Source organism: Anaerocolumna sedimenticola, assembly GCF_009931695.1.
Lineage (GTDB): Bacteria > Bacillota > Clostridia > Lachnospirales > Lachnospiraceae > Anaerocolumna > Anaerocolumna sedimenticola.
Map to the genome: position 1 here is coordinate 4,069,017 of NZ_CP048000.1, position 57,671 is coordinate 4,126,687.

The 57,671-nt window shown below is 35.5% G+C and carries 50 protein-coding genes, 1 tRNA gene and 2 pseudogenes (2 of these 53 cut by a window edge); 5 read left to right on the top strand and 48 right to left on the bottom strand.

Features of this window, described 5'->3' with window-relative positions; all coding sequences use genetic code 11:
* From Ana3638_RS18075 to Ana3638_RS18100, 6 genes are all read right to left on the bottom strand, one after another.
* Window positions 1–753, bottom strand: the 5' portion of a protein-coding gene (locus tag Ana3638_RS18075) for a PhoH family protein (RefSeq protein WP_161839283.1). 318 nt of this gene lie to the left of the window's left edge; 753 of the gene's 1,071 nt are visible here — the first part of the coding sequence; it begins with the start codon at window positions 751–753; the stop codon falls past the left edge of the window.
* Window positions 728–1,969: a sporulation protein YqfD gene (yqfD, locus tag Ana3638_RS18080; RefSeq protein ID WP_161839284.1), complete on the bottom strand. Its 1,242-nt coding sequence runs from the start codon at window positions 1,967–1,969 to the stop codon at window positions 728–730. The genes Ana3638_RS18075 and yqfD overlap by 26 nt, the downstream gene beginning before the upstream one ends.
* Before the next feature lie 56 nt (window positions 1,970–2,025).
* Window positions 2,026–2,280: a sporulation protein YqfC gene (gene yqfC / locus Ana3638_RS26875; protein ID WP_281352953.1), complete on the bottom strand. Its 255-nt coding sequence runs from the start codon at window positions 2,278–2,280 to the stop codon at window positions 2,026–2,028.
* Window positions 2,281–2,744: 464 nt separating this feature from the next.
* The gene (gene rpsU / locus Ana3638_RS18090; RefSeq protein ID WP_033166800.1) at window positions 2,745–2,921 is read right to left on the bottom strand and encodes a 30S ribosomal protein S21; all 177 of its coding nucleotides are present in this window, start codon (window positions 2,919–2,921) and stop codon (window positions 2,745–2,747) included.
* Between the two features lie 141 nt (window positions 2,922–3,062).
* Window positions 3,063–5,702: an alanine--tRNA ligase gene (gene alaS, locus Ana3638_RS18095; protein WP_161839286.1), complete on the bottom strand. Its 2,640-nt coding sequence runs from the start codon at window positions 5,700–5,702 to the stop codon at window positions 3,063–3,065.
* 303 nt (window positions 5,703–6,005) lie between these two features.
* Window positions 6,006–6,635, bottom strand: coding sequence for a flagellar brake protein (locus tag Ana3638_RS18100; RefSeq protein ID WP_161839287.1), 630 nt, complete (start codon window positions 6,633–6,635; stop codon window positions 6,006–6,008).
* A 318-nt stretch (window positions 6,636–6,953) separates the two neighbouring features.
* On the opposite strand from Ana3638_RS18100, the gene Ana3638_RS18105 reads away from it, so the two are divergent.
* Window positions 6,954–7,211 carry a hypothetical protein gene (locus Ana3638_RS18105; RefSeq protein ID WP_161839288.1) on the top strand — a complete coding sequence of 86 codons (258 nt, stop codon included), beginning with the start codon at window positions 6,954–6,956 and terminating at the stop codon, window positions 7,209–7,211.
* A 228-nt stretch (window positions 7,212–7,439) separates the two neighbouring features.
* Here the strand turns inward: Ana3638_RS18105 and Ana3638_RS18110 are convergent.
* From Ana3638_RS18110 to pdxR, 17 genes are all read right to left on the bottom strand, one after another.
* Window positions 7,440–7,511 (bottom strand) — tRNA-Glu (locus tag Ana3638_RS18110).
* Between the two features lie 377 nt (window positions 7,512–7,888).
* Window positions 7,889–12,424, bottom strand: a complete 4,536-nt coding sequence (locus Ana3638_RS18115; RefSeq protein WP_161839289.1) for a PolC-type DNA polymerase III — start codon at window positions 12,422–12,424, stop codon at window positions 7,889–7,891.
* Between the two features lie 108 nt (window positions 12,425–12,532).
* Window positions 12,533–13,597: a flavodoxin-dependent (E)-4-hydroxy-3-methylbut-2-enyl-diphosphate synthase gene (gene ispG, locus Ana3638_RS18120; protein WP_246240349.1), complete on the bottom strand. Its 1,065-nt coding sequence runs from the start codon at window positions 13,595–13,597 to the stop codon at window positions 12,533–12,535.
* A 218-nt stretch (window positions 13,598–13,815) separates the two neighbouring features.
* The gene (rseP, locus tag Ana3638_RS18125; protein WP_161839290.1) at window positions 13,816–15,180 is read right to left on the bottom strand and encodes an RIP metalloprotease RseP; all 1,365 of its coding nucleotides are present in this window, start codon (window positions 15,178–15,180) and stop codon (window positions 13,816–13,818) included.
* A gap of 42 nt (window positions 15,181–15,222) precedes the next feature.
* Window positions 15,223–16,374 carry a 1-deoxy-D-xylulose-5-phosphate reductoisomerase gene (locus Ana3638_RS18130; RefSeq protein ID WP_161839291.1) on the bottom strand — a complete coding sequence of 384 codons (1,152 nt, stop codon included), beginning with the start codon at window positions 16,372–16,374 and terminating at the stop codon, window positions 15,223–15,225.
* Between the two features lie 287 nt (window positions 16,375–16,661).
* Window positions 16,662–17,459, bottom strand: coding sequence for a phosphatidate cytidylyltransferase (locus tag Ana3638_RS18135; protein ID WP_161839292.1), 798 nt, complete (start codon window positions 17,457–17,459; stop codon window positions 16,662–16,664).
* A gap of 15 nt (window positions 17,460–17,474) precedes the next feature.
* Window positions 17,475–18,173: an isoprenyl transferase gene (locus Ana3638_RS18140; RefSeq protein ID WP_161840620.1), complete on the bottom strand. Its 699-nt coding sequence runs from the start codon at window positions 18,171–18,173 to the stop codon at window positions 17,475–17,477.
* A gap of 114 nt (window positions 18,174–18,287) precedes the next feature.
* Window positions 18,288–18,842, bottom strand: coding sequence for a ribosome recycling factor (gene frr, locus Ana3638_RS18145; protein ID WP_161839293.1), 555 nt, complete (start codon window positions 18,840–18,842; stop codon window positions 18,288–18,290).
* Between the two features lie 90 nt (window positions 18,843–18,932).
* The gene (pyrH, locus tag Ana3638_RS18150) at window positions 18,933–19,637 is read right to left on the bottom strand and encodes a UMP kinase (RefSeq protein ID WP_161840621.1); all 705 of its coding nucleotides are present in this window, start codon (window positions 19,635–19,637) and stop codon (window positions 18,933–18,935) included.
* A 158-nt stretch (window positions 19,638–19,795) separates the two neighbouring features.
* Window positions 19,796–19,942, bottom strand: coding sequence for a polymer-forming cytoskeletal protein (locus tag Ana3638_RS27130; protein ID WP_408609529.1), 147 nt, complete (start codon window positions 19,940–19,942; stop codon window positions 19,796–19,798).
* Window positions 19,939–20,559: a bactofilin family protein gene (locus Ana3638_RS18155; RefSeq protein WP_161839294.1), complete on the bottom strand. Its 621-nt coding sequence runs from the start codon at window positions 20,557–20,559 to the stop codon at window positions 19,939–19,941. Before Ana3638_RS18155 ends, Ana3638_RS27130 begins: the two co-directional genes overlap by 4 nt.
* Before the next feature lie 26 nt (window positions 20,560–20,585).
* Entirely contained in the window at window positions 20,586–21,815 is a 1,230-nt protein-coding gene (locus tag Ana3638_RS18160) for a polysaccharide deacetylase family protein (protein WP_161839295.1), read from the bottom strand.
* Between the two features lie 204 nt (window positions 21,816–22,019).
* Window positions 22,020–22,940, bottom strand: coding sequence for a dihydrodipicolinate synthase family protein (locus Ana3638_RS18165; protein WP_161839296.1), 921 nt, complete (start codon window positions 22,938–22,940; stop codon window positions 22,020–22,022).
* 66 nt (window positions 22,941–23,006) lie between these two features.
* A complete protein-coding gene (locus Ana3638_RS18170) occupies window positions 23,007–23,630 on the bottom strand; it encodes a GntR family transcriptional regulator (RefSeq protein WP_161839297.1) in 624 nt (207 codons plus the stop codon).
* 20 nt (window positions 23,631–23,650) lie between these two features.
* A complete protein-coding gene (locus tag Ana3638_RS18175; protein WP_161839298.1) occupies window positions 23,651–23,866 on the bottom strand; it encodes a YhcH/YjgK/YiaL family protein in 216 nt (71 codons plus the stop codon).
* Window positions 23,867–24,086: 220 nt separating this feature from the next.
* Window positions 24,087–25,259: an aminotransferase-like domain-containing protein gene (locus Ana3638_RS18180; protein WP_161839299.1), complete on the bottom strand. Its 1,173-nt coding sequence runs from the start codon at window positions 25,257–25,259 to the stop codon at window positions 24,087–24,089.
* Between the two features lie 84 nt (window positions 25,260–25,343).
* Window positions 25,344–26,846 carry a MocR-like pyridoxine biosynthesis transcription factor PdxR gene (gene pdxR, locus Ana3638_RS18185; protein ID WP_161839300.1) on the bottom strand — a complete coding sequence of 501 codons (1,503 nt, stop codon included), beginning with the start codon at window positions 26,844–26,846 and terminating at the stop codon, window positions 25,344–25,346.
* Between the two features lie 426 nt (window positions 26,847–27,272).
* Here pdxR and Ana3638_RS18190 point away from each other — a divergent pair, with 426 nt between their 5' ends.
* Window positions 27,273–28,190: a glycosyltransferase family 2 protein gene (locus Ana3638_RS18190; RefSeq protein WP_330587645.1), complete on the top strand. Its 918-nt coding sequence runs from the start codon at window positions 27,273–27,275 to the stop codon at window positions 28,188–28,190.
* A gap of 215 nt (window positions 28,191–28,405) precedes the next feature.
* Here Ana3638_RS18190 and Ana3638_RS26880 read toward each other — a convergent pair.
* The 15 genes and pseudogenes from Ana3638_RS26880 to cls all read right to left on the bottom strand — a co-directional run.
* Window positions 28,406–28,534: pseudogene (locus Ana3638_RS26880) on the bottom strand (type II toxin-antitoxin system death-on-curing family toxin); the annotation flags it as partial.
* A gap of 83 nt (window positions 28,535–28,617) precedes the next feature.
* The gene (locus Ana3638_RS18195; RefSeq protein WP_161839302.1) at window positions 28,618–28,860 is read right to left on the bottom strand and encodes a type II toxin-antitoxin system Phd/YefM family antitoxin; all 243 of its coding nucleotides are present in this window, start codon (window positions 28,858–28,860) and stop codon (window positions 28,618–28,620) included.
* A gap of 545 nt (window positions 28,861–29,405) precedes the next feature.
* Complete coding sequence (gene tsf / locus Ana3638_RS18200; RefSeq protein WP_161839303.1) at window positions 29,406–30,335, bottom strand: translation elongation factor Ts; 930 nt, start codon at window positions 30,333–30,335, stop codon at window positions 29,406–29,408.
* Window positions 30,336–30,503: 168 nt separating this feature from the next.
* Entirely contained in the window at window positions 30,504–31,259 is a 756-nt protein-coding gene (gene rpsB / locus Ana3638_RS18205) for a 30S ribosomal protein S2 (RefSeq protein ID WP_161839304.1), read from the bottom strand.
* 274 nt (window positions 31,260–31,533) lie between these two features.
* Window positions 31,534–31,986 carry an NUDIX hydrolase gene (locus Ana3638_RS18210; protein WP_161839305.1) on the bottom strand — a complete coding sequence of 151 codons (453 nt, stop codon included), beginning with the start codon at window positions 31,984–31,986 and terminating at the stop codon, window positions 31,534–31,536.
* A gap of 163 nt (window positions 31,987–32,149) precedes the next feature.
* Window positions 32,150–33,712 (bottom strand): peptidoglycan D,D-transpeptidase FtsI family protein, encoded by a 1,563-nt coding sequence (locus Ana3638_RS18215; protein ID WP_246240352.1) that lies wholly within the window; start codon window positions 33,710–33,712, stop codon window positions 32,150–32,152.
* The gene (locus tag Ana3638_RS18220; protein WP_161839306.1) at window positions 33,672–35,021 is read right to left on the bottom strand and encodes an FtsW/RodA/SpoVE family cell cycle protein; all 1,350 of its coding nucleotides are present in this window, start codon (window positions 35,019–35,021) and stop codon (window positions 33,672–33,674) included. Before Ana3638_RS18220 ends, Ana3638_RS18215 begins: the two co-directional genes overlap by 41 nt.
* A gap of 70 nt (window positions 35,022–35,091) precedes the next feature.
* On the bottom strand, window positions 35,092–36,315 hold the full coding sequence (locus tag Ana3638_RS18225) for a DUF3656 domain-containing U32 family peptidase (protein ID WP_330588047.1): 1,224 nt from the start codon (window positions 36,313–36,315) through the stop codon (window positions 35,092–35,094).
* A 296-nt stretch (window positions 36,316–36,611) separates the two neighbouring features.
* Window positions 36,612–37,559 (bottom strand): annotated as a pseudogene (locus Ana3638_RS18230) (peptidase U32 family protein); the annotation flags it as partial.
* Window positions 37,560–37,709: 150 nt separating this feature from the next.
* Entirely contained in the window at window positions 37,710–38,117 is a 408-nt protein-coding gene (zapA, locus tag Ana3638_RS18235; RefSeq protein WP_161839309.1) for a cell division protein ZapA, read from the bottom strand.
* Between the two features lie 188 nt (window positions 38,118–38,305).
* The gene (gene ruvB, locus Ana3638_RS18240) at window positions 38,306–39,310 is read right to left on the bottom strand and encodes a Holliday junction branch migration DNA helicase RuvB (protein WP_161840623.1); all 1,005 of its coding nucleotides are present in this window, start codon (window positions 39,308–39,310) and stop codon (window positions 38,306–38,308) included.
* 17 nt (window positions 39,311–39,327) lie between these two features.
* A complete protein-coding gene (ruvA, locus tag Ana3638_RS18245) occupies window positions 39,328–39,951 on the bottom strand; it encodes a Holliday junction branch migration protein RuvA (RefSeq protein WP_161839310.1) in 624 nt (207 codons plus the stop codon).
* A 156-nt stretch (window positions 39,952–40,107) separates the two neighbouring features.
* Window positions 40,108–42,060 (bottom strand): beta-mannosidase, encoded by a 1,953-nt coding sequence (locus Ana3638_RS18250; RefSeq protein ID WP_330587647.1) that lies wholly within the window; start codon window positions 42,058–42,060, stop codon window positions 40,108–40,110.
* Window positions 41,994–42,557, bottom strand: a complete 564-nt coding sequence (locus tag Ana3638_RS26465; RefSeq protein ID WP_330587648.1) for a glycosyl hydrolase 2 galactose-binding domain-containing protein — start codon at window positions 42,555–42,557, stop codon at window positions 41,994–41,996. The genes Ana3638_RS18250 and Ana3638_RS26465 overlap by 67 nt, the downstream gene beginning before the upstream one ends.
* A 21-nt stretch (window positions 42,558–42,578) precedes the next feature.
* A complete protein-coding gene (cls, locus tag Ana3638_RS18255; RefSeq protein ID WP_161839311.1) occupies window positions 42,579–45,074 on the bottom strand; it encodes a cardiolipin synthase in 2,496 nt (831 codons plus the stop codon).
* Window positions 45,075–45,276: 202 nt separating this feature from the next.
* Between cls and Ana3638_RS18260 the strand changes: the two genes are divergently transcribed.
* Together Ana3638_RS18260 and Ana3638_RS18265 are read left to right on the top strand one after the other, a co-directional pair.
* Entirely contained in the window at window positions 45,277–46,632 is a 1,356-nt protein-coding gene (locus Ana3638_RS18260; RefSeq protein ID WP_161839312.1) for a ribonuclease H-like domain-containing protein, read from the top strand.
* A gap of 157 nt (window positions 46,633–46,789) precedes the next feature.
* Window positions 46,790–46,945, top strand: coding sequence for a hypothetical protein (locus Ana3638_RS18265; protein ID WP_161839313.1), 156 nt, complete (start codon window positions 46,790–46,792; stop codon window positions 46,943–46,945).
* Window positions 46,946–47,100: 155 nt separating this feature from the next.
* On the opposite strand, the gene rpmF is transcribed toward Ana3638_RS18265, so the two are convergent.
* The 9 genes from rpmF to Ana3638_RS18310 form a co-directional block, all read right to left on the bottom strand.
* Window positions 47,101–47,283 carry a 50S ribosomal protein L32 gene (gene rpmF / locus Ana3638_RS18270; RefSeq protein WP_161839314.1) on the bottom strand — a complete coding sequence of 61 codons (183 nt, stop codon included), beginning with the start codon at window positions 47,281–47,283 and terminating at the stop codon, window positions 47,101–47,103.
* 2 nt (window positions 47,284–47,285) lie between these two features.
* Window positions 47,286–47,813 (bottom strand): YceD family protein, encoded by a 528-nt coding sequence (locus tag Ana3638_RS18275; protein ID WP_161839315.1) that lies wholly within the window; start codon window positions 47,811–47,813, stop codon window positions 47,286–47,288.
* Between the two features lie 128 nt (window positions 47,814–47,941).
* Window positions 47,942–49,129: an acetate kinase gene (locus tag Ana3638_RS18280; RefSeq protein ID WP_161839316.1), complete on the bottom strand. Its 1,188-nt coding sequence runs from the start codon at window positions 49,127–49,129 to the stop codon at window positions 47,942–47,944.
* A 115-nt stretch (window positions 49,130–49,244) separates the two neighbouring features.
* The gene (pta, locus tag Ana3638_RS18285) at window positions 49,245–50,240 is read right to left on the bottom strand and encodes a phosphate acetyltransferase (protein WP_161839317.1); all 996 of its coding nucleotides are present in this window, start codon (window positions 50,238–50,240) and stop codon (window positions 49,245–49,247) included.
* Window positions 50,241–50,478: 238 nt separating this feature from the next.
* Window positions 50,479–51,735, bottom strand: coding sequence for an HD-GYP domain-containing protein (locus Ana3638_RS18290; RefSeq protein WP_161839318.1), 1,257 nt, complete (start codon window positions 51,733–51,735; stop codon window positions 50,479–50,481).
* Between the two features lie 269 nt (window positions 51,736–52,004).
* A complete protein-coding gene (locus tag Ana3638_RS18295) occupies window positions 52,005–52,151 on the bottom strand; it encodes a cyclic lactone autoinducer peptide (protein ID WP_246240354.1) in 147 nt (48 codons plus the stop codon).
* A gap of 137 nt (window positions 52,152–52,288) precedes the next feature.
* Window positions 52,289–52,879 carry an accessory gene regulator ArgB-like protein gene (locus Ana3638_RS18300; protein WP_161839319.1) on the bottom strand — a complete coding sequence of 197 codons (591 nt, stop codon included), beginning with the start codon at window positions 52,877–52,879 and terminating at the stop codon, window positions 52,289–52,291.
* Between the two features lie 140 nt (window positions 52,880–53,019).
* Window positions 53,020–54,336, bottom strand: coding sequence for a sensor histidine kinase (locus Ana3638_RS18305; RefSeq protein ID WP_161839320.1), 1,317 nt, complete (start codon window positions 54,334–54,336; stop codon window positions 53,020–53,022).
* 26 nt (window positions 54,337–54,362) lie between these two features.
* Window positions 54,363–55,097 (bottom strand): LytR/AlgR family response regulator transcription factor, encoded by a 735-nt coding sequence (locus Ana3638_RS18310; protein WP_161839321.1) that lies wholly within the window; start codon window positions 55,095–55,097, stop codon window positions 54,363–54,365.
* 320 nt (window positions 55,098–55,417) lie between these two features.
* On the opposite strand from Ana3638_RS18310, the gene Ana3638_RS18315 reads away from it, so the two are divergent.
* The gene (locus tag Ana3638_RS18315; protein ID WP_161839322.1) at window positions 55,418–56,728 is read left to right on the top strand and encodes a nucleotidyltransferase; all 1,311 of its coding nucleotides are present in this window, start codon (window positions 55,418–55,420) and stop codon (window positions 56,726–56,728) included.
* Between the two features lie 145 nt (window positions 56,729–56,873).
* Here the strand turns inward: Ana3638_RS18315 and pepF are convergent, their stop codons facing one another.
* Window positions 56,874–57,671: the 3' end of an oligoendopeptidase F gene (gene pepF, locus Ana3638_RS18320; protein ID WP_161839323.1), read on the bottom strand. It continues 1,008 nt past the right edge of the window; only the last 798 of its 1,806 coding nucleotides appear in the window; its start codon lies off the right edge, out of view; its stop codon occupies window positions 56,874–56,876.

The window sequence follows — 57,671 nt, forward strand, 5'->3', positions numbered from 1 at the left end:
GATACGTGTTAAAAACATCTTCATCTGTGCAGGAGTTGTATTCTGTGCTTCATCCAAGATAATAAACGCATTCTCTAACGTTCTGCCTCTCATATACGCTAAAGGTGCAACTTCAATCAGACCTTTTTCCGTATTCTTAAGATATCCTTCCGCACCCATAATCTGATATAAAGCATCATACAAAGGCCTTAAATACGGATCTACCTTGCTTTGTAAATCTCCCGGTAAAAAACCCAACTTTTCTCCTGCTTCGATTGCAGGTCTCGTTAATATGATTCTGCTCACATCATCATTTTTAAACGCTGTAATTGCCATTGCCATTGCTAAATAAGTTTTACCGGTACCAGCAGGGCCGATTCCAAAGGTAATCATCTTTTTACGGATTAAATCCACATAGGACTTCTGTCCCAAAGTTTTCGGCTTTATCGGTTTACCCGATATCGTATGGCATATTAAATCCTGGTCAATCTCAACGATGGCAGATTCTCTATTTTCAAAACATAAGGAAAGTGCATAATTAACATTTTGTTCTGTAATGGTATTCCCTCTTCTGGATAATTCAATTAACTGCACAAACACACTCTTTGCCTTAGTAACGTTATCATTTTCTCCAATCAGTTTTATCTCGCCGTTTCTTACTATAACAGTAACATTTAAAGTCTTTTCAATCATCTTCACATAAGCGTCGAACTGTCCAAATACATTTTTTTCATGTTCAGCCGGCACATCAATTATCGTTTCCATTAGACTCATCTGTATCTATAATCCTCCACTCGCTGTCGTCAATAGATTTAAAATCTTTTACAGACTCCTGTACCACTATTTTTCCAGACGTTATACAGGTATTATTCTCTATTGCTATTTTAACATTATTTTCAATTATTAAAACATCTTTTTCAACTAATTCATCTAAAAAACGTTTTAATCGCTCTCTTGCTAAAGCCGTTACTTCCTCTTTTGTATACTTCTTTTTCATTTCTTCATATTCCGGATACCTGATTTCGGAATAGCTGACTGGAAGGTAAAAATTGTCAGTCAGATGAAGTATAGATTCATTCACAATTATATCATACTTACTATAAGGAATTCTAGGTTTATATAAATTTATTTTTTTAAGAAAAAATGAAACATTATAACCGGTTTTACTTCTTCCGGTGTACTGTTTTTGGATATAATTTAAAGGTATCTTATCCTTATAGTTATATAAAGTTTTGCCTATTACGTCTGCATCGGCAATTACCGGTTTACGATTTAACAAAACATCATTATCGCCTATTATATCTACAACACCGGATACAAGTATTGTGCCTTTTTTGACTACTGATCCTACTTCTACCTTGGGAGTTCCGGTCCGGGTAATTATTTTTGTTATAATACAATCTTTTGACGCTATGATGTGGCAATTCTTTGTTGCCGTAACTGCAGGTGCCGGCATATTCGTTTCCGTAATTTTAATAATTAGCCTTGTACCTTTTATTTCGGCAGAAACCCACCCGATATCTTTATAAGTACCTCGTATTAATTCTTCAATTTCCTGGCAATCAATGTTTTTTTTCTGCAACCCTATATAAATTTCATTGGATTTTAAGAATTTTAACATAGCCTCCGGTGTATAAGAATGCCCACCTAATATACTAATATCCCATATATAGAGAGAAAGTATGTATAGTATAACACAAAAAAGCAGAATCCCGGCTGCATATCCTTTTCTCTTTCGATATTTATGAATAATAAACGGTAAACCATATCTTTTTTTAATATACGGTATTGTTCCTGTTTTTTTCGCGATGGGTTTTAGTTTTAAGTAATCCTTTAGCATAATGCGAAATTCATAATCACCCTCATAATTATTTAAGTCCCAAAGAAATATGTATCGATTACTACATAGGTTTATAAATCGCTCCGGAGACTGACCTTTCATTCTTATCAATAAGTAACCGCGTAACCAGCGAAATAGCTTTATCAGCATGTTTAGACCTCCAATACTAAAAATTTAAGATTTTGCTTTTGGTTAATTATGCAGGATTATTTATTATTTACATAATTAATGGAATGAATCATGCCGGTTATTTTCATTTCGTCGTTAGTAAAATAGGAAATATTGAGATTTTTACCCTCAACATGAATACTGCCGATTTTGGTAAGAATTTTAATCAGAGCGCTGTTATACTCAAGAATCCCTTTATAATTCTCAATGCATACCTCATTTCTGCCTAGTGCAGTAACGATAGGAGCTCCTGCCAGCATATCGGAAGGGAGTTTTAATTGACTGGAGAGAATTTCAAGATAAGTTGTACGTTCTGTTTCTTCCTTTTTTTCTTTTTATTAATATGATCATATAATTCTTTATTGGATTTTTGTTTGAATTTCTTATGATTGGATTTGAGTTTTTTATTCATCCATACCACTCCATACTATTTAAGTACTATTATAGAATATATGGGAATAAATCATGTCTTATGCAAAAACCGTAATAATTACAATATCAGGCTCAAATAGGAGCTCTTTACCTGCACAAGCCGGAAGAAATCCGAAGTGCGAATTTATTACGGTTCGCGGGTGTTCTTGTATCATACTCACTTTGCCTGCGCTAACCCTTAGAAATTCGTTTTACGAATTTCTAAGGGTCGCAGGTTCATTCACAATCATTCAAGCAAGCTTGATGATTGCTCATTTCACCATTACGCAAATAAAAACCCCTGAACCATATGGGCTCAAGGGCTTACCTTTGTAGATATTATCCACTATTTAAATTTACGCTTACGAGCTGCTTCAGACTTTTTCTTGCGTCTTACACTCGGCTTTTCATAATGCTCTCTTTTACGGATTTCTTGTTGAATACCTGCCTTCGCACAGTTTCTCTTGAATCGACGTAGAGCACTATCTAAAGTCTCATTATCTTTTACAATAACATTTGACATAGTCTCACACCTAACCTCCCTCCAGTTGTGTATTGTGCCTATACAACTGTTTGGGTATTTTTTGAATAGCACTATTATGATTATAGCATAAATTTTTGTTTCGTCAACCATTTTTTATACATGGTTTTAATTTTTTATGAATTATTTTATTTGATTTTCTAAAGCTTTTGGTGCCTTTTCAACAACAGTATCAATTCCTGCAGGATTCTTACCGCCGGCTTGTGCCATGTTAGGACGGCCGCCACCGCCGCCGCCTACTAAGACTGCCAGTTCTTTAATAAGGTTACCGGCATGAGCGCCTTTCGCCATTGCATCATCCGTTGCCATAGCTATTAAATTAACCTTATCCTCCATTGCAGAAGCTAAGATTACTACACCCTCACCTAATTTATCCTTTAACTGATCGCCAAGGTTACGCAATCCGTTCATATCTACATCAGGTACTTTCGCAGCTAATAATTTAACACCTTTCACTTCCGTAACCTGATTCATTACGTCACCTAATGTTTCTTTTGCTAGTTTATTTTTTAATTTTTCATTTTCAGAAGATAAAATTTTAATTTCTTCCTGTAAGGCTTCAATTCTCTTTGTTAAGTTAGCAGGTTCAGTTTTAGCTGTTTTAGCTGCAATATTTAATTCTTTTTCCAGTTCACTGTAATAAGAGAAAACACCGTGAGCAGTAAGTGCTTCAATTCTTCTGACACCGGCAGCTACACCTGTCTCAGATACAATTTTAAATACCAATATATTTCCCGTATTACTTACATGAGTACCGCCGCATAATTCCCTGCTGAAATCACCCATGGATACTACTCGTACCTTATCCCCGTATTTTTCACCAAACAGTGCCATTGCACCGGTCTTCTTGGCTTCTTCAATCGTCATAATATCAGTATGAACCGGTAAAGCTTCAGCTATTTCATTATTGACGATTTCTTCTACTCTCTGGATTTCTTCCTTAGTAAGGGCAGAAAAATGAGTAAAGTCGAAACGAAGTCTTTCATTGGTTACTAAAGAACCTGCCTGTTCCACATGGGAACCTAATACTAAACGAAGAGCTTTCTGTAAAAGGTGGGTAGCACTATGATTTTTGCCGGTTGCTAATCTTCTGTTAACATCTATTGTTAAATCAACTTTATCTGATAATTTAAACAGACCCTTAGTTACTTTACCAACGTGTCCGATTTTGCCGCCTTGTAATTTAATGGTATCCTCCACTTCAAATTCTGCATCAGCCGTAGAAATAATTCCGGTATCGGCTGCCTGACCACCGCTGGTTGCATAAAACGGAGTTTCTTCTGTAAATATAGTTCCGCTCTGACCTGCGATTAATTCCTCCGTTACTTCTGTCTCCGTAGTTAACGCAATAATTTTTGAGGAATGGGTAACATTATTATATCCGACAAAAACGGAAGTTAAGCTTGGATCTAATTGCTGGTATACGGTTTCATCTGCTCCCATATAATTTGTAACGGCACGTGCACTTCTTGCGGTCTCTCTCTGGACCTTCATTGCTTTCTGGAAGCCTTCTTCATCAACTTCGAACCCTTTTTCCTCTAATATTTCCTTGGTCAGATCAAGAGGGAATCCATAGGTATCATATAATTTAAAAGCATCCTCACCGGATAAGGTTTTCGTTCCTTCCTTTACCATGGTATCTTCTAATTCTGTTAAAATAGTTAGTCCTTGGTCTATGGTCTTGTTAAAATTATCTTCTTCAATAGTCAATAATTTTAAGATATAATCCTTTTTCTCTTCCAATTCCGGATATCCGTCTTTGGATTCTTTTATTACCGTTGTACTGAGTGTCGCAAGGAAACGGTCTTTGATGCCTAATAATCTTCCATGTCTCGCAGCACGTCTTAATAATCTTCTAAGAACATAACCCCTGCCTTCGTTAGATGGGATAATACCGTCTGAAATCATAAATGTCACGGAACGGATATGGTCCGTAATCAGTCGTATGGATACATCAACTTTTGCATCCATCTTGTAGGTAACACCTGCTACTTCACATACTTTGTCACGAAGAGCTTTTATTGTATCCACATCAAATATAGAGTCTACATCTTGTACTACTGTTGCCAGTCTCTCCAGACCCATACCGGTATCTATGTTTTTATTGCTCAATTCCGCATAATTACCGTTGCCGTCTCCTTCAAACTGGGTAAATACGTTATTCCATACTTCAATATAACGGTCACAATCACAGCCTACCGTACAATCCGGTTTACCGCAGCCATATTTTTCGCCTCGGTCATAATAGATTTCAGAACAAGGACCACAAGGACCTGCACCGTGTTCCCAGAAATTATCCGCTTTACCAAATCGGAAGATATTTTCTGCCGGGATACCGATTTCTTTATTCCATATATCAAAAGCTTCATCATCATCCAAATAAACGGAAGGATATAAGCAGTTAGCTTCAAGTCCTACTACATCCGTCAAAAACTCCCAGGACCAATGAATTGCTTCTGTTTTAAAATAATCACCAAATGAGAAATTACCAAGCATTTCAAAGAAAGTACCATGTCTTGCTGTTTTACCAACATTTTCAATATCGCCGGTACGGATACATTTCTGACAGGTAGTTATTCTTTTCCGGGGTGGAATCTCCTGTCCGGTAAAATATGGTTTTAATGGTGCCATACCTGAATTAATTAATAATAAACTCTTGTCATTTTGAGGAACAAGAGAAAAACTGTTCATTTTAAGATGACCTTTGCTTTCAAAGAAATCTAAGTACATTTTCCTTAGTTCATTTACTCCATATGCCTTCACTCTATTTGCCTCCTGCGCATAATTTATCATATATCGTTAATTCCCTAAATTAGGTGAATCGCTAGTAATTTATTATAAGTATTAATTAAATATTTGTCAATAAAATGTACAGAATGTGAATACAAATACTCATGTACTTTCGGTACAAGAAAGTATCCCCCATGCGGGATATTCCGCCTGCGGCGGGTTGCGCCAGCAACATAATTCCGGGCTGCCTCACCGCTCCAAAGGAAGCGGTTTATCTCATAGGACGCAATTTCCTTTGAAATAAAGAAAGGCAGGAACGAATCCTGCTTTTTATTGTTAATTATGAATCTTATTGCGTACTTGCCGGCTGAAAATATATCGGCTTAGTGCATCTTTTTGTGTCTGAAAACTACAGCCATATAGATATCCTTTATTATTAGCCAGCTCTTTTATCCTTACAACTCTACCGACTAAACTTATATCGGTATTTCTCCCCAATTCCAGTTGTATCTCTATTGTTTGTATATCATCTCCTTTATAAGGTAAAATGATACCCATACCGGTTAGGCTTAGATCTTTTAGTATCCCCGATAGTTCAATTTTATTTCTGTTAAATTTGGTTATCCTAAGAATTACAGGCTCATTCATATATACTCGGTATGCTGCACGCCGATTTACTTTATCTGCTTCATTTTGACAGGTTACGGCGTACATGTTAACTCCTTTAATATGTACTAGTTTAAATGCTGCCTCTTTAAATAAATATAATCCCTTTTCAGTTTTGTAAATTAAAACCGGATCGTTAACCCCCATATTATCTATAGGTGCTCCGTTACAGCTGATTGCTTGTATGAATATAGTATTTACTATTTTCATCTGTATTTCAACTTCCATACTATAATTCTTACTTTTAAATGTAAAACGAAGCTCCAATTTTGCGTTATCCGGTAAATCAATTAAATTCATACTGTTCCCCTCCTATAGGAATTTTATCATATAGGCAGCCGATTATCAAACTAAATAGGAATTATATGGAAATATCTACTCGTCATAATCTTACACAATTCTCTATATTTGAACAAATTTAGATAATTCATTCTGAATTAATATATGTATTTGTCGTAATTTGTCATACAAGAGAGATTATTCACTAAATTATTGCTAGAATTTTCATTTTAATCAAATTCTAACTTTACAGTTACACACTTATACACTATACTATATGTAATCTAAATGGCAGTTGCCCAAAGCAGGCATTTTACGCTGTGGAAACGGAGGTAGGATATGTTAGCTGATTTATTAACCAATGAGATGATTTGGAATACTTATATAAAATACTTTTTACTACCAATTGAACCCATTATACCCTGGGTAGTTATTTTTGCTGTAACAGTATTTATTTTTAATAAGGTGTTGGATTATTCTTATTACCGGTTAATACGTTCCGGTAATTCCAAAAATTCGATTCACAAAAAATGGAGGGTTCTATGCCCAATTTATATTTTTAAGTCTTCAAACAAATATCATGACACTTATAAGTAATATTTAATATTGCTTAAGAGGATAGGCAGATAAATGCCTATCCTTTTATTTCCGTAAAAGCAAAGTGAGAATTGGTAAGTTTTCCTGGAATAATTTGAACGCTCACGCGAACCGATGAAACTCACAAAGCTTGTTTCTTTCGGTTAATTTTCTTTTTAATTTTTGGTTAAAAAAACTGAAACATATAAAAATAGTTTCAGTAAATTAATAATACCTATGAAATTAGAACAGCTCATAGGGGAGTCGAACCCCTGTCTCAGCACTGAGAATGCCACATCTTGACCACTTGACCAATGAGCCTTACAACAGTTAGTATTATATAACATTTTCAATCAGATTGCAAGTACTATTTTTAAAGTTTTTCAAAAAGTTTTAATAATAGACTCAATATAACAAAATATCTTATGGTTCTATTTCTGTTTCAATGTATGATTAATATACTCAATTCATTCGTTTATTTGCAGATATGCTGATTAATTATTCTTATAAACTATTAGATCAACCTGTTTCTGATTAAAATAACCATATGATATTTCTTTAAGCCCTTTTCATATAATAATCATCATATCTGCAAATTTTTATATTACCAGCCGTAATATTATCCGTATTTTATCACTATATAAACATAATAACGATATTACACGCATTAGAACCCATATCTATAAGTAATAAATATCTTACTGTAAAAAATCCATTAAGGAAATCTGATTGGAAATCGGTAAATCACCCAATAAATCTAAGTCCACCATCAAGTCTACAACTGTAGAACTAACCTTGCAGCGGCTCCTGAAATCATCCCTGGACAGGAATTTACCATCACCTACTGCTTCTACAACCGCATCTGCCGCTTTATCACCCAGTCCGTCTATGGTACTTAAGGAGGGCATTAATTTATTATCAATTATTTGAAAATGATGAGCTTTTGCCCTGTAAATATCAATTGGTATAAATTCAAAACCTCTGGCATACATCTCCTGAACAATCTTCATATCTTTTAAACTATCCTGTTCTTTCTTGGATAATTCGTTGCTTCTTCTCTTATAATCCGCCATATAACGTTCCAGCCTTTCACGGCCAAGACACATTAATTCATAGTTAAATGCAGAGGCGCGGATACTAAAATAAGCAGCGTAATAAGCCAAAGGGTAATATACCTTAAAATAAGCGATACGGAATGCCATCATTACGTAAGCTGCCGCATGGGCTTTCGGGAACATATATTTAATACGCTTACAGGACCAGATGTACCAGTCCGGTACTCCCGCTGCAAGCATTTCTTCTTCCATTTCCGGGGTAAGGCCTTTACCTTTACGTACACTTTCCATTATTTTAAAGGAGTGGCCGCTGTCTACCCCGGTGTGAATGAGATATGTCATGATATCATCGCGGGTACAGATTGCTGTTCCAAGGGTACATTTTCCTTCTGTAATTAATGTCTGGGCATTATTCAGCCAAACGTCGGTACCATGGGATAGTCCGGATATTCTTACCAGATCGGAGAAATTCTTTGGTTTCGTATCACGAAGCATCTGCATAACGAAATCCGTACCAAACTCCGGAATACCAAGACATCCTAAATCACATCCTCCCAAATCCTCAGGTTTTAAATTCAGTGCACTTAAGTTGTCAAATAAGGATAAAACCTTTTCATCATCAAGCCTGATGGTTTTCGCATCTAATCCGGTTAAATCTTCCAACATACGAATCATGGTCGGATCATCGTGCCCCAGAATATCCAGTTTTAAAAGATTATGGTCAATGGAGTGATAATCAAAATGAGTGGTTATCGTTTTCGTTGTCATATCATTAGCCGGACGCTGTACCGGTGTAAAGGAATAGATTTCTTCTCCGTGAGGCAATACGATAATACCTCCCGGATGCTGGCCGGTAGTTCTCCTGACTCCGACACAGCCGGATACAATACGTTCGATTTCCGCCCTTCTTCTATGCTGACCTCTTTCCTCATAATACTTTAAAACATATCCATACGCGGTTTTATCAGCCAGCGTACCGATGGTTCCGGCACGGAAAGTATGTCCTTTACCAAATATAACTTCCGTATAATCATGAGCTTTACTCTGGTACTCACCGGAAAAGTTAAGATCAATATCCGGTTCCTTGTCTCCATTAAATCCTAAGAAAGTTTCAAAAGGTATATCATGGCCGTCTTTGCTTAAAGGTTTTCCGCATACCGGACATAGTTTATCAGGCATATCACATCCGGAACTGCCGGAATATGCTTTTACTTCTTCGGAATCAAAATCCGAATAAAAGCAGTTCGTACAGTAATAGTGGGCCGCTAACGGATTAACCTCGGTTATACCTGACATAGTAGCAACAAAGGAGGAACCTACGGAACCTCTGGAACCTACCAGATATCCGTCTTCATTGGATTTCCAAACAAGTTTTTGCGCTATAATATACATAACGGCAAAACCATTGGTAATAATAGAATGGAGCTCATGTTCCAAACGTTCTTCCACCTGTTTCGGCAGATTCGGACCATACATGGAATGCGCTTTATTATAACAGATTTCTCTCAGGGTTTTATCAGAATCTTCAATTACCGGAGGGCATTTATCCGGACGTACGGGAGAAATTTTTTCAATCATATCTGTAATTTTATTGGTATTGGTAATAACGACCTCATACGCTTTATCTCTGCCTAAATACATAAATTCTTCCAGCATTTCCTCGGTTGTACGGAAATATAATGGCGCCTGGTCATCCGCATCCTTAAATCCCTTACCGGCTAAAATGATTCTACGGTATATCTCGTCCTCCGGATCCATAAAATGTACGTCACAGGTAGCAACTACCGGCTTACTCGATTCTTCGCCTAATTTCACAATTCTGCGGTTAATATCCATTAATTCTTCTTTTGAATTAATATTTATTTTATCACTTCTTATCATGAATTCGTTATTACCTAATGGCTGTATCTCCAAATAATCATAAAAATTTACCAGTCTGTTAATTTCTTCCGGCGGCTGTTCCCTTAAAATAGCCTGATATAATTCTCCCGCTTCGCAGGCAGAACCGATAAGCAAACCCTCCCTGTTTTCCATAAATAAACTTTTTGGTATACGGGGCCGTTTACTATAATACTCAATATGAGAAAGTGATATTAGTTTATATAAGTTAACTCTTCCAATATCATTCCTTGCTAAAATTATAGCATGATAAGTGGGAAGTTTCTTTATGGCATCCGGTGATAACTTACCCAAAGTATTTATTTCATCGATCGTATGTATATCCTGGTCCTTTAACATGGCAATAAACTTAACAAAGATTTCTGCTGTCGCACCGGCATCATCTACCGCACGGTGATGATTTTCCAGAGAAATATTTAAAGCTTTTGCCACATGATTTAATTTATATTTACTTAAATCCGGCAAAAGAATGCGGGCTAAACCAACCGTATCTATAACGGTATAATCTGTTTCGATTCCCAGTTCTTCGGATTTTTTTATAATAAAACTGACATCAAAATTAGCATTGTGAGCTACTAAAGCGCTTCCTGAACAAAACTCTAAAAACTTAGGTAAAATTATATCAATGGTAGGATAATCTAACACCATTTCGTCTTTTATACCGGTGAGTTCTTCAATTTCATATGGAATCGGTATTTCTGGATTAATGAAAGTACTGAATTTATCAATAATCTCACCGTTTACTACTTTTACCGCTCCTATTTCTATAATCTTGTCCTTTACCGGGCCAAACCCTGTTGTTTCTATATCGAATACAACATAAGAATCATCCAGGGATTGTCCCTTTTGATTCACAACAATTTCCTTTAAATCATCAACTAAATATGCTTCTACACCATAGATTACTTTAAATTCTTTAAGTCTGTCCCATTCAGATTCCGGATAATCTTTTTTACTTAACGTATGATTCGCTTCCGGAAAAGATTGTACTACTCCATGATCCGTAACCGCAACCGCTTTATGGCCCCACGCAAATGCTCTCTTTACCAGGTCTTTGACATCTACTACAGCATCCATATCACTCATCATGGTATGAGCATGAAGCTCAACACGTTTGACAGGACTGGTATCCATCTTGGTTGTAGTAAAATCCGGAATTGTCTTAATACCTACAATAGAACCGATAGTAACCTCATGGTCATATTTATCCATTAAAGCCATACCTTTAAGCTTTATAAACTGGCCTTTTTTTAACACACTGATTACTTCTGCCGATTCTTCTGTCTTAAGAAAAATTTTACCCTGAATGGAATCAGTGAAATCTGTAACGGTAAAGATAATAATGGTTTTTTCATTTCTAAGTTCCCTGGCTTCTACATTTAATATCTTACCACGGATAACAACTTCTCCTATTTCATCCTGAACATCCGAAATAGGTACTGCTTCTCCATCAAACCCTTTACCATAGATGGTGTCCGGATCATTAATTGCCTTTTTATAACTGTATTTATTTTTGTCATAGGGAGTTTTCGATTTACTATTTTTATTATCACCGGTGGTTTCCTTAGAAACAGTTTTATTCTCGTTTGATGATTTAACTGTTTCTCCTCCCTGAGACATTTGAATTTCGTTTCGTTCCTGTATATAAGCGGCGGCTGCCAAATCATCCGCATTATTTTGCTCTGCTCTGGCATAAGAAGAGGTATTTTTATAACTAATCCCGCCTGTTCTGGTAACAAATTCATATTCCGGTTTATCGGCTTCCTCCTTTTTCTCTGGTTCATAATATTCAAAACGAACTGTAACATCGAAATGGAACCGGTTTTTATATATATCCGTTATATGTTTTATGATATCACCTGATATTTTTCTGATAAGAAAGTTTTCTTCACATTTAAAAATAAGGACATTTTCTTCAAAAGTAATTTCAGCTAATTCAAAAACATTGTATTCTAAAATGCTTCTTTCCCGAAATTCTTCTAATATACTGTTTTGGTAAATATCAAATAATTTCTCCGGTGTATATTGTGCAGATAATATGTAATTATCACATAATACAACAGAATTAGGAGCTGAAGCAAAAAGCTGTTTTTTAATTTGATATTCCATTTTTTTAATAATCTGTCTTTGTAACAGCCGATTACTCTGCATATATATTTTCACTTCCGCAGTAGATTTAGATACGGACACTTTTTCAACTATAACTTCTTGAAAAAGATTCACTAAATCTTTTGGAAGCTCTGACAACTGGTCAAAGACTTCAAAAAAAAGCATACCCATATTTAAGCCCCTTTTCTTATCTAATTTACACCAAAATTTACATACGATAATCTTATTATAACAGTTTTATTATTTGTTTGAAACATCTTATTTATGGTACTTATTGACTCATCCCTGCATATGCAACAGTTCTTCCCTGAGTGCTGTTAATAGTTCCTGTTCCGGAACTTTTCGGATAATTTCTCCTTTTTTAATAAGGATGCCTTCTCCTCTGCCTCCCGCAATGCCGATATCAGCTTCTTTCGCTTCCCCAGGTCCGTTTACGGCGCAGCCCATAACCGCTACCTTAATATCCAGGTTTATATCCTGTATCATATCTTCCACATCACTTGCCAGCTTTATTAAATCAATCTGCGTTCTGCCGCAGGTAGGACAGGATACTAATTCCACACCGCCTTTTCTTAGGCCTAAGGTTTTTAATATTATTTTAGCCGATTTCACTTCCTCTAAGGGATTACCTGTTAAAGATACACGAATAGTATCACCGATACCCTCATAAAGCATTATTCCTAATCCAACGGCAGACTTAATATTACCGGAGGTAACCGTACCGGCTTCCGTAATCCCTACATGTAAAGGATAAACGGTTTGTTTCGCTATAAGTTCATGTGCTTTTATACACATTAATACATCTGAAGATTTAATACTGATTACCAGATTGTCATAGCCCAAATCTTCAATAATGTGAACTTTATCCAAAGCGCTCTCAACCAGTCCTTCCGCTGTAACTCCTTGATATTTTAAAACCAGTTCTTTCTCCAGGGAACCGCTGTTTACTCCAACACGAATCGGTATATTTCTGTCTCTGGCTTCCTTAATAACTGCGTTCAATTTATCGGTGCTTCCAATATTACCCGGATTAATACGGATTTTATCAGCTCCATTTTCCATTGCCGCAATTGCCAGACGATAATCAAAATGAATATCAGCCACCAGTGGTATATGAATCTGTTTTTTAATCTCATGAAATGCTTTAGCGGCTTCTAGCGTGGGAACCGCACTCCTTATTATTTCACAGCCAGCTGCTTCCAGATCTAATATTTGCTTAACGGTAGCTTGTACATCTTCTGTTTTCGTATTCGTCATAGACTGAATCAGTATTGGATTACCTCCTCCGATTACTTTATTTCCAATATGAATTATTTTTGTATTCTCTCTCATTTTAATACCCATTACATAACACATCTGCTCACAGACCTGTTATTGCCACATAATAACCTGTGAAATATGTTTCACAGGGTGAAAGAATCTAGATATGGCATTCCTTTCTTTAATAAATTTTCTTTCACACAAATACCCTTTGCAATCCTCTATAAACTCATAGACTAACTGCACTAAGTAAAGATCAGAAACCTTACTTTAAACAATTAGTCTATGTTTTGTAATCAGCTTTATGAATGAAAAAGCCTGCTAATATCATTAAACATAACAAATACCATCAGTATCATTAATGCAACTAATCCAATCATATGAACTAAACCTTCCTTGGTCTGGTCCACAGGTTTGCCTCGGAATAATTCTAATATAAGGAACACCAGTCGTCCCCCGTCAAGTGCCGGAATCGGAAGAAGATTCATTACCCCTAAGTTAGCACTGAGTAAAATACTGATATAGGCCAGGCTTAAAAATACGGATAATACTCCTTCGCTTTTACTTGCCTGATAAGTATCTCCAATATAACTCACAATACCTACCGGGCCTGCGATATCATCTTTGCTTACTTTACCTCTTATAATCTGTCCTAAGCTTTCAATAGTGGTCTTAATCCAATATTTCACTTCCACAGCGCTGTATTTTACAACACCAAATGCATCTGTTTTTACTCTGCCGGAATTCACAGATAAACCGATACTATAATTTTCACTATATAAAACCGGTGTAATTTCAACCGTTTTTTCTGTTCCAGCTCTGGAATAAGTGATCGTAAGTGGCTGGTCTGATAACGGATTATCTTGAAAATATTGATTTAACTCAATTCCGTTTTTAATAGTAGTATTATTGATTTTTGCTATAATATCTCCATTTTGTAATCCGGCTTTGGCTAAAGGCATATCTTCATAAACGGAATTAATGCTTGCTGCAGCTTCATCCGGTTGGTAACCGAAGCCCAGCATATATGTTTTAACCATAAGAGGTGTTAAGGTCACATTATTTTTTTCACCATTTCTTTGATATGTTAAATTGACCGTTTCATCACTTAATGGGTTAAATTGCAAATAAGTTAATACATCTCTTCCAATATCTATGTTATTTCCGTTTATTTTCGTAATTACATCTCCGACCTGAATTCCAGCTTTCGCTGCAGGAGAATCTTTTGCTACACTGGTAATGGATGCAGGATCATACCCTACAACACCGATTATAAACATTGCTAAGACAAAAGCTAACAGAAAATTAAAAAACGGTCCGGCTATAACAACAGAAATTCTTGCCCATACCCCTTTTTTACTAAAAGCTCTGTTATCTTCAACAATCTCATCCTCACCCATCATGATACAGGAACCACCTATGGGCAGTAGCTTCCAGGAATACTTAGTAGTATCTTTCCACTCAGGAGTGGTATCAAACTCATGCTGGGATAAAATAAACCTGGGTCGATATCCTTTTTCCGTTTTGACCAAAGAAATTATTCTTGGACCCATACCGATGGAAAACTCTGTTACAAATATTCCATTCTTCTTAGCAAGAAGAAAATGACCCAGCTCATGAATAACAATAATTAAACTAAATATTAAAATTGCAATAATAATATTCATCCTTACCTCCTATATTTTAGTAAAAATAAATTCCAATCCCATTTATCTTTTTGCAGTAAGTTGCCTAATAAAATCATATGTTTCTGCTTCAATATTAAGAATTTCAGAAACTGATGGATTTTGTATTATTTTGTGATTTTGAACTGCTGTTTCGATAAGATCTGCAATATCCAGATATTTTATTTCCCTGTTTAAGAATTTCGCAACTGCTAATTCATTTGCCGCATTATAAACAGTGGGGAGGCTGCCGCCATCCCTGGCTACCTGATAAGCCAATGCTAAACCCTTAAATGTTTCAAAATCCGGTTCTTCAAACGATAATTTACCAATTTGGAAAAAGTCAACTCTGGTTCCGGGAAGCTTTCTTCTGGACGGATAATATAACGCATATTGAATAGGCAGTTTCATATCCGGTGTGCCCATCTGGGCTATAATACCTCCATCCTCAAATTCAACTGCAGAATGAATTAAACTCTGCGGCTGTATTACAACTTGTATTTTATCCAAATCAACATGAAATAACCATTTGGCTTCCATAACTTCCAGCCCTTTATTGACCATTGTGGAAGAATCAATGGTTATTTTTCTCCCCATGGACCAATTAGGATGTTTCAGTGCATCTTCAACCTGTATGTTCTCTAATTCGTTTCTTTTTTTACCACGGAAAGGCCCGCCGGAAGCTGTTAATATAATTCTGCTGATACTATTTGACTCTTCCCCGTTAAGGGCCTGAAAAATGGCAGAATGTTCACTGTCAACCGGTAACAGCTTAACACCGTATTCCTTTATCAATGGCATTATAATATGTCCAGCAGTTACTAATGTTTCTTTATTCGCAATTGCAATATCTTTACCTGCTTTAATTGCTTCTATCGTAGGCTGTATTCCTATCATCCCGACAATTGCAGTTACAACTGTTTCAGTATTTTTCTCTGTTGCACAGCTAATCAGTCCATCCATCCCGGATACAACGGGCACGGGTAAATCTTTTATTCTTACTGCAAGTTCCTTTGCTTTTTTTTCATCCCAAACACACGCAATTTTCGGAGAGAATTCCCGAATCTGCTTTTCTAATAAATCTATATTATTGGCTGCTGCTAAAGCTTGCACCATTATATCCTGATTCCATCTGACAACTTCCAGAGTCTGGGTACCTATGGAACCGGTCGACCCAAGAATAGAAATATGTTTCATTTTTACCTCTTTTCTAATATGTTCCAGTAAATCATTCTATTTAAAATTAAAATCATCCTATTTCGGATAAAAGGCACTGCTTTATTCAGCCCCACGCCTGATTATAGGACCACGTTTTTTCGTTCCTATAATATATTTTACACTAGAATAGAATATTTGTTACTGTTAAATTTATCCGTATATGATTTTATAGTTAGTACGACCGAAGAAACAGTTTATCTGTTTCTCCGGTTTTTAAGGATTTATTAAGTGTAAAACCATAAAAATAATCTGTGAAAGCTCTGTAATTACAAAATATTGGATAATATATATACTACCGGTGCAACAAAAATGATACTGTCAAAACGATCTAAGATACCGCCATGTCCGGGAATTAAATTTCCATAATCTTTAATATCATGATTTCTTTTAATTGCGGAAGCCGCCCAATCTCCTAATTGGGAGATAATACTTGAGATACCGCAGATGATAGCATAAGCTATTTGAGGATTCCCGTCTCCAGCTATATTGTCTTTTAAAATACCGGCATAAATAAAACCTAATAATGCTGCTCCAAGTACACCACCGATACAACCCTCGAGAGATTTTTTAGGGCTTAGTTTTGGTAATATTTTATGTTTACCTATAAGAATACCCACACAGTACGCACAGGTATCGGAACCCCAGGCTCCGATAAAGATTAACCATACCAGTATAAATCCATCCGTAAGCATTCTTACCTGATATACAAAGCTAAGCATAACTGCTACATAAAATAAACCAAAAAATATAATAGATATCTCCTCAATATGGTATCTGGGGTAAGTAAATACATAAACCATCATTAATAGCAATAGGAAGAGGATAATAAACAGCATGTTATACTTTTCCATATGAAACTTTATGATAAGATCAAATAATACAGCCGCTACGTAACCCAGAATAGCTATAAGAGATTTATTTAACTTAATGGTCCGGTATAACTCCATCATACCTATGAGTGAAATAGCCAATATTGCAGAAAATAATACATTTCCACCTAAAATAAGCGTACTAACCGCAATTATGACAAGAACAACGGAACTACGGAATCTTACCCAAAACATATATTTTTCCTCCTATTATACCGCTCCAAATCTTCTATTTCTACTGTTGTAGTATTCAAATGCCTTCCTCAATTCTCCCTTGTCAAAGTCAGGCCATAATGTATCTGTAAAATAAAATTCCGTATAAGCCAACTGCCATAATAAAAAATTAGAAATACGCTGTTCCCCGCTCGTTCTGATTAAAAGGTCCGGGTCAGGTATACCTCTTGTATCTAAATAATCTTTAAAACTATTTTCATCTATATCATCTAAACTTATTTTGTCACTTTTAACATCTGTCGCAAGTTTTTTGATACTTCTTATAATTTCATCCCTGCCACCGTAATTTAAAGCCACCTGAAAGTTTAGCCCCGTATTCTCTGCTGATGCTTTTTCCAACTCTAATATACTCTTTTTTATATCACTATTTAATTTGGAGATATCGCCCAAAATTCGTACTTTCATATTATTTTTACTGCTGGTTTTCAAACAATCTTTCATATAACTACGCAGTAATTTCATAAGGGCATCAACCTCATCCTGAGGTCTGGTCCAGTTCTCCGTAGAAAACGCGTATACTGTCAAATATTTTACGCCCATGTGGTATGCTTCTTCACAAATCTTCTCTACATTTTTACTACCTTGCGCATGCCCATAATTTCTGGGCATCAATTTCTTTTTAGCCCAACGGCCGTTACCGTCTAATATAATAGCAACATGTTCCGGTATTTTCATACCTTCCTGATCATAAATATCTCCCATGGAGACCTCCAAAAAATATTCGTAGTTAAGGGACTGTTGCTTTCCATCGGGTTATTAAACTTGCAACAGCCCCTTTTGTTTAAAGTCTTATACGGTCAGAATTTCTTTTGATTTATCTTCCGTAATCTTATCGATATCATTAATATATTTATCAGTCGCTTTTTGAATGCTATCTTCCAGAACTTTTACTTCGTCTTCAGATATTTCACTGTTTTTATTCATTTTCTTTATGGCATCATTTGCATCTCTTCTTATGTTACGAACTGCTACTTTCGCATTTTCCGCCCTCTTTTTAACATCTTTAACCAAATCTTTTCTTCTTTCCTCTGTTAATTCAGGGAAAATTAAACGAATCACTTTACCATCATTATTAGGAGTCAAACCTAAATCGGAGGCCATAATCGCTTTTTCTATTTCCTTGATTAGCTTGCTCTCCCAAGGCTGTATCTGAATAACTCTCGGTTCCGGAACTGAAATATTAGCCACAGACTGAAGAGAGGATGGAGTTCCGTAGTAATCTACTCTAAGCTTATCCAATAAATGTGGATTTGCTCTTCCTGCACGTATCGTCGAAAATTCCTCTTTTAGGTTATCTAATGATTTCATCATTTTGCTTTCGTATTGTTCAATTCTTGAATCCATAATAATTCCTCCAATGATATATTTTCGTACCTATTCGGTAATCCGATAAATTCGTAAAACCTCGGCGACTGAATAGTCACTATTTCGTTTTTATACAGTTACTCTGGTTCCGCTAAAATCACCGCTAACTGCTTTCACAATACTATTCTCTTCTTCAAGAGCAAATACTAGCATTGGCATCCTGTTTTCCATACTAAGAACAGTTGCTGATAAATCAACTACCGCAAGCTTACGGTCCAGGGCTTCCTGCAAACTGATTTCATCAAATTTCTTTGCATTCGGATTCTTTTTCGGATCACTGTCATAAACACCATCAACAGCCTTTGCCATTAAAATAACATCTGCATCCAATTCAACTGCGCGTAAAACTACACCGGTATCTGTGGAGAAATAAGGATGGCCGGTTCCACCTGCCAGAAATACTACCATACCTTTGGTAAAATACTTATTTGCTCTATCCTTTGAGAAAAGTTTTGTCATACTGCCACATTCAAAAGGTGTTAGAATCTGTGTATTCATTCCTACATACCGAAATATTTCAGATACATAAATACAGTTCATAACAGTTGCCAGCATACCTATCTGATCAGCTTTCGTACGGTCAATCGTTTCACTTGTCCTTCCACGCCAGAAGTTACCGCCGCCAATTACTACTCCAACTTCAACGCCATCCTCTACCAACTGTTTCACTTGATTTGCTACTGCTATACAGGTACTCTCATCAAAGCCGGTTTTTTTATCACCAGCCAGAGCCTCTCCGCTTAATTTCAGTAAGACTCTTTTATATCTGTTCATATTAACACCCATTATATACCGCTCGTCTGCAAACGGTACTGCCACAATAAAATAGGTTGAAAGAATCTGAATGTGGCGTCCCTTTCTATTAATTTTTTCTTTCAACCATCCAGTTTTGATATCGCAAACATCTCTCTGAATAAAAATTCTGAATCCAATTATTCAAAAATATTATCAATATCTATGGATGCATAGGACAGAGAACAGAAACCGTCAATCACAGCACCATTGTTGACCTGGATGGACTGTGCTTTAATATTTCCTTTTATTACCGCAGAAGAATCTATTATAATAGGTCCGCTTATATCGACGTCCCCTTAACAGCTCCTGCAATTACACAGGAAGTACCTGTTACATCACCAATTACAACTGTACCAAGCCCAATCTTTATACTGCCTTCACTGGTAATACTGCCTTCAAAGCGTTTTGCACCAATATAAACTTCAGATGCAATACAATTTCCGGTTACTAAACCAACAATAGAAAGTTTACCCTGACACTCGATATCACCTTTTATCGTACCCATAACTTCCAGTGAACCTTCTGATGTAATGTTACCGGTTAGAACGGTTCCTTTGGTTATTATAGTTACTTCGTCACTACTATATCTAGGCGGTTCTTTGGAACTACTTTCTTTCTTTGTTTCTTGTTCTGGTTCGTCTTCTATTTCTTCTTTCTCTTCCTGACTTTCTTCTTTTCCATCTTCGTCCGTAGTTAATATGGCATCCAGAATATCCATATCTACATTATCATCATCCATATCCGCATCTGTTATATCTTCAGCTGCAGCAGCCTCTGTATCTGTGACTTCTGCTCCATCTTCTAAAGTATTAACCTCTGCATCGCCATCAAACACTTCTTCCGGTAATAGTTCATTTACTGCCTGAGATAAATCGTCCTTGAAATCTTTAAAAAAACCCATATTTTATCCTCCTGTATACAATAACTTTATTTTTTTAGTTCATTTGAATCAATTTTTACTTGTTGTATGGGTGTTACTTTTTCATTCAATGGTAATATTTTTACTCCTTGTTCAGTTAATGTTTTTAGTATCATCTTTAGAGATTTAACCGAATTTTCTTTCATGTCAGTATCGTGCATTAATACAACGGATCTGTTATGTAATTTAATTCCATTTATAACATTGTTATATAATTGCTTAGGAGAATAATCGACTCCCGTTGCGTCTCCGCTCACAACATTCCAATCAAAATATACAACAGATTTCTGATTCAGATATTTGATAAATACAGAAACATCTTCTTTCATTACACTACTGCTGCTTCCACCAGGAAAGCGATAGATGGAAGAAAGGTATCCAGTAGTATCATATAACAAATCCCTTATCTTTGTAAAGTCCTTATCAAAATCTTCTACGGATTTATAAATTTTACTGTAGTCATGGGAATAGGAATGCATCCCAAGTGCATGGCCTTCTTTTAAAATTTCTTTATACATTTTTTTTGAATATTCATCCGTCTTGCCTATAACAAAGAAAGTTGCTTTCACGTTATAGTCTGCTAAAATTTTTAATATATCATCCGTATATTTACTTGGTCCGTCATCAAATGTAATATATACTGTCTTTTTATCAAAATCTTTGTACTTACTATCAGCAGACTTTTTTCCCTTGATTGTATCTTTGGCAATATTTGAATTAACCTTAGTACTAGATGTCTTATCCTCATTCGCAGCATTTCCGGTTTTCTTATTTGTTCCTGAAGTGTTGTCGCTAACGGCATTTATAACATCTTTTAAATTGTTTTTGTCTATGCCGCTCTTCTTATTGCTGTTAGTTTCCGTCCCCTTATTATTATATTCGCTCCTGCTATTTTCTTCAAGAGAAGGTAATTTGCCACCGAGTGAATTCTTATCTTCCGCCTGTTTAGTTTTTGTTGAGCTGCTGTTTGCACTGCTTTTATAAATAGTAGCCGCATAAGCTACTGATTCATTGCTCGTATGATTTTTACTGCTATAAGTTACCCCATACCGGTCTATCATTAAAATATCCAACTGCTTTTGTATAAAATTCAGTCTGACAAACAATACAATACATAAGATAGTTGGCAGAATTAATAAAACGAAAGCAATGATAATAATGTATAACTTAATGCGTTTAACGCGGTTGTTTCTTGGAGTATTGGAATTGCTATTATTATTCTGCTTTTCTTTGTCCAAAACATTTTCCCCTCTAATTACCATTCATTGATACAAGGAATATTTTAACACATTATGATGAAAATTAATATATTTTTTTATATAAATAAATTAAAATACCTATTCCGTTTTATCCGGCACAGACAGCAATTGGTACGGTTGTTTTAGCAACCGAACCAATTAAAGTTTAATACTTATGTAAAAGTCTCTTTCTTATAATGTTTATTACTCTTTTGCATATTTTGAAATAGCTGTATCAATTTTATCCATCAGGGAGAGAATAACCGGTTCATCTTCCGGAGCCACCGGGGCAAGCGGCAATCTCGCTCCGCCAATATTCATACCCTTTCGCTTTAATATTTCCTTAAATACAGCGTACAGATTGCCTGTACAGGATAATACGGTGAATATGATATCGTTAATTGCAAACTGTATTTCCCGGGCCAGTTTTAAATTGCTTTCGTTGATTGCCTTGTCCGCTGCCAGAAAAAGTTCCGGCATAGCTGCATAGGTACCGCCGATACCGGCATCAGCTCCAATGATACGTCCGCTGACAAATTGCTCGTCCGGACCGTTGAATACGATAAAGTCCTCTCCGCCTGCTGCCTTAAACTTCTGAATATCCTGGGCCGGCATGGAAGAATTCTTAATACCGATTACCTTTTTGTTTCGGATCATCTTTTTAAACAGATCCATGGACAGGTTATAATGGGTGGTTCCGGGAATATTATAGATAAAGAAATCCAGACCAGTTGCCTCAATCATATCCGTCCAGTACTGATAGATAGCATGATCCGGAAGCACAAAATAGATCGGTGGAATGGCAGCAATTGCATCCACCCCTAAGGACTCTGCATGTTTGGCAAGCTCTATGCTCTCTCTGGTGGAGGGAGCAGCAATATGTGCTATAATAGTGATTTTTCCTTTTGCTGCTTTCATAACACTTTCCAATACAATTTTACGTTCTTCGATATTTTGGTAGATACATTCGCCTGAACTTCCACCCACATAAAGTCCCTGTACACCTTTTTCGATGAGATAGTTTGTAAAAGCCTCGGTTCTTTCCGGTGAGATATCACCATTATCTTCATAACAAGCATAAAATGCCGGGAATATTCCATGATATTTATTTAATTTTACGTTCATATTAGAACCTTCTTTCCTATGATTTAGATTACCAACCGGTTGTTAGTTAACTAACCGTGAATAACTCTATTTCGTCAGGATCAGGTGTCCCTTACCGCTGATGATATGTTCTCTCATGATACAGTATGCTTCACCCGGGGTAACCTCAGCCAGATCTTTGACCAATTTTACATGGCTGTGACGTTCCGCAGCTTCCACCGCTGTTACAAACCGGTTGGTATTATAAAATAAACCCAATTGGGTGATTCTTTCATATTCTTCTGTTACAATAGAATTATTACATAATTTAATCAACTCGTGATGGAATTCACGGTCCATCTTAAAAAATTCCTTGGAACGATAAAGTACTTGATCAATTTCCTCCGCTAAGGGAATGAAATAATCCAGTTTTGATTTTATCATCTCTCCGCAGTATATTCGGGCTGCCGAGCATTCCAACCCTTCCCGGATTAATAAATAGCCTGAAATATCAGCGTTTTGTACCAGTCTGACACGGGTGCCCTTTCTGGGAATTGTCTCCAACAGGCCTTCGTTTTCCAATTTAACCATGGCCTCCAGGACAGGAGCTGCACTGACATTCATCTGTGCCGCAACATCCCTGCGGTTGATAAACTCTCCGGAAGAAAGTTCATTCGATAATATTTTTTCTACTAATACATCATAAATTTGCGCTGATAATGATTGTCCCATAATCATTCCTTTCTGAGCTATCACTCACTATAATTATATTGTTTGTGGGCTTCCCACTCTTTCTGCTCCACCGGTGCCGTTTCGTAAGTTACTATATTGATAAAAATATCTTTACCTTTGATTTCATATCTCCCCGGCTCCTTTTGGGATAAATTCTCCTGTTCCAGATAAGCCAGGCATTTTTTTATTTTCTGGTCCGTCTCTTTTCTCTGATAGTTTATATTTCCGTAAATCATATTTTCCCCTTTCCCACGGATGTCTTAGGACTTAAAGCATTTCAAATCAAACCGGAAGAAACACGCTTTGCGAGTTTCTTCCGCTCGCGTGCGCGTTCGAATTATTGTAAGCAAGCTTGCTAATTCTCACTTTGCTTTCGCGGAAATAAAAATAGAATAGTTCTGATATATCTTGTGATATATCAGAACTATTCTACACCTGTTCCCCTTTTTTGTCAATCTACAACATCACACCAGCCAGCCTTTTTATTCCCTCTTCTATCATCTCCTTACTGGAATTCGTATAATTCAACCGCATTGTGGAAAATGATTCTCCCTGTACATAAAACGGATTACCGGGAACAAAGGATACATTTTTCTCCAAGGCTTTATAAAACAGTTCCATGGTACTTTTCCCATCCGGCAGTGTAACCCAGAGAAACATTCCTCCTTTTGGCCTAGTAACCCGGACATTTTTCGGAAAGTATCTGTCAATGGCATTTAACATGGCACCGCACTGTTCTTTATAAAGGCTGCGTATTTTGCTGATATGTATATCAATATCATTCTGCCTTAAATAATCATTAATCAAATATTGAGAAAAAATATTCGTATGCAGATCCGATGCCTGTTTGGCAGTAACTAAATGACTCATTAATTCCCTGTTTTTAGTACATATCCATCCTATACGCATCCCCGGAGTAATTATTTTGGAAAAAGAACCAAATAGTACTCCATTTAATAATTTACCATCCGTTATGTACGGATAAATTTCCCCATCGAAACTTAAATTGCCGTAGGGATCATCTTCTATTAAAATGGCAGGATAATCAGAAAGAATATCGGCAATTTTTTTTCTGTTTTCCTTAGAATAGGTAAGACCGGTCGGATTCTGAAAATTTGGTACGGTATAGATTAACTTAACCTGCTGCTTCTTCAATTCTTGCTCCAACTGATCCGTATCTAATCCGTTCTCATTAAGGTTTATCTGGATAAATTCAGGTTCATATAAACTAAAAGACTGAATAGCTCCAAGATAGCCAGGTTTTTCAATCAGTATAGCATCTCCCTTATTTACCAGAACTTTTCCCATCAAGTCCAGTCCTTGCTGAGATCCTGTCGTTATCAATATATCATCGGCAGATACTTTTAAATTTTGCTGCTTTTCATATCTCTCCGCAATATATTCCCTTAAAGGCCTAAGTCCCTCCGTGGTAGAATATTGAAAAGGTTTAGCCCCCTCCTCATTTACAATTCGGTTCATAGATTCCTGCAAAGTATCCTGTGGAAAAGATATCGGATTTGGAAGACCTCCTGCAAAGGAAATAATATCTTTCACTTCAGTAACCTTTAATATTTCTCTGATAAACGATTTTGGTGTTTTTAATATCCGATCCGAATATGCTGTATTCATATATCCTCCATTCTGAATCCAAAGACATCCTGTTGATAAAACAGACAGGTTTTATAGTTTTAAGAAAATTGGTGTATCAAGCTTTCAATAGAGAGGTAGAAAATTACTTGGACTTAATCTGTTTTCCATTGTATCCGTATTTATTAATTTTTTCATATTGGAACATAATATTGGTATTCCTTTTTGAATTTGCCTGGCTGTAGGGGTAGTAAAATTGAGTCTCATGTAGTTTTCGCCATTTTCATAAGTAAAAAATGGTATCCCCGGCATAAAGGCTACTCCATCTCTTATACATAATACCAGTAATTCCGATGTCCTTATTTCCTTCGGTAAATGGCACCAGAAATAGTAGCCTCCGGATGGTTTGGACCATGACAAACCTACTGGTGCATGGTTTAATAACTCATTATGCATAAGGTTACATTTTTTTAAATACTCTTCTTTTATTTTCTTTAAATGTACCTCATAAGTACCGCTCTTTATATATTCACAAATCAACCACTGTGATATAGTATTGGGATGGATATCCATATTCTGCCTCACGAAACAGCACTGTGCTATCATTCTCTTATGAGCTGCCATATATCCTAGTCTTATACCGGAACATATTGTTTTTGAAAAAGTTCTAAGCAGAAGAACATATCCGTTTGTATCCAACTGGTAAAGAGTTGGTAATGTTTTTCCGGTAAAACCAAGACCGGCATACGCATCATCTTCTAAAATAAAAACGTCATACCGATATGCCAGTTCCAATAATTTTTTTCGCCTTACTAGGCTCATGGAGCAGGAGGATGGGTTTTGACAATTGGGAATTGTGTAAATGCATTTAGGGTGATATTTTATAAATAGCTGCTCTAACCCTTCCATCTGCATTCCATTATTATCTATTGGTACCTCAATGATTTTTGCTCCGGCTGATTTAAAACTTTCTAATGCCAAAAAATAAGTTGGTGCTTCAACAATTACAACATCTCCAGGCTGAATTATAATTCTTGTTGCTATATCAATCCCCTGCTGTGAACCTGTTAATACCATAATTTCTTCCGGTGTACAGGTTATACTTTCTTTAGCCAACAATTTGCAGATATTCTCTCTGAGTTCCTCATTTCCTGCCACCGGTGTCTGTGATAAAATCTCTCTGTTTGCCTTATCTTTCGTAATGTCAGCTAATTCGGCAAAGGGTAACTCCGGTATCAAATCGGGATTTGCCATTCCAAGTGCAAATGAAATGATGTCTTTCTTCCCAAGTAATGGGAACAACCGGCTTATCATATTATTATTAAAGTCATCCAACCGATTATTAAATAGCTGATTCCATTTCGGTTTTACAATCTCATTCCTCTCTTCTGCATTAACGGATACCACTGTTCCCTGCCCAACCCTGGATTCAATTAATTCTTCTGCTTTTAAACGGTTATATGCATTCAGTATTGTACTTCTGTTAACACCAAGTTTCACCGCTAATTTTCGTTCCGGCGGTAAAACGGTTCCTTCTTCCATTTCTCCGGACATAATCTTGAGCCTTATCTGTTCGTAAATCTGAATATAAATTGGCTGTTTTAACGTCTTATCTAATAATATATCCATACCAATATCTCCCTTTGGTCTCAACCTTTTTGCCATTATATCAATCAAAACACCGGTTTACAACATCCAATTTATATTTTTACAACCATCCAATTCCCGTTAACCCGTTATAAGCCTCATCTTTTTCAATAAGAATAACTTCTGCCAGAAAAAAGTGATGTCAAAGAATAAAAAATACCCATTTGAGAGTAATCTCATAGGGCTTTTTTTCGAAACTATATAATTTTCTAAATATCCCATACAATTAATACGAATTCATAGCTTCAGTTACCTCCTGGCAAATTTCAGCTCTTCATTAGTCCATTTATCAAGAAAACTCATAAAATATCATATTTTGTATTTTATTGTAGAATAAAGTTGCAACTGTTTCATACTTCTGACATAAAATAGAATGTAATTTAAAATTACATGGAAAGGGTTGATTATATGGTTCCACCTTTTTTAAGTTATATAACCTTTAATCGTATGGGTTTAACAGCAAGAAGCCTAAAATCCATACTGGATACACCGGAAGATTTTGAAATGCATATCATTGACAGTAATTCCAAGGATGATACGTGGGAATATCTTCAGTCGTTAAACGACAGCCGTATCAAGTCAAAAACACGGCTGCCTGTGAATTCGGGACCAGTTTTCGCGTTAAATTTGAATCTCTCTAAGAGAAGGCCTGATCAATATTTTTTCTCTGTTGACAGTGATGTTGTTATAAAAACAAAAGATTGGCTTACACGCTTTATGGCGGTATTTAATACTTTTCCTGATGTAGGATTATTGGGAGTTCAAAGGACTGCTCCATACATTCCGATATATCCGCCAGTTATACCAATTTCAAGCAACGGTGTTACCTATCTCCAACTTACAAATGGTCAAATAGATGTGCCTCTGGATTTTGTACATGGGTGCTGCATGGGTATGAGGCCTGAATTAATACAGCAGATAGGCTATTGGAGTGAAGAAACCTGTTATGGTGATGCGGAGCTTACACCAAGAGTTATGCACTATACCAGTTTCAAAGCGGGTTATATGAGTGATCCGAATATGATTCCGCTGATCGATATAGATATGACACAGATGATACCCTGTGCTGAATGTATAGCACAAGGATTCTGCAGGCAGGATAAAATTACCACTACTTGTTTTAATATCCATCGTAATTCCTATAAAAATGAACCTTTTGTTAATAAATTCAAATGGAAATACCTGGAGTTTTTTAGAGAGCTCGCTGCAGGACAAAGAACTGCCTATTGTGCATCCATTTATGATCCCATTTCAATGGCGACCCATGCTTATAACCAAGAATGGGCATTGGAAAACATGAACTATTACGTTGCAAATAGTAACTGAACAATGATTCCACCGCTAAACCCCGGAGTTAAACTTCGCCGGTCAAAGTTTTTACAGAATTATACCAGTTTTCGTACCAGCTTTTTACCCAACTTGTACTGAAAACCTGATATATATGTTAGTCTGCGATAATCTTAAACATAAGAAAACCGCCGGAAACACTAAGTTTTCGGCGGTTAAGAACTATAAAAATATGGAATTACATTCCAATTTGTTTAGCAATCTAAAGGATGATTACTGATTATACTGAAACATAATCTAGCCGCTTTGCTTTGTATCGATGGATATAACTCCGTACTTTCGAACATTTGAAACGGTGCATGCATTGCCATATCAAGCAAGCCATTATCTCTGACACCATCTAGACCGCCAGATTACTTTATTAACATGGAATGTGGCATTAAGATTTGTTCTTTACTTAACTTATTCATTTTGCTAATTCCTCAAAGGCTTCCGCATACTTAGAAAGATATTTTGTTGCTGCTTTCTCTACCATTTCATTCTCGGCAACTTTATCTTCCTGTAATTTACTATAATCTATAATTACGTATCTCGGAGCATTATTTTTCAATATAACCGCTGCGCCATTCTCGTCTACCATACGAGCTACCTTTGAAAAATTCTGATTTGCTTCTGTTATTGATATTAAATTGTTTAAATCAACTTTCATAATAACACCATCCTTTCTATGATATTATTATACGCTCAACCTAGGATATATTCAACCTAGAATTTGAACATTATTTTAGTATAGGAAAATGATGACGGAAGTAATTTGGAATGAGAAATGAAAATATCGAAGGATTATATACAGAAATAACTGAGGGAATATATCTTAATGAAACTGTAAGGCTATATATAGATAGTCTAAATTGGTCTAATAAAAGTCACATCTCGATTAAAAACTCATTGTCATTCTTCAAAAAAACCGTAACCTTAAAAGATAAGGCTACGGTTTATTTAACTTATAATATTCTAATACTCTCGTGTATTCGAATGCTTCATTTCCTACCTAGACTTAAGTATCATGCAAACTCTTCGTTAAGAGGTTGGGTAAACTTCTTTACCCAATTCCATACCTAACTTTTACCCAAATCAGAATGATATTTTGCGATATTTTATGATTAATTACGATAACCAATTTTCTATTGAAAATCGTCCCCAACCATTGAAAACACTGCATTTTCTAGGTGTTCAGCATTTACTTTAGAAATCCTAGTTGCCTGCCATCTGCTTAGCAACTTCATCGGCAAAGTTTTCTTCTTTTTTAGCAAGACCTTCACCGGTTTCAAAACGTACGAAACTCTTAATTGCAATAGGAGTGCCAAGTTCTTTGGATACAGCATCAAGATATTTTTGAACAGTTAAGTCACCATCTTTTACATATACCTGATCAACTAAGCAGATTTCTTTTAATTCTTTGTTTAAACGGCCTTCAATCATTTTTTCAATGATATTTTCTGGTTTGCCAGTGTTTTCATTCATTGCCTGAGCTTTTAAGATTTCTCTTTCATGCTCGATATAATCCTGAGGAATCTCAGATCTTTGAACGTATTTAGGATAAATAGCTGCAATTTGCATAGCAACATTTTTAGCTGCTTCTCTTGCCGTTTCATTATATACTGCACATTCTGTCTCAACTAAAACACCGATTCGTCCGCCGCCATGGATGTAGGATTCAACAAATCCGTTTTCTGCAACAACTTTCTGGAATCTTCTGATGTTCATGTTCTCGCCAATAATAGCGATCTGGGAAGATAACTCTTCTTTAACGGTTTTAGATGAATCTAATTCCCATTTTTCAGCTAAAAATGCATCAATATCAGTAGTGGATGTTTTAGCTGCCTGATTAACAACTGCGGTAACAAATGCTCTGAACGTTTCGTTCTTAGCTACGAAGTCTGTTTCACTGTTAACTTCTACGATAGCAGCTGTTTTGCCGTCTTCACTGATAGAAGTTGCACAGATTCCCTCTGCTGCAATTCTTCCAGCTTTTTTCTCAGCTGCTGCAAGACCTTTTTCACGTAAGAACTCTACTGCTTTATCCATATCTCCATCGGTTTCGGCAAGGGCTTTTTTACAATCCATCATGCCGGCTCCGGTCATTTCTCTTAAATCTTTAACCATTGCTGCTGTTATAGCCATGATAATTTACCTCCATTTATTGATTATGCTTTATAACTATTTAGTTAACTCGAGAAATCCACAGAATTTCGAGTTAATCCGCACACAAAACATGTGTTTTCCGCATGTTTTGTGTGCAGAAACGCATGCATGCGTTGTTCATATGAACCGCAGGTGGCTGAATAACCACTATGCTTCTACAAATTCTTCTGTGTTATCTTCTGCTGCTTCTACCGTATCATCAGTAGTATCAGTCATCTGAGTACCCTGATTAGCTTCAATAACAGCATCAGCCATCTTAGCTACGATTAATTTAACAGCTCTGATAGCATCGTCATTACCTGGAATTACATAGTCTAATTCTTCAGGATCACAGTTAGTATCTGCAATACCAATCAATGGAATACCTAATACATGTGCTTCCTGGATGCAGATTCTTTCTTTCTTAGGATCTACAACGAAAATTGCATCAGGAATTGTTTTCATATCTTTAATACCGCCAAGATTTTTCTCCAGTTTTTCCCATTCTTTTTTCAGTTCGATAACTTCTTTTTTAGGAAGAACTTCGAAAGTACCGTCTTGGGACATAGTTTCGATTTGTTTTAATCTTGCAATTCTGCTCTGGATGGTCTTGAAGTTTGTTAACATACCACCTAACCATCTTTCATTTACATAATACATACCGCAGCGTTCTGCTTCTGATTTGATAGAATCCTGAGCTTGTTTTTTAGTACCTACGAAAAGAACTTTACCGCCTTCTGCAACAACATTTTTAATTGCATAATAAGCTTCATCTACTTTACCTACAGATTTCTGTAAATCGATGATATAAATACCATTTCTTTCTGTGTAGATGTACTCTGCCATTTTAGGGTTCCATCTTCTTGTTTGGTGTCCGAAATGTACACCTGCTTCAAGTAATTGCTTCATTGATATAACGCTCATAATTGTCCTCCATTTGGTTGATTTCTTCCGTATGTATCGTTTTTCCGGCAGACCCTTCGGGCACCGTGCCAAAAATCAACATACGTGCAATTTAGCATTAGAATTATATCATAGGTTTCAAAATATGGCAAGCATTATTTTAAATAATTTTCCAGTGTATTTCAATTGTCAACAGATTGTCCTCAAGTCCCCTAAAAAAAGACAAGCACGAGGGCTTGTCTTTTAACTCCATATTAATTCTCAAAATTAAATTCCACTTGCTCCATCAATTTGTTTAGAAATATTTTTTGTTACCCCATAGATTACTTTTTTTTAAATCCACATATTCATTATAGGCACGTTCCAGTATCTGTTTTTCATTAGAAAACTTTAACATGTGATATGCTTCATGAAACTTGTAATATCCGGAATCCATAAAATATTCTTCTCTTTGTGGTTTGCTGTAATAGCTATCAGACATCATTAAATACCAATGAACATCCTTTATTACTGTATTCTGCGGTGTACTGAATGTATATTGGCTTTTCCCAATATACTTAATAATAGAAGCATCCGTTCCTGTTTCTTCTTTTACTTCACGTATGGCTGTCTCCTTATATTCTTCGCCTTCCTCCACAGTCCCTTTTGGCAGAACCCATCCTTCATATTTGTTTTTATAGTTCTTATACAGTAGTAAAATCTTTCCTCTGAATATAACTACACCGCCACAGCTCGTTGCCTCAATCATCGCAATTCCTCCTGTATTTTGGTGTGTCGATTTCCTACTAACAGTATACATCATTTTACATAATTGTTCAACTAATATTTATGCAATTCTAACAAATATATCCAGGCTGTCAAGAATTTTCCTTAATATAATTATAACTTACCCCTAAATTCTTCATAATAAATTACTTATTATCAAAATAAGTTTTAAATATAGCAGAAGCGATTGGTACGGCGTACTCACTTCCAGTACCTACACTTTCAACTATAATACTAACTGCAATTTCTGGTTTTTCGGCCGGAGCAAATCCAACAAACCATGCATGGGCAGGTTTATCTTCCTGATATTCCGCCGAACCAGTTTTACCGGCTATGGTATAATCATTATTATTTAACGCAGACGCCGTTCCATGTTTTACTACTTCTCTCATAAAGTCCGTCAAAATCCCGGCTTCATCCGGTGTAATTACTGTTTTGTACATTTCTGGCATATATTTTTTTGTTATATTTCCGTTTTGATTTTCTATATGATCTACAACATAGGGTTTCATCATAACACCACCATTGGCTATGGTTGAAACGATAAGAGCATTATGAAGCGGCGTTATTTGTGTTTTTCCCTGCCCGATAACGGTCTGCGGTATCTCCATTTTTGATGATTTCGAGTTCAAAACAAAACTGCTTTGATTATATACCAGATTGGTGGGTAGTGGTGCATTAAATAAAAAACTATCACATAACTTACGAAATGAAGATATATTTAAAGTGATGCCGATATTGGCAAAGGAGGAATTACAGGATTTTGCAAATGACTCTATGATATCTTCTTTTCCATGGACATTGTTATTATAACAATTTATGGTTACATCATTAAATTTACCTTTTCCAACACAATTATACGTATATTTCTTATAATCCGGATTTTCTTTCATGTATTCTAATGCAGTAAGAATTTTAAAGGTTGAACCGGGTGGATATAATCCTTGGGCAGCACGGTTAATAAGTGCTGAATTATTATCACTGTCTTCCAATAAGTCTTCCCATAAAGTATCAATATTATTTGGGTCATAGTCCGGTTTTGAAACCATAGCAAGAATTTTACCGGAAGAAGGTTCTGTAACAACTACAGCTCCTTTGTAATTACCAAGTGCATTATAAGCAGCTTCCTGGAGTTTACTGTCCAGAGTGGTAATAATATTATCACCTATATTTTTTTCTCCGGATATTTCCCTTAACATTTTACTGATTGCATTGTTATTAGACGTTAAAAGATGAAAGTTTTCCGATGCCTCCAGCCCGGTTTTACCTTTTGAAAATCTTCCGACAACATGCGCATACATACTTCCATAAGGATAAACTCTCTTTTCTTTTCCGTTTTTCTCTGTTACGGTATGTGCTAAAATTTTGCTATCCGCAGAAATGATGTCGCCCCGGATTATCTGTTCCGCCAACAAATCCTGCCGTCCGTTATAAGCATTATTAATGACCTCCGAACTATCGCTAATCATAAAATTGGTAATATAACCCAAAACAAGCACAAACAACCCAATGAAAATATAAGTAATCAGCATTATTTCTTTATTGGTCTGTTCCTTCTTACTGGCAGCCGGTTTCTTCTCAGGCAGATTTTCTTCTGCTTCATCAACATTTTTACCAACAATCTGTGTTAAGGTGTTGAACTGATCCGATTTATAATCTGTTTTCCTCTTATTCAGTTGCGATTTTCTTTTTTCTTTTTCTTTTTTCAATATTATCATTCCTATCCTGACCCAGAACATAAAGTCCCTGAATCACACTAAACATTATGATACTGCTCAATATGGAACTGCCGCCGTAACTTACTAATGGCAAGGTAACACCGGTTGAAGGAATAAATTTAGTTACTCCACCGACGGATAAAAATACCTGAAAAATGTAGATAATACTTAATCCCAAAGCTATCAGCTTATAAAATGTATTATTTAATTTCATGGCAATATTAATAAACATAACAAAACTGCTGATACAGATTAAAATAAGGCAGACCGCAAATAAACCTCCCATTTCTTCCGATATGGCAGAAAATATAAAGTCACTGTCAACAACCGGAATGCTGGTAGGCAATCCTTTAAATAATCCCATTCCAAACCATCCTCCGGTACCGATGGCAAATAGGGATTGAGAGACCTGATACCCTTCGTTATCAATCATGGACCAGGGATCACGCCAAACCATAACCCTTACCCTCACATGGTTAAATTGGTGATATGCCAAATAGGAAGCCGCACAGCCTGCCAATAATCCGGAAAAAAAATACAGAGGTTGAGAAGTTGCCACAAACAGCATAACCAGATAAGTTATGAAAAAAATCAATGCTCCCCCTAAGTCCTTCTCTAAAACCAAGATCAACACATGACTTGCTGCCAGGGCTGTTACCCCTACAATATACCGAAAATCTGTTCTCTTAGATAAAAGGGACGCTATGCCAAATACAAAAAGAATTTTAACAAATTCGGAGGGTTGAAAGGTTAAACCCGCGATACGAATCCAGTTTGTGGCACCGTAATTCTCCACACCCCAAAAAAGGACGGATAACAGCATTAAGATACCCACAATGCCATATAACCAGCCTAATCTTGATAAATACTTCATCTTATCTATTAGTAAAGGGATTATCAGGCATAACCCTAAGGTAGCGGAAGCAATCATAAATTGTTTTACTGCTTTATCATAGGACAATCGGGTCAGCATCACAAAACCTATGGTTAATAAAAACAGCATATTATGAAGTATCTGTTTGGACAGATTAACATAAATCCATTGATACAATGTTAAAACCAATATTAGAGTAATTAATTCCAATCCATACAGAAAAATAACTTTTATATTTTTTGTTGTCAGATATAGTATCAGGTAACAAATAAAATGAAAACTAAATATAAGATAACTCATTTTCCGGTAAGTTTTATTCTGTTTCTTTTTATCGCTGTAACCGAATACACGAAAAGCATAGTAAGTATATATGGCAATTAATATAATATTAAGGTATTTTGAGAATTCTACAATTATATTTACCAAAAGTACCCACCCCCTTTAATGTAATTAGCTGTATCCGGCCCTAAGGCCATTTCTGATTTAAGCCAATCGTTTATTCTACTCCGCGTTTAAAATGTCCGCGTGTAAATTCCTTTATTTCATCAAACTCCTTACTGCCATGCTGATATACATCAATAAATGACTTCAGGATTTTTTTCGTCTCCTCATAGGATTCAATAGTAAAATTTAAACGTATATTCCTTGTATTTAATCCTTTTACTTCTGCCGCATTGGAAAGTAAAGACAATCGTTTACTATTGTATATTGTATTATAACACTCCCTGCAATGACGTTTTACAGGAAGCCTTTCCTGATAACGATCGGTTAGCTCCGTATTGTTAAATTCCTTTTTACAACATGGAGATTCACTGGTTTTCGTATAATTAGTGTTGGAACCTCCCGAAATAGTTTTGGCCAAACACTGTGCCGAAACCATCAGTGGAATGCTGCCATAAACGATAATTTCGTTATAAACTCCTGCCATTTCCTTCAGTTCATTATAATTTAATTCCAATGGTGCTGTTAACTTATAGATTCCCATCTCGTTCCAAAACTGCGCAGCCTGTAGATTCATAACATAAAGATTATAATCCGTAATCAGTTCTTTAAAAATGTTTATGTCTTGCAGTTCTTTTGAAATAAAATAATATTCCTCAAAATTACGTAAAATATATCCATTTATAGTATTGTCTGTCAATATGGTTTTATTCTTTAAAAAATATTCGTAAGTCGCTGACCGGAATATATGAGGTAAAATTATAAAGCATTTTTTACCTCTTTCCGTAATGTACTCCGTTAATTCCAATAAATTTATTAATGGGGCGGCATCGCTTTCCAGATAAACATTATTAACTTCTTTCCTTTCACAAGCAGCCATAAGCTGCTCCTTATTACTTACGGCAACGCTGATACCCAATTTTTCATTAATTTGATTCCTGTCATTGTGTAATTGAGCCGGTTTCTGTTTATTGAAAACTTTTCTCCTGCATTTATCAGCTAGGGCAGATGATAATGCGGTCAGCCCTGTACGCCGCAATTCGTTTAGTTTTTGAACCGGTACGAAAGCGTTGCCATAAAGGTTAACTGATAAATTCTGAAATGAAAACGGAGTATCATTGGTTTTTTGTATTTGCTTTCGGAGTTTATCCTCTGTCATCGGCTGGTTGCTTGCCTCTTCTACTATGTCTCCTTCTACCTGTATGGCCGTGTCCCTGCATTGCAGCTTTAAAATTAATGTTTTACCTATCTGGACTATTAATTCTCCGGTAATAGGTATTTTTTTTCGTACTTTAGATACTCTTCAGCCAGATCCTTTAATAACCTGTTGTTTTTGGTTCTATAAACTGTATTACCTGGTTTTATATTAGAACCTCTATGAAAATTTGTCTCAATTCTATTTCCTTTATTATTATCTGACTTAACGGTAAATTCATAGAGATTCTCAGAAGAATTCCTGATTTCCAGTACATCCTGTGTATTAATATCTTCAGATAACAGAATGACAGCTTTATTTCCTTTCACATCAGTCACTTTACCGATAAATACACCGCTATGATTAGGCCGGTTAAGAGAAATCATGGTTCTGCCGTTCTTATCCTTATAATAACCCCTTGTAAACCCGCCTCGGTTATATAAATCCTGTAATTTCATCATATCTTTTTCAATTTCAGTTTTATGGCTACTCAGATAAGTTTCATACTTTTCCTTACCAAGCTCCAAGTATTTATCCGTATATTTTCGATAAGCAGCCGTAACACCCGCCGTATATTCCGGACGTTTCATTCTGCCCTCTATTTTAAACGAATTAATACCAGCCTCTATCAGTTCAGGTATCATATCTAAGGTACAGATATCTTTGGGACTTAATAAATATTTTTCATCCGCACCGGATAAATTCTTACCATTCTCTATAAGCTGGTATGGCATCCTACAGGGCTGCGCACATTTTCCTCTGTTTCCGCTTCTCCCGCCTATCATACTGCTCATAAGACATTGACCGGAATAACAATAACATAAGGCTCCGTGTACGAAAGATTCTATTTCCAGATCCGTATTATTCCTGATATTCTTTATCTCTTTAAGGCCTAATTCCCTGGAAGTAACCATTCTGGTTACTCCAAACTCCTTTAACACTTCTGCTCCCTGCGCCATGGTTAATGTCATCTGGGTACTGGCGTGAAGCGGTAAATTCGGAAATTGTTCATGCAAAAACCGCAGTACCCCAACATCCTGAACAATTACGGCATCCAATCCCTGCTTATAATATGGATAAATGTATTCATACAGTTCATTCTCTAACTCTTTATTTTTTAATAAAGTATTTACTGTCATATAGATTTTTTTATCATGAGTATGAACGTAATCAATCGCATATAACATATTCTCTACTTCTAAATTATCTGCATAAGCTCTTGCACCGAATTTAGTTCCGCCGATATAAACGGCATCACAGGAAGCATTGATTGCTGCTGCCAGACTTTCAAAGGAACCTGCCGGAGCTAAAATCTCAATATTTTTCATCGTTTCTCCATTTCTTAACTCATTATTTGCTTTTGAACGTAAGTTTAAAAAATGAGCTGTAGCAAAGATAGTTATTCCTTACGTAATGGATTAATCTTACGTAGACAGAATCAACTATGAGTTTGCAACAGCTTCTACATTCTTTTATTTCTATTTATTTTTATCCATTAATTCAGTTTCTAACCGAATGATATTTTTTTGTGCTTCATTTAATTCCTGTTTTAATGCTGCTATTTCTTTCGTCGCAGCGTCTAACCTGGTCTGAGCGGATATTAATTCATGTTTTAATTCAAAAATTTCATTGCTTTTGCTCTCATTATCATTTTCTATTTCTTTTATCTGATTACGGGTTTTAAAATAATCGTCCGCAATGTTAATTTCCATAAGGACACTTTTCATCTCAGAATCCAGCGATTTAAAAAAATCCTGTTTCTTAAATTCCATGTGTTTATTATTAATATAAGATGCAACCTTTTGAAGGTATTCTTCACTTTCATACCCAAGTAAAGTATATCTTTTGTTATTAATGATTACTTCGATATTGTTCATCTTATTCATGTAATCGCCTCTCAGAGTTTATTGTTCCAGCCGTCAATAAAGGCTGCTTAAATATTTAAATAACTTGTCCATTCTCCTACTGTCCATGCACCAACAGAAGCTTAACTTGATACATGTCATAACAACAGGACTTTATCAAAAACCGAAAACAATTTCTGATAAATACCATTATAAACTATCTGTTACGGTTACACAAGCTTTTCTTGGCACAGTCCAAAATGCTTATAAGCCAGTTCTGAAACAACCCGCCCCCTGGGTGTTCGTAGAATTAAACCGTTTTGAACTAAATAAGGTTCATATACCTCTTCTATGGTTCCGGTATCTTCCCCAATTGTGGTTGCTACGGTTTCAATTCCAACAGGGCCACCGCCAAATTTCTCAATCATGGTAAATAAAATCTCCCTGTCGGTATTATCTAACCCCAGCTTGTCCACTTCCAGTAAATCCAGTGCAAAATCAGCAACCTCTTTCGTAATATATCCATTATATTTTACCTGAGCAAAATCCCGGACTCTTTTTAATAAGCGGTTAGCCAGACGGGGGGTACCTCTGGAACGCCTGGCAAGTTCCAGCGCACCCTCTTCATCTATTTTAACCTGGAACACATTAGCTGACCGGCAAATAATGACCTTAAGCTCTTCTACGGTATAAAATTCCAAACGGTTCACTACACCAAATCGGTCTCTTAGGGGAGGTGTCAGCATTCCCGCCCTGGTAGTTGCCCCTACCAGCGTAAACTTAGGCAGATCCAAACGTATGGATTTCGCAGAAGCACCTTTACCGATAACAATATCAATTGCATAATCTTCCATCGCCGGATATAACAGTTCCTCCACCTGTCTGTTAAGACGATGGATTTCATCTACAAATAAAACATCCCCCTCTTGGAGATTATTAAGAATTGCCGCCATTTCACCCGGTTTCTCAATCGCAGGACCGGAAGTTACTTTTATATTGACGGACATTTCATTGGCAATGATTCCGGCTAAAGTAGTTTTACCAAGTCCCGGCGGTCCATAGAATAGTACGTGGTCTAAGGATTCCTTTCTTTGTTTTGCTGCTTCTATATATACCTTAAGATTTTCTTTTGCTTTGGTTTGTCCGATATAATCATCCAGAAGCTGGGGCCTTAAAGTACTTTCTATTTTTTTGTCTTCATCCATTAATTCCGTTGTAATGATACGTTTTCCCATATTAATCCCTATATCTTTCAAATTAACCTTTTTAAACTTTGCTTTAAGACATCTTCCGCAGTCATACCATCTTTTATTTCAATGTTTCTAACTACTTTAGCAGCATCGGTAGCAGAATATCCCAATACGGTAAGTGCTTCGATCGTTTCTTTTCTTACATCCCCCGTATTTGACTCTGTTCCCGTAAGTTTCAGCTGTCCATCCATCTGATTCATTAATTTCTGTTCAAAGGCATCTTCTAATTTTAATTTATCTTTTAATTCTATAATCAGTTTGCTTGCAGTTTTATTTCCGATTCCTGGTGCTTTTGCTATGGTTTTTACATCGTCGGATAACACCGCAAATCTTAAATCATCCGGTGTAATTGCGGATAAAATACCTAAAGCACCTTTCGGCCCAATACCATTCACGGTAATTAATAGCTTAAATACCGTTAAATCATCACGGGTTAAAAATCCGAATAACCCTACAGCATCTTCACGGACATGCAGATAGGTATAAATCTTTATAAGGCTGCCTGTCTTCGGTAAGTCATCTAAAGAAGAAAGGGGCATACGTACTTCATATCCCAAGCCGTTTGCCTCTACCACAATCCCTTCTTCACTTATTTCCGTTAATTCACCTTTTATGTATGATATCATATGTACACCAATACCTTTCAAAGCAAGGTAACCATTTATTAAAGTTTAAGTTCCTGCTTAATTTACCTCCATTATAACCTCTATAAAGAAATTAAGCAAGAACTTTCAAAACAAACGTTCGTATCACTGTGACTTAAGTTATCAGATTCGTCACGTTTAAGCGATATCATAAACGGAACGTACTTTTATTCCTTCCGTTCTACCTGTTATCACTTTTACTGAGACTTCTCCTCCATTGATATCAAAATAATTATCCGATAATTTTAAGTCCCCGAATTCATTACTGATTTCAACGCTCTTTGCATAAGCTTTGGCACTTACAGTAATAGTATCCCCATTTACCGTTACGGATAATTCCGGATCCTCAAATTCAAAATGCTTGGGAGCAGTAAATAAACAGGTGCCTCCTGATACATATCTTCCATCCATAACGAATTCATAGCTGAAATAATTGGACAATTCGTCATACCGGGTAAAATCTAACTTATCCAGCCAAATACTGGTCAGGGCGGGTACCGTAACATCTTTTTCACCGGATACAATTATTTCTGCTTTTGCATTTCTCAGAGCCCATTTAACCGTTCCTTTAATTTCATCCATCGTTTCATTGGCAACATTTAATCTTGCAGCTTTCTCAATCTCATGAGGCTCTTCTATACAATGAGGACGTTCCGTCATTTCGCCTGTTTCTTCACAGGAAATCATGATTGGTGCGAAAAAGCGTTTTTCCGAATAATGAAGAGCTTTCCATCGTCCGAAATAATCTATGCTTGCCCAGGATGCAACAGGCCAGATATCATTTAACTGCCATACAATTGCACCCATACATCTGCCGCGGTTTCTTCTCCAGTGTTCCACACCATAACGGATTGCATCTGCCTGCAATAACTGGGAAGTATAAATTAAATGGTCAAAATCCTTGGGATATAAATAATTGTCCGATACGTAATTTAATATCTTTCCATTGGCTGCTTTATTCCTTTGATGCATCTCCATGATCCTTGAAAAGATATTCCTGTCTTTCTTCTCTGTAAAGGATTCAATGGTTTTTAAGGATGGAAAAGATTGAAAACCAAACTCGGAAGCATAACGGAAAAAGAATTTACGGTATTCGGAAAATGGTTTATTTCCATGCCATACATCCCAGTAATGGGTATCTCCGCGGTTATAATTCCAGGAATCCTCATAATTACCGCCTGAGGATGGGGAAGACGGCCAATAAAAGGTCTGAGGGTCATATTCCTTAACAATTTTAGGAATGATATATTCAAATATCTTAATATAGTCCATTACCTGTTTCGGTGACGGATTCCAGGCTTTATCCTGAGTCTGGGTTTCCATCTCATTATTGCCGCACCATATGGCTAAGCTTGCATGATGACGAATACGTATAACATTGTCAATCGTTTCCTGGCGGATATTCTCTTCAAAATCCTCATCCAGTTCATAGCTGGCACAGGCATACATAAAATCAACCCACACCAGCAAACCTAATTCATCACAGATATCAAAAAAATAATCATCCGGGTAATAACCGCCGCCCCATACCCGAATCGTATTATGATTCGCTTCCACGCAATCCTCAAGTAAGGTTCTGGTACGGCCGGCATTGATTCTTCCAAACAGGTTATCCTCAGGAATATAATCAGCACCCATAGCAAATACCTGGACTCCATTTATTTCATGGGCAAAACTTTCGCCCCATTCATCTTTTTCTTTATGAATCGTAAGGGTCCTTAACCCGATTCTGCGCTCCCAAAGATCTAACACTTTTCCATCCCGATTGGTTAATTCAGCCTTTACCGTATACAATGGCTGCTCTCCGTACCCTTTCGGCCACCATAACTTAGGATTGTTAATTATAACCTCATCCTCTTCATTCTGTGTGTAGGTACTGCCATCCGGTCCGACAACCGTAATAGATGCTGTTAAATCCGTATTGTCTTTAAATAATTCAATGCTATAATCGAATTCTAAGGTCACTTTACCTTTTTCATGATTTTGTTTTATATAGACCTGTTCAAAACGTCCCCCATCAATTCCTAAAATCCGGACATCCCTCCAGATACCTGCATCCGGTAATCTTGGACCCCAATCCCAACCAAACATACAGTGAGCTTTTCTGATATGGGGAACCCCTCCATAGCATCCGAACTTCCGCCGGTATAACATTTTTCCTGCTCATCTTTAATATATTTTGTGGGAGAATGTAATACAACTTTTAGCTCATTTTCACCACTCCGGGCAAATTCCTTAATATCATATTCCCAGATTCTATGCATGTTAAATGCATCTCCAAGAAATTTATCATTCAAAAAGATATCTGCTAAAGTGTCGATGCCGTCAAAATGTAATAGTAAAGCATCCTTAGTTAACATTTCTTCACTTAAATCAAAATTAAGAGTATACGTAAAATCATTTTCCATTAATTTTAATGCTTTTAGCTCATTATCCCGATAAAAAGGGTCCGGCATCTTACCCAGTTCCAACAGTGTACTATACACGGTACCAGGTACTTTTGCTTCCATGTAATCCTCACTGATATCAAATACATTCTGCCCGTTAATCTTCATTTTCCATAAACCGTTCAGGCTCATCTCCAGCATATTAAAATAAACTCCTTCCGTTTACATCAGTGTGGAGAATAAATTCAGTATCCGTTGATAGGTTTTAAGATACCATGGTCTATTCTTCCAATCCTGATAAGTAATTTCTAAACTGATATCCATAGTGTTTAACAGGTCATCTTTGATTACATCAATAACTTCTCTGTTACACATCCAAAGACCGCATTCATAATGAAGATAAAAGCTGCGGTAATCCATATTAACGGTACCTACTATACCGCAATCTTCATTTATAATTGTTTTCGCATGAATAAATCCGGGTTTATACTCATAGATCTTAATTCCTGCCTCTAATAACTGCCCATAATTATAATTGGTAAGTCTCTTAACATTTTTCTTATCCGGTATATATGGAGTAATGATTCTGACATCGATTCCGCTTCGTACAGCAGTAATCAAAGCCTCTTTCATATCATCTTCAATTATAAGATAAGGTGTGGTAATATAGACATATTTTTTCGCATAATTAATTATCTGCTTATAAATAATCTCAATCGGATTATTAGGATTATTTGCCGGTCCATCGGCAATTACATGACAATAAACATCACTGGGCGGAAATTCCATAGTTGGCCTGTAAGGATTATAATCAATCCTCGCTCCGCTGTTGCATATCTCCCACATCTGAAGGAAAGTTACCGTAAGTCCCCAGACTGCATCTCCTACTACCCTGACTGCATTATCTTTCCAGGTTCCGAATCGGTGTACCAGATTTACATATTCATCTGCCAGATTCATACCACCGGTATAACCTATATTTCCATCAATTACGATTATCTTCTGGTGGCTCCTGTAATTCATATACAGCTTATCGGTATATTTATGGATGGGATTAAAAACAGCAATTTCAAAACCCTCAGCTTCCAGATTTTTCCTGAAGTTTTTCGGTGTTCTTAAAGTCGCACCAAAATCATCATACATGAACTTAACCTGAACTCCCTGTCTGATTTTGCTCAGTAAAAGCTTATGCATGTTATCCCATAATACGCCTTCTCCTACGATAAAGAAATTTATCAGGATAAATTTACCTGCATTTTTAATATCATCAAAAATAGCTTCAAACGTATCTTCACCCATAGGAAAATACTGAATCTGATTATTCTTAAATAGAGGGAAGTGCTGTGTCTCCATATATTTGGAAATTCTGCTTTTCGTAGGGTATTTTTCTGCATATTCTTTCGCTAACTCCGCATCATAATGTAAATACTGTATCCCATGATATATCTTAGCCAGAACCTGTTTTTCAATCTTCTTTTTCGTACCTGCCTTACCCCATAATGCATACATGATGTGGCCCGTTAACGGCAATATTAATACGATACAAATCCAGCTTATTTTATAGGATGGGCTTCTATTATCGTTCACAAGTCCTATCGTTACAAATATACTGAAAATCTCAATAATCATATAAATATAAATTGTAGACTCACTCAACCAATATGTAAGTAAGAATAGAACAGCAAATTGAAGTAATACCAATATTCCAACCAGAGCAACACGTAAAAACCCGCTTAAATAACTTTTGCAGGTACCTTTAATATCTTCATTCAGGATATTGCTCATTCGAAACCACCTCTCTTTACCGATACCAATAAATAACCTTTCTTGTAAATTTGTCAACTCTAATTCATGTCTAATGGAACGCAGGTCAGGAAAGGCTTTTAACAAACGTCTTTGGACATAACTTGTCTTGTTTTCTCTGGCCTGTAACTTGTTTATATAATCTTTTACATGGCGTTCCATATCATAACGCAATTTTTTAAATTCAAAACCTTCCCTGGATAGATTCCTTTCAATTAGTTTCTCCTTATTTTCTTCCATAAATGACTTAATATTATCTAATAGTTCAGAAGCTTTATAAGAAGATAATTTATGCTTTAATTCTTCCTTAGTTTCATAAATTCTGCTATTTTCTATATAATCCTGGAGGTCCTGTTTCAATTTTTGTAAATCCGTCAATATTGCATCCAACTGCAGAGTATGTATAACGGTAATTGTAGTATCAGATATAAATACAATGAAAATAAAATAACCGATGTATTCTCCATATAATCTCGGAATAACATCTAAGATCTGAACGATATGGGGCTGTAGAACTAAAGTCATAAAAATGGATAAAAATCCCCAAAAAACCGAAACCGATAAACAGATTCTGCCGTTAATATTAAATTTTTTATCACTGTAATCCCACCACTTCGCATGAAACAAAAGTTCCATACAAAAGGAAGTCAGATATTCCAGCAAGGTAGCCAGTAACATACCTCCTAAAAACACCAGAAAATACTGATTTCTGTATGGCCAAAACACGATATAAACTAAAGTAGCTCCGGCACCATAGATGGGAATGACTGGTCCATTTAAAAATCCACGGTTAACCCATGATTTTTTAAGAAAGGATACATAAAGGCTTTCGTACACCCATCCTAAAAAGGAATATATTATAAAATTATAGAAAACATTGATAAACTCAACTCCAAATATTTTTACGTTCCACATGGCAAACTTCAATCCTTAAATAGAATGTCAAAAGATATTATGCATATTTTAACATATTTATCACATGAAATACACAATTATTTTACATTCTTAATAGCCACTTGTAAAGTTAACCATTTATGATAAAATAATTAAGAAAAGATTAATTATCTGGAATATACAATTATATAGTATATCCCCTTTAACCAACAAGGAAAAAACTATGAAAACATACCATACAAAACTGAATATAAATCCGTCATACCCTCTGATGAATCCTTATACCTGGGAAGATATTATTTTTTTTGATATAGAAACGACCGGTTTTTCCGCTAAAAATTCCTATCTTTATTTAATCGGCTGTTTATATTATAAAGATAATACCTGGGAGATGACCCAGTGGCTTGCAGATGACATGTACAGTGAATCTTTGATAATAAAAGCTTTCTTTCAAACAATTAAATCGTACAAGCGCCTGATACACTTTAATGGCACCGGTTTTGATATTCCGTTTATCCTGCAAAAATGTAAACAACATTCTATTGATAATATGCTGGACTCAATTGAAAGTTACGATTTATATAAAAAAATAATTCCATTTAAAAAAGTTTTACCCTTACCAAATTATAAATTAAAAACAATTGAGAATTTTGCAGGAATAAAACGAAAGGATACCTATACGGGGGAAGATCTGATACAAATTTATGCCAATTATTTAGGCCGTCTGCAGATTGAAAAACTGAAAAAAAGTAATTCCGGTTTGCCTATCCCAACAAAAACCAATATTGATGATAGTATAACCCATATAGCTGATAGTATAACCCGGATAGATAAGGATAATACCAAAAATTTATCATCCCATGAATTATCCGGATTGCTCCTTCTCCATAATTTTGAAGATGTAAAAGGATTGATACAGATTTCAGATATTCTGTATTATACGGATATTTTTGAAAAAGACTCCATATGTCATTTAACTTTATTGGAGAAAGCAGTAAATGAAAATCCTGAGTCAGAAGTCATTCGGGCGGATAAGCTAAAAATTAATCAATTGGAAATACAGTTTAAACTCCCCTATACTTTACTAAAACCCATTACTTTAATCACACCGGTAAGCGGATTACTCTCCACTCCTCTGTCCGGCTTACATTTCGGGGGTTCCGAAGAAATTAGATCGGTAAATAACACTTTTTACCTTAAATTAAAATTGGAAAGTGATGTGCTGACTGTGGAACTTCCCTTATATGAGGGTGAATTAAAGTACTTCTATGAAAATTACCGGGATTACTATTATCTTCCAACGGAAGATACTGCAATTCATAAAAGTGTAGCCCAATATGTAGATAAAGAATATAAAGTAAAAGCGAAACCAGGTACCTGCTACATGAAAAAAAGCAGCTTATTCCTGCCGCAGACGGACAATTGCTTCCTACCGTTTTTTAAAGAAAATTATATGGATAAAATTACTTTCTTTGAAATGACAAATGAGGAATTTCAAAGCAATACAAAATTATATGTGTATATTAAATCAATTTTACATTTTATAACTGGCAATAAAGAAACCAGGATAATACCCTAATTGGTTTTGAATATCAAAAGACTGCCAAAATCCTGATAATAAATTTTAGTTTTTCCGATATAAGTATCACCTGAATAATATCATTAAAACGTACCATACTAACCACCAAACGGATAACTTATTTCAAAACTTGGTTATCCTAAGAAAGGAGATTATTATGGCAAAAAGTAAAGCTAAAAATACCACAACTAATAAAACGACAAATAAAACAACAAATAAAAACAATTCCAGTACCGATACCAAAAAGATACCGTCTTTTACCAGTGTGATACCTGATGAGGTAGAACGCCGTGATGGTCCTGGCGGAAATTAAACCATACACGCCAGTGACATCCCACCAAGAAAATTATCTTTTTGCATTTGTACGAATTCCCGGAGGGTTTTATCTCAGAGACGAACTTTCCTATAACTTAAAAAATGCCTAAAACCTTATATGGTTTTAGGCATTTTGACTTTTGTGATTGTTAATTATTCAGCAGGAATAATTTCTTTCTTGTTATAAGATCCACAAGCTTTGCAAACTCTGTGTGGCATCATTAACGCACCACATTTGCTGCACTTAACTAAATTAGGGGCAGACATTTTCCAGTTTGCTCTACGACTGTCTCTTCTAGCTTTTGAAGATTTATTCTTTGGACAGATAGCTCCCATGATTACACCTCCTTAAAATTATTGAATATATCTCGGATAACTGACATTCTGGGATCAGATACTTCCTTTTCGCAGTTGCAGGAACTCTTATTTAAATTCGTTCCGCAAACTTTGCATATACCTTTACAGTCCTCATCACACAGAACCTTCATGGGAAAGTCTATAAGTATTTCATTATAAACCAGTAAATCTACATCCAGATTATATCCATCAATATAATTTTTTTCATCTAATTCCTCAATTCGGTCTTCAGACCCTTGACCTAAATCTAAATTTTGATTTATCTTTAGTTCAAACCAGGTTTCCACGTCTTCAAGGCATCGGTTGCACGGAATTATTATAGATAATTTTGCTTCGCCCTCCACTTTCATCTTACGTTCACCCAGGTGGGTTATAGTTAAATCGACAAAAGATTTACTGGCAAAGGGATATTTAATTCCCTCCATACAAAAATTCTCTAGTTCGATAGGTGCTTGTATATGTTCGATTTTGCCTTTTACAGACATTATCTCAGATAAATTAATAATCATGACAATCTCCTATCATCAAAAATTCGCACTTCTTATATTATAGTCAGGCAACCATGTTTTGTCAATGACTATTTTATATTTTAAAATTTTATCGGTTCGTTATAACCGGAATAACTGAATGGTCACGATTATAATAATGCTACAGTTTCTCTTGCAATTGCTAATTCTTCATTGGTAGGTATTACACAAACCTTAACTTTAGAATCATCTGTAGTAATTACGATTTCCTTACCTCTTGTATTATTCTTCTCTGTGTCTACTTTTATACCAAGAAATTCTAAATAAGAAAGAACAGAAGCTCTTACTTTCATATCATTTTCGCCTAAACCTGCTGTAAATGAAATTGCATCTACACCATTCATGGCTGCTGCATAAGAACCGATATATCTGGCAACACGGTAAATAAATACCTCTTTCGCTATTTTTGCTTTTTCATTGCCTGAATCGGCTGCCGCTTCTAAATCCCTGAAATCACTGGATACACCGGACATACCATATACACCGGATTTCTTTTGTAAAATATTCATGATCTCTTCAATGGATTTGCCTTCTTTATTTGCAATAAACTCAATAATAGCCGGATCAATGCTCCCGCTTCTTGTGCCCATTATTAAACCTTCCAGTGGTGTAAATCCCATACTGGTATCAACGGATTTTCCGTTTAATACGGCTGTAATACTTGCACCATTTCCCAAGTGGCAAACAATAACTTTGGAATTATTTGTATCCAGACCAGTTAAATCAAGAGTTTTCTTTGCAACATAGCTATGGCTGGTTCCATGGAAACCATATCTTCTAATTTTATATTTTTCATAATATTCATACGGAAGGCCATATAAATATGCCTTAGGAGGCATAGTCTGGTGGAAAGCGGTATCAAATACACCGACCATAGGAACACCCGGCATAATAGCCTGGCAAGCACGGATACCGATTAAGTTAGCAGGGTTGTGTAACGGAGCCAAATCATTACATTCTTCAATAGCGGCAATAACTTCTTCCGTAATTACTACGGAGGATGCAAATTTTTCACCGCCGTGAACTACTCTATGTCCAACTGCACCAATTTCACTAAGGGATTTTATAACGCCATGATTGTTATCTGTAAGTGCGTCAAGTACCATTTTAATAGCTGCTTCATGATTCCCCATAGGCGCTTCCATTACCACTTTTTCACCGCCGGCAGGTGTATGATTTAAACGTCCATCAATACCGATTCTTTCGCAGAGGCCGACAGCTAATGCTTTCTCACTCTCGGAATCAATTAATTGATATTTTAAGGAAGAGCTTCCACAGTTAATTACTAAAACTTTCATTATTTTTCTCCTTTATTGTAAATAATATAACTATGTTGTATGACACAGTTTTCAAAATAAACTGGAAAAGGCAGGTTCTGTTACATATCCTACCTTTTTATTCCTATTTATTAAATTATTGGGCGCCTGCTTGTACGGCAGTAATGGCAATTACACCTACAATATCTTCCGCAGTACAACCTCTGGATAAATCGTTAACAGGTTTTGCTATACCTTGGGTAATCGGTCCGTAAGCTTCTGCTTTTGCAAGTCTTTGGGTTAATTTATATCCAATATTACCGGCATCCAAATCAGGGAAGATTAAAACATTTGCTTTACCTGCAATTTCGCTGCCAGGAGCTTTTGAAGCACCAACGCTTGGAACAATGGCAGCATCCAGCTGATATTCTCCGTCCAATTTTACATCAGGATAAGCTTCTTTTGCTATTCTGGTAGCTTCTACAACTTTATCAACATCCGCATGTTTTGCACTGCCTTTTGTTGAATGGGAAAGCATGGCTACTACCGGTTCTTCTCCAACTAATAATTGAAAGCTTTTTGCTGAACTTCCTGCTATTGCAGCTAATTCTTCCGCATTTGGATTCTGGTTTAATCCTGCATCGGAGAAAATAAAAGTTCCATTAGAGCCATATTCGCAATTCGGAACTACCATAACGAAAAATGCCGATACTAATTTTGTACCGGGTGCAGTTTTAAGAATTTGAAGAGAAGGTCTTAATACATTAGCTGTTGCATTAATTGCACCTGCTACCATACCGTCTGCATCTCCTGCTTTTACCATGGTAACACCAAAGGTTAAATAATCTTTGGTCAATGCTTCTTTCGCAGATTCTGCAGTCATACCTTTACTTTTTCTTAATTCTACCAAAAGATTAATATAAGATTCTAACTTATCAGTAGTTGCAGGGTCTACAATAGCAGCTCCTGTAAGATTTAATCCAGCAGCTTCTTTTTTGATAGTCTCTTCATTACCGACAAGAACAATATTTGCGATACCTTCTTCTAATATTTTTGCCGCAGCTTCCAAGGTTCTTTTATCACTGGTTTCCGGTAATACAATCGTTTTTTTGTTTTGTTTTGCTCTTTCCTTAATTGCGTCAATAAATCCCACGTCAATATCTCCTTTCGTAAATAACACTGCCTTTTAGGCAGTCGTTTAAAGCCTGTCCTTATAAGGCAGACCTCTTTTTATTATATATGCCAAGAACTGCAAACAGAATGTTTTTACAATTCAAAAGCAAAATCTCAGATACATTATAGTCCAAATGCTTGTGGTATACAAGTAAGAATTAAATAATTTTTTATAAAAAAGTATCTGTTTTAAATATTATAATTAGTTATCTTACTTCTTAAACCAAAGAAACTAACTTTTTATAAAGATTTCCATACTTTGATTTTATATCTGCATAAATATGTATGGGTTTATAAGTACTTTTATTTACATTTTCCATAATTTCATCAAAATGACATATGACACAATCAACCGTATCCGGGCAAACCTTACCATTTGCCGAATCCCTGGTTATAATATTTAAAATTGTTTCCTTATTAAAGGATTCTTTATAACTTCGTTTCCCGCATAATGCACTGATAATATCCGCTATTGCAAGAATTTTTTGGGGCAGGGTTAATTCTTCTTTTTTTAACCCACGGTAATATCCTGATCCATCTAATTTTTCATGGTGCCTTATTGCAATTTCCAAGATATCCGGCTGTATATAATCCCCTAATATATATTCGCTCATCATAACATGATTCTTCATAATATTCATTTCTTCATCCGTTAATTTTCTGGGGGCTTCTAATATGGGAATTGGTGTGGAAATTTTACCGATATCATGTAATAAAGCACCATAATGAAGAATACTTCTTTCATATTCCTTTAAATTCATAAGTTTACCGATTTCATCAGCGATACTGACTGTCGTAATCGTATGCATTACGGTATATTCACTTCTAAAATCTATCGAATAAATTAACATTTCCAGATACATTTCAATTTCATTTTGTGAAAAGTTTACTTCTTCAAAAATCCGGTTCAATTCTTCCAGATATGACTGATCCTTTATATGCTTAAGTATATGGAACTTTTCATCAGCTCTTTTAAATGCATCGATTGCTTCCTGTGAAAATTTAACATCTCTATAATCTTCCATTAGTCTGTCTATATCCGGATTTTCAGAGTTCATCAGGCATACATCAATCCGGTCTGCCAGGTTTAAATATCCCGCAATTTTTCCAGACGGACTATTTAACCTGTTTAGTTTACTGTAATCAAGATGATGATACAATACAATTTCCGCTAAATCGTCAAGTGGAGATAAATATTTAAGAAACAGGTATCCATAGATGGAATGCCCCCATACATTCACCGTTTCAAATTGTATCATTTTATCTAGTTCTTCGTTTTTGTAAGCCCCAATATCATGTAACAGCGCTGTAAAGGTATAGGAAAGAATTTGTTCATTGGTATACCTGTTTTCACAGGTTAACATTTTATGTAGCAAATAACTTACCCTTTCCCCATGGTGTATAAGTCTGTCGTCAATTAAATTAAGGGTTTTTCTAATTATATTAACCACGTTTCTGCTGCTGATAATATCCATTTTTCATCCCCACTTTTATTCCTGCCGCAAATTATATTATAAATTTATCCATTTTATAGTAACATACGAAGGTTTGAGAAACAAGCATTTGATAGAAAAAGATGGGGCTGTTGTAAAATCTTTCATTTATCGAATCGGCATTATTAACTAATGACAGCGATAAACTTTAAGTTTTTTACAAATCCCCATCTTTAACCCAAGACATTTAATTGTAGGATATTAAGCAAAAAAATGGATTGAAAATACTTGGTTCCTTAATCCCTAATAAATTAGAATTTTCTTAATTTATTAACGGATTGCGGAAGTTTTGGCTGATACCCAAAAAATACGCAAGCTGAATTGGCAGTTTTTTTAGCAGTTCCCATAGCTACTTTTGATACTACATTTAAAACCTTTTTTTCCATTTCATTTTTCATACTACTACCTCCATTTTTTAAATTATTTGGTTTATAGTTTTATGTAAAGGTATTTATGATTTTCAATTATACAATAATTGGTAATTTTTACAATACATTTTGCGTATTCTACATGTTTTTTGTCTATTCTACATGTCCTAACCCTGAATCATAGATTTTCTAGATTTTAAGTTAATACCGGCTAATGCAATCAGAAGTTCAAAGGTTAAACTTAATGTAATTATAAAGCTTAATTCATTCCATAATAACATCTTAAAAATCAATACCAAAGCTAGTTCTATTATGATAAGAAAGCCGGCTTTACTTTTATAATATGTTAATTCCGTATCATCAAGCGGTTTGTTCTCAGATTCCACCGGAACAATTAAAAATAAAATTAAGCTGGAAGCTAAGGAAAGAATAGCGCTATATTCCATAATACTCACTGGACTAAAACGTACCAAACACAAAAATGTTAGTACTGCCAAACAGGATAAAAAATAGCACTTTAACGGTGTTTTTGCATGGTAACCTCCGGAATTCTCCCTTAGTGGTACAAACGCTATTAAAAAGATAACCAACTCCGGTAAAAGTCTAAAACAAATCCCTAAAATTAAATACGAAACAATATGACAAGCTCTCATAAGAAAATTTTCGATTCCAAACTGATAAATTTCAAAATCTTCCTGCTTAATCATATTATTTTTAATTAGTCTGTTTGTAAGGCTCACTGATGCTTTACTAAACATAAAAAACCTCCCCCCTATTTTATAACCCCTTATCTTAGTTTGATTATTACTAGATTATATTTTACAGTTTTATGGTAAATATTTCAATATAGCTTGTCTATTCTACACGTTTTTTGTCTATTCTACATATTGCTTAATTATTACTCTTCCTGCCGCCCTTGTTTGGATAATATAATACTACATACAAACATATTACCTTCCTTCTGGATATTAAAATCACCGTTATATTTACTGATTACTTTAGTAACATTTGGTATACCGATACCACTATGATTTTTCTTATTAGACTTCATGTTCAAGCCGATATCGGATAAGGTTTCATTGATCGTATTTTTAATATTGATAACGATTAAATTATTAAAAGCCCCTACCTGAACAATTATGGATTTTTCCCCCTCCAGCTCCTGACAGGCCTCAAGCGCATTATCCAGTAAATTTGCAAAAATAGTGGTTAAATCAATATTATCGATAAAATCCAGATTAACCTCTTCTATCTTACAGGTAAAATTAATTTTTTCCTGTTCCGCAATGCGGATCTTATCATTTAGAATAATATTCAACATACGGTTATCGGTATATTCATCCAGTTTAAAGGAATCCAGCTTATTTCTTACTTTTTGGGAATATTCTGCCGCAGTTTTATTTTCTTTCTGATTATACAACTCCTCTATAGCCCGGATATGTCTTTTTACATCATGTAATATACTTAGTGATTCCCGGTATTGCTGTTCAATATTATCATAATACTGATACTGCATTCTGGATTGTTGAATAAATAAATGGTTTTCGTATTGCAGTCTGTTGTTTTCAGATGCGAATTCCAGTATTTTCAAAAAATGAGTATTAATTATTACGATTCCTGCAATCGTTATCAACGCCAGTAAAGTATACCAATCCGATATATTTTTCTTCAGCAAAATAGACAGAATATATATGTTAATTACACTAAAAACGGCATATACAAATGCAAAAAAATACTGCTGATAGGTTAATTCATTAATATTTTTCTTTTTCATAATCCGCAGAATTACCGTATGACTGATAAAAATTACAATTACCTGTGTAATAGTAATATTAAATAAAGCTTTCATTTTAAGTGATGCCGTAGTAATATGTAATGTCTTATATAAAAAATTCAGTAAAACAATCCCTATAGATTCACAGGCACCCATACAGATTACGATACTTACGATAAAAATTAATTTTTTCTTATTACTGCCAATATAAAATTTCATCGCAATATATTCTGATATAATAATTACTGATATAATATTAATCCATACATTATTCAGTGCATTGATACCAGCAAGTATACATATAAATACAGCTTTCACCAGGTGGTATAACTTTTTATCCCTACAACTGCGTTCAAATAATTGATCCAGAAAATCCATAATAATACTGACAGATACCATGCCGGATAAAAACAATCCAACCATATAAATTATATTTTTCATTCCTACACCTCTGCTTTTATTACCAATCAATTACTTTCCAGTTTCTTTTGTAAAAATTCCCGCATGATCCGCTTAAAATCCGCTGCTCTCTTTTGTGCTACCGGTACGATGTCATAATTTAACATAATTATCTCATCTTTCACATAATCTTTCATGTTATTTATGTTTACTACAAAGCTCTGATGAGGTGTAACAAAATCATATTGATGAAGCTTTTCTTCTACTGAAGTTATGGTTTCAGATAACATAAAATTACCTTTTTTTGTAACTGCCTTAAGCTTACGGTCCACCCGTTCGAAATAGTAAATATCATCAATAGCCAGCCTTATACTGTTTTTTCCTGCATTAAATGCAACGATATGATATTTATATTCCTCATTTAATTTTTTTCGCAGTATTTTTTCCAATGCTTCATCCAGTTGATTATAGATTAGATCTTTTGTTACCGGTTTCTCCAGATAATCAAAGGCATGTACGGAAAGCGCTTCTTTGGTTAAGCCAGCATAACTGGTTAAATAAATTATTTCTACCGTTTTATTTTTCTTACGTAAACGTCTGGCTGTCTCAATTCCATCCATACCTGCCATAATGATGTCCAGAAATATTATATCATACTCTTTCTCTTCGGACATCAGGCTCTCCCCATTATGAAATACATCACACCTGATCTCCTCATTCCGATCTTTCATGTATTGATTAATAATTTCCATCATTTCATCGGTTATGGAGATATCATCATCACATATTGCTATATTAATCAATATAATCCCCCCTTATAGTAACAATAATATAATTATACCTATTTTTTGTAAATTTTGGAAGTATATAATTAGGACTACAAATGTTTACCATAATTTAACAACATAAAATATCTACCTGCTTTCCCATTTTTCTATATCTTATAAATATAGAGTAAATAAACAACAAGTCATATACCACTTGTAAAATATAAACCCTTATATTATCATGTAAATTAGATAATAGCGAAACAAGATTATTGTATTTATATCTGAAAACTATATAGTTTCGCAATTACCTATACCATGTAATTACTAAAATTCATTTATTCAAAGGAGCAGCTATGAAAACAGTTGGTTTAATTACCGAATATAATCCCTTTCACAATGGACATTTCTATCACATACAGGAAGCAAAAAGAATAACCGGCGCGGATTATGTGGTTGTGGTTATGAGCGGTAATTTTGTACAACGGGGTGCTCCTGCCATTATTGATAAATACAGCCGTACGGATATGGCATTGGCCTGTGGTGCGGATCTGATATTGGAACTGCCGGTTTGTTATGCAACGGCAAGTGCCGAATTTTTTGCTGTGGGAGCAATATCCCTTTTAGATAAATTGGGAATTATAGATTATTTATGTTTTGGCAGTGAATGCGGGGATACTAAACTTTTAGAATCAATTGCTGAAATCCTTATAGATGAACCAAGAGAATACCGGGAATTGTTAAATCAGTATCTTAAAGAGGGTATAACCTTTCCTGCCGCAAGAGGTAAAGCATTAACGGCCATATCACCCCAGATAACAGAATCCATACTATTGAGTCCTAATAACATACTTGGTATTGAATATATAAAAGCTATTTTACGTCTTAACAGTTCCATTAAACCTATTACAATTAAAAGAAAATCAGCAGATTATCACGAAGTTGAATTAACTTCACACTCTGAGAACACCATCAGCAGTGCAACTGCTATCCGCAAATCCCTGTTGGAGGATACTATAATAAGCAATCAATATGATGATTTTAAGCAAGGCAGCTCAAAAGTTGATCCTGTTATCAATCATAATATCAGTATCAATTTGAATGCTATAAAAAATCATATTCCTGATTCTGTTTATGAAATCTTACTAAAAAATTATCATAAAACTTTTCCTATTCAGGATGAGGATTATTCTTTATTATTAAAATATAAATTAATGCTGGAAAACAAAACATCCCTGTCAAAATATACGGATATATCGGTTGATTTAGCCAACCGTATTTATGACTTAGATTTTCAGGGATATACCTTTTTACAAACAGCACAGTTAATAAAGTCAAAGCAATGGACTTTAACCCGTATAAACCGCGGATTGATTCACCTATTATTAAATCTGTATTCCGATAATTTTAATACGTATAAAGAGGTTGGTTATACCCAATATGCCAGATTACTAGGCTTCAAAAAAAGCTCTTCCCATCTCATCCGCAATATTGTAAATAAGGAGAACATCCCTGTTATAACTAAAATGGCGGATGCCAAAGAACAGCTTAGCGAGCCAGGTTTAACCATGCTGAAAGAAGATATCTTTGCAGCCAATCTTTATAATATGGTTGTATTTGAAAAATATGGGACAATCCTTAAAGATGAATATACTCATGGGTTATAATAAGATAATTTCCAATTCTTTGACTTTTTTAGAATTTGCATAATTTGTTTACATTGGTATAATGCAGAAGCAGAAAAATACATATATTAAATTCTTGATTTATCTGCTTCTGTTCTTTTTTAATCATGTTTTTAAATAAATATTATTAAGCCATCAGCTCTTCCATTTCATCAAGTAGTTTTCCAAATAAGCCAAGAGCCTGCTCCACCGGTTCTCTTGTGCTCATATCCACGCCGGCTTTTTTAAGTAATTCAATCGGATAATCTGAACTACCGCCGCTTAAGAACTTACCGATATAATCATCGACTGCCGGTTTACCCTCTTTCAAAATCTTTCTTGACAGTGCAATTGCTGCAGAATAACCGGTAGCATATTGATATACATAAAAAGCATTATAAAAATGGGGAATTCTTGCCCATTCCATATCTATTTCAGGGTCAACCACAATATCATTTCCAAAATATTGTATATTAAGATCACGGTAAAGCTTGCACAGTGTATCTGAGGTAAGCGCTTCACCATCCATGGATTTCTGGTGTGTAATCATTTCAAATTCAGCAAACATGGTCTGCCTGTAGAGCGTAGTTCTGAATTGTTCCAGGAAGTGGTTAATTAAATAAGCTCTTTCTTGTCTTTTCTGGGTTTTACCCAGCAGATATTCCATCAATAATGCCTCATTACAGGTGGAAGCTACCTCGGCAACAAAGATACGATAACCTGCATAAGTAATAGGCAGTGCAGCATCCGAATGATAACTGTGCAAGGCGTGTCCCATTTCGTGTGCAAGGGTAAATACATGATCCAAAGTATCCTGATAGTTTAACAATACATAGGGATGAGTGCCATAGGCTCCCCAGGAATAAGCTCCGCTGCGTTTACCCTCATTTTCATATACATCAATCCAATGGTTATCAAACCCTTCTTTTAAAGCCGCACGGTATTT

Coding starts and splice junctions, on each gene's coding strand:
- pyrH (WP_161840621.1), bottom strand. CDS start 19,637: ATGAACAGATATAAAAGAGTCTTACTGAAATTAAGCGGAGAGGCTCTG.
- Ana3638_RS18305 (WP_161839320.1), bottom strand. CDS start 54,336: ATGAAAAATATAATTTATATGGTTGGATTGTTTTTATCCGGCATGGTA.
- rpsU (WP_033166800.1), bottom strand. CDS start 2,921: ATGTCAAATGTTATTGTAAAAGATAATGAGACTTTAGATAGTGCTCTA.
- Ana3638_RS18260 (WP_161839312.1), top strand. CDS start 45,277: ATGAAAACATACCATACAAAACTGAATATAAATCCGTCATACCCTCTG.
- cls (WP_161839311.1), bottom strand. CDS start 45,074: ATGTGGAACGTAAAAATATTTGGAGTTGAGTTTATCAATGTTTTCTAT.
- Ana3638_RS18180 (WP_161839299.1), bottom strand. CDS start 25,259: ATGAATACAGCATATTCGGATCGGATATTAAAAACACCAAAATCGTTT.
- Ana3638_RS18170 (WP_161839297.1), bottom strand. CDS start 23,630: ATGGGACAATCATTATCAGCGCAAATTTATGATGTATTAGTAGAAAAA.
- pdxR (WP_161839300.1), bottom strand. CDS start 26,846: ATGGATATATTATTAGATAAGACGTTAAAACAGCCAATTTATATTCAG.
- yqfD (WP_161839284.1), bottom strand. CDS start 1,969: ATGCTGATAAAGCTATTTCGCTGGTTACGCGGTTACTTATTGATAAGA.
- ispG (WP_246240349.1), bottom strand. CDS start 13,597: ATGGGTATTAAAATGAGAGAGAATACAAAAATAATTCATATTGGAAAT.
- Ana3638_RS18300 (WP_161839319.1), bottom strand. CDS start 52,879: ATGTTTAGTAAAGCATCAGTGAGCCTTACAAACAGACTAATTAAAAAT.
- Ana3638_RS18140 (WP_161840620.1), bottom strand. CDS start 18,173: ATGAAAATACCGGAACATGTTGCTATTATATTAGACGGTAACGGCCGT.
- rpsB (WP_161839304.1), bottom strand. CDS start 31,259: ATGAGCGTTATATCAATGAAGCAATTACTTGAAGCAGGTGTACATTTC.
- ruvB (WP_161840623.1), bottom strand. CDS start 39,310: ATGGGAAAACGTATCATTACAACGGAATTAATGGATGAAGACAAAAAA.
- Ana3638_RS18115 (WP_161839289.1), bottom strand. CDS start 12,424: ATGGGTATGCTTTTTTTTGAAGTCTTTGACCAGTTGTCAGAGCTTCCA.
- ruvA (WP_161839310.1), bottom strand. CDS start 39,951: ATGATATCATACATAAAAGGTGAATTAACGGAAATAAGTGAAGAAGGG.
- Ana3638_RS18135 (WP_161839292.1), bottom strand. CDS start 17,459: ATGTTTTGGGTAAGATTCCGTAGTTCCGTTGTTCTTGTCATAATTGCG.
- Ana3638_RS18165 (WP_161839296.1), bottom strand. CDS start 22,940: ATGAACGTAAAATTAAATAAATATCATGGAATATTCCCGGCATTTTAT.
- Ana3638_RS18175 (WP_161839298.1), bottom strand. CDS start 23,866: ATGATTTACGGAAATATAAACTATCAGAGAAAAGAGACGGACCAGAAA.
- Ana3638_RS18190 (WP_330587645.1), top strand. CDS start 27,273: ATGGTTCCACCTTTTTTAAGTTATATAACCTTTAATCGTATGGGTTTA.
- Ana3638_RS18275 (WP_161839315.1), bottom strand. CDS start 47,813: ATGATTATTAATTTATCTGAGATAATGTCTGTAAAAGGCAAAATCGAA.
- frr (WP_161839293.1), bottom strand. CDS start 18,842: ATGGATTCAAGAATTGAACAATACGAAAGCAAAATGATGAAATCATTA.
- Ana3638_RS18195 (WP_161839302.1), bottom strand. CDS start 28,860: ATGAAAGTTGATTTAAACAATTTAATATCAATAACAGAAGCAAATCAG.
- Ana3638_RS18105 (WP_161839288.1), top strand. CDS start 6,954: ATGTTAGCTGATTTATTAACCAATGAGATGATTTGGAATACTTATATA.
- Ana3638_RS18250 (WP_330587647.1), bottom strand. CDS start 42,060: ATGTTTGGTTGGGATTGGGGTCCAAGATTACCGGATGCAGGTATCTGG.
- Ana3638_RS18280 (WP_161839316.1), bottom strand. CDS start 49,129: ATGAAAGTTTTAGTAATTAACTGTGGAAGCTCTTCCTTAAAATATCAA.
- Ana3638_RS18265 (WP_161839313.1), top strand. CDS start 46,790: ATGGCAAAAAGTAAAGCTAAAAATACCACAACTAATAAAACGACAAAT.
- Ana3638_RS18295 (WP_246240354.1), bottom strand. CDS start 52,151: ATGAAAAATGAAATGGAAAAAAAGGTTTTAAATGTAGTATCAAAAGTA.
- Ana3638_RS18130 (WP_161839291.1), bottom strand. CDS start 16,374: ATGAAACATATTTCTATTCTTGGGTCGACCGGTTCCATAGGTACCCAG.
- Ana3638_RS18155 (WP_161839294.1), bottom strand. CDS start 20,559: ATGGGTTTTTTTAAAGATTTCAAGGACGATTTATCTCAGGCAGTAAAT.
- zapA (WP_161839309.1), bottom strand. CDS start 38,117: ATGAATAAGATGAACAATATCGAAGTAATCATTAATAACAAAAGATAT.
- Ana3638_RS26465 (WP_330587648.1), bottom strand. CDS start 42,557: ATGCTGGAGATGAGCCTGAACGGTTTATGGAAAATGAAGATTAACGGG.
- rpmF (WP_161839314.1), bottom strand. CDS start 47,283: ATGGGAGCTATCTGTCCAAAGAATAAATCTTCAAAAGCTAGAAGAGAC.
- Ana3638_RS18100 (WP_161839287.1), bottom strand. CDS start 6,635: ATGAATTTAATTGATTTACCGGATAACGCAAAATTGGAGCTTCGTTTT.
- tsf (WP_161839303.1), bottom strand. CDS start 30,335: ATGGCTATAACAGCAGCAATGGTTAAAGATTTAAGAGAAATGACCGGA.
- Ana3638_RS18290 (WP_161839318.1), bottom strand. CDS start 51,735: ATGGATATTATCAGCAGCAGAAACGTGGTTAATATAATTAGAAAAACC.
- rseP (WP_161839290.1), bottom strand. CDS start 15,180: ATGAATATTATTATTGCAATTTTAATATTTAGTTTAATTATTGTTATT.
- Ana3638_RS18210 (WP_161839305.1), bottom strand. CDS start 31,986: ATGATTGAGGCAACGAGCTGTGGCGGTGTAGTTATATTCAGAGGAAAG.
- Ana3638_RS18315 (WP_161839322.1), top strand. CDS start 55,418: ATGAAAACAGTTGGTTTAATTACCGAATATAATCCCTTTCACAATGGA.